Below are 56,657 nucleotides of genomic sequence, written 5' to 3'. Positions count from 1 at the left end.
GTTCCGGGTGGCCGGGTCTGGCGGGGATCGGCGACCTCGCCGGCTTCGACCCGGCCCTGTCGTGGCGCGGCGCAAACGAGCGTGACCGGCTGTGCGTGCCCATCGGCGCCGGGGCCGACGGCGCGCCGCTGCGGCTCGACATCAAGGAGCCCGCCGAGGGCGGCGTCGGCCCGCACGGCCTGTGTGTGGGGGCCACCGGGTCGGGCAAGTCCGAACTGCTGCGGACCGTCGCACTGGGCATGATGGCGCTGCACTCGCCGGCCGCGCTCAACCTGCTGCTCGTCGACTTCAAAGGGGGCGCAACGTTTCTCGACATGGCAGGCGCACCACACGTCGCGGCGGTCATCACCAACCTGGTCGACGACGCGCCGCTGGTGGCCCGGATGCGGGACGCGCTGGCCGGCGAGATGAACCGTCGCCAGGAGCTGTTGCGGGCGGCCGGGTGCGTCGGTGCCGCGGCCTACGAACGCGCCCGCCGCGACGGCGCCGCGCTGAGCGCGCTGCCGTCGTTGTTCATCATCGTCGACGAGTTCTCCGAACTGCTCAGCCGGCATCCCGATTTCGCCGACACCTTCGTGGCGATCGGCCGGGTGGGCCGCTCGCTGGGCATGCACCTGCTGCTGGCCAGTCAGCGCCTCGAGGAGGGCAGGTTGAGAGGCCTGGAGGCCCACCTGTCCTACCGGTTGTGCCTGAAGACGTTGTCCGCCGGCGAATCCCGCCTGGTGCTGGGTACGCCCGACGCCTACGAATTACCGAACACACCCGGCGCGGGCTACCTGCGCGCGGGCAGCGGCGAGCCGGTCCGCTTCCAGGCCGCCTGCGTGTCGGGCCCGCTGCGGTCGGTGCCGGGGCCGGTGGCGGGGCCGGGGCCGGGGCCCGCGGTGCGCCGGTTCGACACCCGCGCGGCCGGGCCGGTGACCCGGGTCGCGGCGCCCGGCGCCGCGCCGACGGTCCTGCGCGCGGTTGTGGACCGGTTGTGCGGGCACGGGCCGCCGGCGCACCGGGTGTGGCTGCCGCCGTTGGGTCCGTCGCCGGCGCTGGACACCCTGCTGCGCGATTTCGCGCCGCGCGCACTGACGGTTCCCATCGGCATCGTCGACCGCCCGTTCGAGCAGCGCCGGACGCCGCTGCTGGTCGACTTGTCGGCGGCCGCGGGCAATGTGGCGGTCGTCGGGGCGCCCCAAAGCGGGAAGTCCACGGCGCTGCGCACCCTGATCACCGCGTTGGCCGCCACCCACGACCCGGGCCGGGTTCAGTTCTACTGCCTGGATTTCGGCGGCGGCGCGCTGGCCTCGGTGCGCGCCTGGCCGCACGTGGGTGCCGTCGCGGGCCGGGCCGAACCGCGGCTCGCGGCGCGCGTGGTCGCCGAGTGCGCGTCGGTGGTGCGCTCGCGCGAGGCCGTCTTCGGCGAGCACCACATCGACTCGATCGCCCAGTATCGCCGGTGGCGTGCGCGGCGCGCGGTTGCGCAAGACGATCCGTTCGGCGACGTCTTCCTGGTGATCGACGGCTGGGGGAGTGTGCGGCACGAGTTCGAGGAATTGGAGGCTCCGATCACCACGCTTGCCGCCCAGGGACTTTCGTTCGGCGTGCACGTGGTGCTCGCGGCGGCGCGGTGGGCCGACATCAGGCCGTCGCTGCGGGACCAGATCGGCACCCGCATCGAGTTGCGGCTCGGCGATCCCGCCGACTCCGAACTCGATCGCAAGGCGGCGCAGCACGTGCCCCGCGACAGGCCGGGCCGCGGCATCTCGCCCGACGGCATGCACATGGTGATCGCCGCGCCGGCCGAGAAGATCCCGCACAGTGACTCGGCGGCGCCGCCCATACCGCTGCTGCCCACGCACGTGGACCACCACACCGTCGTGGGCGCCGCGGGCGCAGCATCCCGCGCGGGTGTCCTGCTCGGCCTCGAGGAGCGCCGATTGCAGCCGGTGGCAGTGGATTTCGTGCGGCACCCGCACCTGTTGATCATCGGGGACAACGAGTGCGGAAAGACCGCCGCCCTGCGGCTGCTGTGCCGGGAGCTCGCGCGGACCGCGAGCGTGGCCGAGGCTCACCTGCTGATCGTCGACTTCCGTCGAGCGCTGCTGGGCGCGGTCGAAACCGAACACGTCGGCGGCTATGCCGCGTCGCCGGCGGCGCTGGCCGCGCTGCTCCCGGAGCTGCTGGACCGGCTCCGGGAGCGGATGCCTCCCGCGGGCGTGAGCCAGGCACAGCTGCGGGCCGGGTCCTGGTGGTCCGGACCGGATATCTACGTGCTGGTCGACGACTACGACCTGGTCGCCGCCCCCTCGGGCAATCCACTGGTGGGCGTGGCCGAATACCTGCCGTACGCAAGCGATCTGGGTCTGCACCTGGTGCTCGCCCGGCGCTGCGGGGGCACCGAACGGGCATTGTTCGAGCCGCTCCTGGCGGGCCTGCGCGACCTGGGCTGCACCGAACTGAGGATGAGCGGATGTCCCGGTGACGGAGCGTCTTTCGGTTCCGGTCGGCCGGTGCGCTTGCCGCCGGGGCGCGGCATCCTGGTCACCCGTCCCGGTGACGAACAGCTGATCCAGGTGGCCTGGAGCGCACCGTGAGCGCGCACCGCGCGATCCTTGAGACGGGGCCCGGCACCATCCGCAGATTATGTTGTACGGCAGATGTATTCGCCGATGACGCAGTCGTGGCGGCGGCCCTGGACGCGATCGACGACCGGGTGGCCCTGCTCGGGGAGCGGCCGGTGAGCGTCGACGTGCTGTGGCGCGCCGCGCTGCGATCGTCGCTGTGCCCGCAAGCCGGGGAAACGCTGCTCCTCGTGCACCCGTCGTGGTGGTCGTCCTCGCGTGTCGGCGTGGTCACCGCGGCCGCGCGCACGCTGGCCGACGACGTGCTGGTGCGCCCGCGGTCCTGGCTGTTGGCGCGGGCGTGCGGGGCGGGGGCGGCGGTGGTGGTCGAGATCGCCGAGCGGTTGGTGGTGGTCGCCGGTGCCCAGGTGGTCGCGATACCCCGCGCGACGGGGCCCCGCCGTGCGGCCGAGGAGGTTGCGACGGTTCTTGCCGCGACGACGGGCACGGTGGTCGTCGACGCGCCGGGCACGGTCACCGGGGCGGCGGCGCTCGCGAGGTCGCTCGGCGGTGCGGTGCGCGGTGGCGGGCGCACGGTCGTTCCCGTCGACGACGCCGGCGTGGCGCGGCTGGCCCGCTCGGCCGCGCCGCCCCCGGCCAACGCCACCCGGACCGCGGCGCCGCGGCCGGCCGCCAAGGGGGTCCGCCCGCGGTCCCGGCTGCGCACCGGGTTCACGGCCGCCGCCATCGTGCTGGCCGCGGCAGCCCCGGCCGTGGCCCCGGGCGGACAGCACGCCGCGGCACCCGCGCGCGGCGCGGCCTCGACGTTTCTGGTGGAAGGCAGAGTCGCGCTCACGGTGCCGGCCGACTGGCCGGCCCGGCGCGTGGTCACCGGGCCCGGTTCGGCACGGGTGCAGGTCACGTCGCCGTCCGATCCCGAGGTCGCGCTGCACATCACCCAGTCGCCGGCGGCCGGTGAGGCGCTGAGCGGCGCCGCCGAGCGGCTGAAACGGGCCATCGCCGCCGAGTCGGCGGCGGTGTTCGTCGACTTCGACCCGTCCGGGACGAGCGCGGGCCGCCCCGCGGTCACCTATCGCGAGGTGCGCGCCCAGCACCACGTGCGGTGGACGGTGGTGCTGGACGGCGCCGTCCGGATCAGCGTCGGGTGCCAGAGCCGGCCCGGCGGCTACGACGCCGTGCGCGACGTGTGCGAGCAGGCGGTCCGCTCCGCGCACGCGGTCGGATGAATCGGCATCGGGTGGAACCGAACGCGGCCCGCCGCGGTCGAACCTGATATGGAGACCTCCACCACACTGAGCACCGACTTCGACCTGATGCGCTCGGTCGCGGCCACGACCGACACCCGCAACGAAGAACTCCGGGCGATGCTGCAGGCGTTCATCGGCCGCATGGGCGGCGTGCCGCCGTCGGTCTGGGGCGGGCCCGCGGCGGCGCGGTTCAAGGAGGTGGTGGATCGCTGGAACGCCGAGTCGATGCGGCTCCACCACGTCCTGCACGCCATCGCCGAGACGATCCGGCACAACGCGGCCGCCCTGCAGGAGGCCGCTGATCACCACGCCCACCGCGTCGCCGCCTCCGGCGGACACCTGTGACCGGAAGGAGATAGTCGTGGACGCGGTGCTGTCCTACAACTTCGGCGAGATCGAATACGCGGTGCGCCAGGAGATCCATGCCACGTCGGCGCGCTTCAACGCCGCGCTGGAGGAGTTGAGAGCGCAGATCGCCCCACTGCAGCAGCTATGGACCCGCGAAGCGGCGGCCGCCTACCAGGTGGAGCAGCTGAGGTGGCATCAGGCGGCGACCGCGCTCAACGAGATCCTCGTCGACCTCGGCAACGCCGTCCGCGACGGCGCCGAGGAGGTGGCCGACGCCGACCGCAGGGCCGCCGGTCTCTGGGCGCGGTAGCCGTCGCGCTCCCACGGACGGCTGTGTGGTCCCGGCGGAGGAGAGCCGCCGGGACCACACAGCGATTCGTAATGCATCACGTCAAGATGCCCGCGAAAGTTGACCTGCGGGGACGTCCGTCGGTAAGCTGCTTCGTTGGCGTGCGGTAACGCCGGGGCCTCGGGTCAATGTCGGTCGCCGAGACCAGCCCCCACCGGATGACGCCTGACCGGCACCCGGGTCGCACCGGGACTCACCCCGAGAAGAGAAGGTAAGCGCTGTGCCCACCTATGCGCCGAAGGCGGGTGACACCACGCGGTCGTGGCATGTCATCGACGCCACGGACGTGGTGCTTGGCCGTCTTGCCGTCGCGGCAGCCACCCTGCTGCGCGGTAAGCACAAGCCGACGTTCGCCCCCAACGTCGATGGCGGCGACTTCGTCATCGTCATCAACGCCGACAAGGTCGCCATCGGACCCGAGAAGTTGCGCGACAAGCTGGCTTACCGCCACTCGGGATACCCCGGCGGCCTGCGCAAACGCACCATTGGCGAGCTGATGCAGAAGCACCCGGACCGCGTGGTCGAAAAGGCGATCGTCGGCATGCTGCCCAAGAACAAGCTCAGCCGGCAGATCCAGCGCAAGCTGCACGTCTACGCCGGCCCGGAGCACCCCCACGCCGCGCAGCAGCCGGTTCCGTTCGAGATCAAGCAGGTGGCCCAGTGACCGAGACGCCCGAAGCCGTGGAAGAAGCCCCGCAAGCCACCGAAGCCATCGAAGCGCCGGAAGTCACTGAAGTCACCGAAGCGCCGGAAGTCGCAGTTGAGGTCCCGGAGACCACCGAGACGGCCGCGGCCCCCGGCGTGCGCGCCGGCGACTCCTACGTGTTCGAGCGGCCTATCCAGACCGTCGGCCGCCGCAAGGAGGCCGTGGTGCGGGTGCGGCTGGTGCCCGGCACCGGCAAATTCGACCTCAACGGCCGCAGCCTGGAGGCCTACTTCCCCAACAAGGTGCACCAGCAGCTCATCAAGGCGCCGCTGGTCACGGTGGACCGGGCGGAGAACTTCGACATCTTCGCCCACCTGACCGGCGGCGGCCCGTCGGGCCAGGCCGGTGCGCTGCGCCTGGGTATCGCCCGCGCGCTGATCCTGGCGCAGCCGGAGGATCGCCCGGCGCTGAAGAAGGCCGGCTTCCTCACCCGTGATCCGCGTGCCACCGAGCGCAAGAAGTACGGCCTGAAGAAGGCGCGTAAGGCGCCCCAGTACAGCAAGCGCTGATCGGCGGTCACCTTCTGGCCGCGAAGCGGCATCTCGCAGGAGACGTTGTGCGCCGTTTCCGGCGTGTCTGCGCGTATTCGCGCGCGGCTTCGGTCAGAAAAGAACGGGCACGTCAGGTGCCGGACCGTCCAAACTGTGAGAGGTTTGTCCGCATGGGTCGACTATTCGGCACCGACGGAGTTCGTGGGGTCGCCAATCGCGAGTTGACCGCCGAGCTGGCGCTGGCACTGGGCATGGCCGCGGCCGGGCATCTGGCGCGGCCGGGTGGGCCCGGCCGGCGGGTCGCCGTGGTGGGCCGGGACCCCCGCGCCAGCGGGGAGATGCTGGAAGCCGCGGTGATCGCCGGGCTGACCAGCCAGGGTGTCGACGCCCTGCGGGTCGGGGTGCTGCCCACCCCGGCGGTGGCCTACCTGACCGGCGCCTACGACGCCGACTTCGGCGTGATGATCTCGGCCTCGCACAACCCGATGCCCGACAACGGCATCAAGGTCTTCGGTCCCGGCGGCCACAAACTCGACGACGACGGCGAGGACCGGATCGAGGAACTGGTTGCCGCCGCACCCGGGGGGCGGCCGGTCGGTGCGGGGATCGGCCGGGTGATCGACGCCGAGGATGCCGCGGAGCGCTATCTGCGCCACGTCGGCAAGGCCAGCACGCTGCGGCTCGACGGCCTCACCGTGGTCGTCGACTGCGCCCACGGGGCGGCGTCGTCGACCGCCCCGACCGCGTACCGCGCGGCCGGGGCGCGGGTCATCGCGATCAACGCCGAGCCCAACGGGCTCAACATCAACGACGGCTGCGGGTCGACGCACCTGGATGCGCTGCGCGCGGCGGTCGTCGCACACGGTGCCGACCTCGGCCTGGCGCACGACGGCGACGCCGATCGGTGCCTGGCCGTCGACGCCGGTGGACACGTCGTCGACGGCGACGCGATCATGGTCGTGCTCGCGCTGGCGATGCAGGAGGCCCGGGAACTGGCCTCGGACACGCTGGTCACTACCGTGATGAGCAACCTGGGGCTGCACCTGGCCATGCGTGCGGCCGGCATCACCGTGCGCACCACCGGCGTCGGCGACCGTCACGTGCTGGAGGAGTTGCGCGCCGGCGACTACAGCCTCGGCGGGGAGCAGTCCGGCCACATCGTGATGCCCGCACTGGGCTCCACCGGGGACGGCACCGTCACCGGTCTGCGATTGATGACGCGCATGGTGCAGACCGGCGCCTCGCTGGCCGAGCTCGCCGCGAGGATGCAGACGCTGCCCCAGGTGCTGATCAACGTTGAGGTCGCCGACAGGGCGACCGCTTCCGCCGCGCCCTCGGTACAGGCTGCGGTCGCGGCGGCCACCGGCGAGCTGGGTGAAACCGGCCGAATCCTGTTGCGGCCCTCCGGCACCGAACCGGTGATCCGTGTCATGGTGGAAGCGCCGGCCAGGGACGTCGCCGAGCGGATCGCCGCCCGAGTCGCCGAAGCGGTCAGCGCCGCGAGCTGATCTTCGCCGGAACCCCGGCGCCGCTGCCGGCGTCGGAACAGGCATGAGAGAACGTAGTTCTGCCGCAGTCGACGTGGTGGCCGTGCACGGGGTCGCCGACCGATTGAGGGCGGCTGCCGAACTGATCGACGACGCCGTGGGCGCGCACCTGGCCAGGCTGACGTTCGGCGGGGCCGGCGCCGGCCGCGCGTATGCTGCGCGCGGCGACGCACTGCGGGCCGGCCTGCAGCGACTCGCGGCCGAGTTGTCGCAGTGGTCACGGGCGTCCGCGGCGGTCGCCGTTGCCCTGCGGGCCAGCGCCGACCGCTATGCCGACGCCGAACTGTATGCCGCCAGACGGATCGCCTGAGCATGGCCGACCGGTTGGACGTCCAACAACGCCTCACCGACGGCCGGCTCGCCGTCGAGCACACCCAGAGCTACGTGCGGGCCTGCCGCGCGCTCGGCTACCGGGAGCCCGACCTGACGGCGCGCCCGTCCCAGATCCACGACTGGTACGACAGCGAACAGGGCCTGGACCTGCACGCGCTGGATCGCGACTGCGCGGAATTGCGGGCGGCGGGCGCCGCGGTGGCCGAAGGCCTCCGCATGCAGCGGGCCCAGGTGGACGAATTGGCCGCGGCATGGACGGGTCCGGGCGGTGCCGCCGCCATCGCGTTCCTGCAGCGCCATTGCGATGTGTCCGACACCGTGGCCACCGAGGTCCGTGCCGCGGCGCAGCGGTGCGAGTCGCTGCGCGACAATCTCTGGTATCTGCTCGACTCGAAGGTCGCCACGGCCATCGCCATCGACGATCGCACGCAGGCGCAGCGAGCGGCGTGGTTGGCGGCCGCCGCGGCGGCCACCCACGGGGCCGGCGACAAGGCGGCCGTCGAGCAGGTCGTCCGTGACGAGATACATCCCTACGTCGACAACGACATCCGCAACGACTGGCTGACCGCGATGCGTTCGACCAGGGCGGGGATCGCGGCGTCCTACGACATGGTCATCGACAGGATGGCTGCCGCGCCGACGGCGTACTTCGAGGTCCCCGGCGATTTCGGGCCGGCCTACCAACCGGACCCGCCGCCGGCGCCGGTCGCACCCGCGGCCGCGGTACCCGCCGCGGTGGTGCCGCTTGGGCCGACCGACCCCCCGCCACCGGTCGCTGCCACGGCACCCGTGGCGCCGGCGCCCATGCCGGCCGACCCCCCGCCGCCGGTCGCTGCCACGGCACCCGTGGCGCCGGCGCCGGACTGGGGAGCGGCGCTCGGTGACGCCGCGGGTATGCCCGCCGGCGGTCTGGGCGGCGGCCTGGGCGGCGGTCTGGGCGGGCTGGGCGGTTTGAGCGGACTTGCGGGGCGGATCGTCGATACCATCAGCGGCCTGCTCGGTTCGGCCGGCCAGCTCGCCGACCCGTCGGCGTTCGACGACGCACTGAGCGGCGCGGACGACTCCGACAGCGACGATCCCTTCCATCCCGACGGCAGGGGCGACGACGCCGACGAGCAGGACTCCGGCGACGATGGCGAAGACGTCGACCAAACGCATGAGGCCGACCAGTCCCAACCCGGTGACCAGTCCCAACCCGGTGACCAGTCGCAACCCGGTGACCAGTCCCAACCCGGTGACCAGTCCCAGGCGGTCGATGCGCCAGCGCCGGTCGCCGCACCCGGTCCCGTGGCACCGCCGCCCGGCGACCCGGCACTCGCGGTGGATGAGGCGTCGACACCATGTGAGATCGCCGCGGACCAGCTGCCGCAGGCGGGCCAGTGACGAGTTCAGGCGGGTCGCAGCTCGAGAAGCTCCTCGACCTGACGCACCGATTCCCCTGGATCGGCGACCACCGGACTGGCCAACACCGTCGTCACCCCCGACTCGGCGAAAGCGGCCAGGCGTTCGGCGACGAACCCACGGGGGCCGACGAGCGAGATCCCGCGCACCAACTCGTCGGGCACGGCGTCGGTGGCCTCTCGCTTGCGGCCCGACAGATACAGCTCCTGGATCCGGTCGGCGACCTCGCCGAATCCATACCGGGTGGCGAGGTTGTGGTAGAAGTTGCGGCCCCTGGCGCCCATCCCACCGATGTAGAGGGCCAGCTGCGGCTTCACCCAGGCCAGCCGCTCCTCGACGCCGTCACCGATGGCCAGCGACGCGTGCACCATGACATCCAGCGGCCCCAGTGCGGGATCGCGTTTGGCGGCACCGGCAGCCAGCGCCCCGCCCCAGACGGACTCGGCCTTCTCGGGCAGGTAAAACACCGGCTGCCAGCCTTCGGCGATCTCGGCGGTCAGTTCTACGTTCTTCGGGCCCAGCGCGGCGATCGTTATCGGAATACGTTCGCGCACCGGGTGATTGATCAGCTGAAGAGGTTTGCCCAGTCCCGTGCCCCGGTCGGGCGGCACCGGGATCTGATAATGCTTGCCGGCGAATTGCAGCCGTTCCCGCCGCCACACCTTCCGGCAGATCTCCACGACCTCGCGGGTGCGGCCCAACGGCGCGTCGAACTCCACGCCGTGAAATCCCTCGATCACCTGGGGTCCGGACGTGCCGATCCCGAGGCGGAACCGGCCGTCGGACACGAAGTCCAGGCCCGCGGCGGTCATGGCCAGCAGCGATGGCGTCCGCAGGTAGAGGGGAACCACACCCGAGGCCAACTCGACGGTGTCCGTCTTGGCGGCCAGGTACCCGAGCTGGCTGATGGCGTCGAAGGAATAGGCCTCGGCCACCACCGCGATGTCGAGGCCCGACTTCTCCAGTTCTACGACGCGGTCGACGGCCCGGTGAAAGCCACCCGAATAATCCAGAGCGATCCCGATGCGCACCCACGACAGATACCACGGCGGCCCCGGCCAGCTGCGGCGGCCCGCGCTATTTCAGCAGCGCGACGATCTTTTCTCCCAGCGAAACCGGCGGGGTCTCGGGATCCACCTGATCGGTCTTGGGCAGGTGCACGTCCGGATCAGCGAAGTCGCGGTAGGCCTTGTCGCCGCCGAGCGTGCAGAGCAGGTACCCGGTCAGCAGCGCACGGACCGCGCGCTGCGTGCGCCGGTGCGAGCCGGCCAGCCCGAAGGCTTTGGGCAGTCGCCGGCCCTCGGCCAGCCCGCCGGGTTCGGCTTTGCGGACGGTGCGCAGCGTGGCCGCCTGCCATGCGTGCGACAGGGCCAGTGCGTTGGAGTTCAGCGACGCGGGGTCTCCGGGCGCGGTCAGAATCAGGCCAGGAACCCCCAGCGTCGCGGCCGGCGCCTCGGCCGGGGGACTGGTCGCCGTCGGGAAAATCGCCGCCACCGCCCCGGCCGGCTCGCCGGCCATCCCGGCCATGCCGGCGGCGGCGAACACGGCGGCCGAACCGCCGAACCCGTGGCCCGCCAGGCCGAGCTTGGCGGGATGGACGCTGATCTTGCCCGGCCCGAGGCGGACACCCGCCATGATGTCGAGCGCGGTACCGAGATCGAACGCCAGGTTCAGCACCGACGGCGCCATGCCACGCTCGGTGTCGGGAGCGCCGGCCACGATGCCCCACGACGCCAGGTGCTCCAGAAGACCGTGATAACGGGCGGCGCCGGTGAGCCAGTCGTGGCCGAATGCCACACCGGGAAGGTTCAGCCCCGCCTCGGGGGTGTAGACCACCCCCGGCAGGCCCGCGAAAGCCAGGTCACCGCGCAAAACCGGGTGCGGGCCACGGCGGCTGAGGGTCGCGACGAGCTTGCGGATGCGGGCCACCCGACGACGTTAGCGCACCGCGGCGGTGCGCCGGGCGCCTCGGCGGCCGTTACGCCCGCAACTCGATGACCCCCACCCGCCACAGTGCCGCGTAGAGCTGGCGCAGCGGAATGCTCAATAGGCGGGCGGCGGCGTCCACCAGCGGGTCACCGGCGCCGACGATCGGCGATTGCCGGCGCGGGCACGGCGGGGCCGGGGCTCTTTCGGCGTACAGGACTTCGTCGTGGAGCGCAGCTGTCATGGTTCTCTCCTCGAAGCGCGGATCGATGACCGTTGCGATGCGATCCGCTGCGAATTCTCCATTTGCAATTGACGGCCATGACCCATCGGACGTTGGCGTGTCGCGAAACATTTGCTGAACACAAATCTTCGGTGCCACGCACGACGCGGTGTTGGCGCCGCGGGTTCGTCGGCGTTGATGGCCACCGCAAAAACTCGTGGTAAATGAAGGGTGATCGGGCCGTGTACGGCGCAACCCTGCGCGATAGCCGGTGAAATGCTGCGCTATTCGTCTGCGGAGACGACCCGGGAATCCGTGCTTTCGTGACCAGGGGCGGCGTCGGCTCCGTCGTTTTTTTCCGCTGACTCCGGTGCCCGGCGAGCGTCGAAATCCGGCCAGGTACCGGTATTCGGATATCGCCGCACACCCGACGCACCGGTGGTTGCCGGTATTCGCTGATATTTCGCACCTCAGGGGCCCGGGTCCGCGGCTTCGATGAAGCCGTCGAAAACGGCGGAAATACACCAGATGACGAACCGGCGCTTTTCCGGAGGTCGATATGAATCCGGCCGCATCGGCCGCGGCGCGCTGTCGGCGTCGGGCACGCCCCACGGCCGGGCCCGGGCCGTCCGCGTGCGTCACCGCACCGACGGTGGCGCTGCACTACCCTGGGATGGATGTGCGGAATCGTCGGCTACGTCGGGCAGCGTCCCGCCCACGAGGTCGTCATGGACGCGCTGCGCCGGATGGAGTACCGCGGCTACGACTCGTCGGGGATCGCGCTGGTCGACGCGCACGGTCGGCTCACCGTGCGCCGCCGCGCCGGCCGGCTGGCCAACCTCGAGCAGGCGGTCGCCGAGATGGCCGCATCTTCCGAGGCCTCGCTGGCCGGCACCACCGGCCTCGGCCACACGCGCTGGGCCACCCACGGCCGCCCCACCGATCGCAACGCCCACCCGCACCGCGACGCCGCCGGCCGGATCGCCGTCGTCCACAACGGCATCATCGAGAATTTCGCGGCCCTGCGCCAGGAGCTGGAGACGGCCGGGGTGGAGTTCGCCAGCGACACCGACACCGAGGTCGCGGTGCACCTGGTGGCGCGGGCATACCGCCACGGCGCCACGGCCGGCGACTTCCCCGCGTCGGTGCTTGCCGTGCTGCGCCGGCTGGAGGGCCATTTCACGCTGGTGTTCGCCAGTGCCGACGCGCCCGGCACCATCGTCGCCGCCCGCCGGTCCACACCGCTGGTGCTGGGCATCGGCGACGGCGAGATGTTCGTCGGCTCCGACGTGGCGGCGTTCATCACGCACACCCGCCGGGCCGTCGAACTGGGCCAGGACCAGGCCGTGGTGCTGACCGCGGACGGCTACCGGATCACTGACTTCGACGGCAACCCGGACGACGCGAGTGCCCGAATCTTCCATATCGACTGGGACCTGGCCGCCGCCGAGAAGGGCGGCTACGAGTACTTCATGCTCAAGGAGATCGCCGAACAGCCCACCGCGGTGGCCGACACCCTGCTCGGGCATTTCGTCGACGGTCGCATCGTGCTGGACGAGCAGCGACTGAGCGACCAGGAGCTCCGCGACATCGACAAGGTGTTCGTGGTCGCCTGCGGCACCGCCTACCACTCCGGGCTGCTGGCCAAGTACGCGATCGAGCACTGGACCCGGCTGCCGGTGGAGGTGGAGCTGGCCAGCGAATTCCGCTACCGGGACCCGGTGCTGGACCGCAGCACGCTGGTGGTCGCCATCTCGCAGTCCGGCGAGACCGCCGACACGCTGGAAGCGGTGCGCCACGCCAAGGAACAGAAGGCCAAGGTGCTGGCGATCTGCAACACCAACGGCTCGCAGATCCCCCGCGAATGCGATGCGGTGCTCTACACGCGCGCGGGCCCGGAGATCGGCGTGGCCTCCACCAAGACCTTCCTGGCCCAGGTCACCGCGAACTACCTGGTCGGGCTGGCGCTGGCGCAGGCCCGCGGCACCAAGTACCCCGACGAGGTCGAGCGCGAATACCGCGAGCTGGAAGCGATGCCCGAGCTGGTGGCCCGGATGCTCGCGACGATCGGGCCGGTGGCCGACCTGGCCTACCGGTTCGCCCGGTCCTCGACGGTGCTGTTCCTGGGCCGCCACGTCGGCTACCCGGTGGCGCTGGAAGGCGCGCTCAAACTCAAGGAGCTGGCCTACATGCACGCCGAGGGCTTCGCCGCCGGCGAGCTCAAGCACGGCCCGATCGCGTTGATCGAAGACGGCCTGCCGGTCATCGTGATCATGCCCTCGCCCAAGGGGCAGGCCACGTTGCACGCCAAGCTGCTCTCCAACATCCGGGAAGTCCAGACACGCGGCGCGATTACCATCGTCATCGCCGAGGAGGGCGACGAAACCGTGCGCCCCTACGCCGATCACCTGATCGAAATACCCTCGGTGTCAACGCTTTTGCAGCCCCTGCTGTCTACGGTGCCGCTGCAGGTGTTCGCCGCGTCGGTGGCGCAGGCCCGCGGCTACGACGTCGACAAACCGCGCAACCTGGCCAAGTCCGTCACCGTGGAGTAGGCACCGGCCGCCCCGCCGCCCGCTCCCGCGCCGTTGGCGGTATCGGCGCCGCGCACCGCTTCCTTGCATTACATTCCTCGGGGACAGTTCACCGGGATGCAAAAAACCGGGGTGCAAAAAAAGGGGAGCAGCATGCGGGCGGCGGTCGGCAGATTCGGCGTCGTGGGTCTGGTCGTGGGCATCATCGGGGCGTACGTGGCCGCGGTCGCGCTGTATGCCGCCGGCGGTCCGGGCCGCCAGCGGACGATGACGCCGCCCGGCGGCGAGGCGACGCTGGCGACCATGAACGTCGAAGACATCCAGTCGAATTACAGCGTGCTCGTCGCCAACCTGACCGTGATTCCCGGCTCGGCGCTGCTGGACCCGCAAACCCACCACCTCAACGAAAACCTCAGCCTGCGGGTCAGGTCGGTGGCCTCGCCGACCCGCCGCACGTGGACCAAGGGCATGCTGCCGGGCACGTTCCCCGTTCCGCTGACCATCGCCGGCGAGATCGAACGCTGGCCCTTCGACCACTACCGTTCCGGGCCCGTCGAGGTCGAACTGTTCCGCGGCGACGAATCCGAGCCCATCCGCGTGCCCGTGAAGTTCGTCAACCATCTCTCCGGGTGGGAGGTCGCCGCCGGCAACCGCAACGGGCAGGGCCCGTACCGGGTGAGCCTGCAGCGGTCGCTCAGCACGGCGGCGTTCGCCATCGTCATCCTCGGCGTCCTGATCACGATCGCCGTCCTGGCCCTGGTCGTCGCGATCCAGACCGCGCGTGACCGGCGCAAGTTCCAGCCGCCGATGACGACCTGGTACGCGGCGATGCTCTTCGCGGTGGTGCCGCTGCGCAACGCGCTGCCCGGCTCGCCGCCGTTCGGCAGCTGGATCGACATCACGATCGTCCTGTGGGTGCTCGCCGCGCTGGCGGTGTCGATGGCCCTCTACATCAACTGCTGGTGGCGGCACCTGAGGCCGGACAACGCCTCGGGCTCCTGACGCGTTTGTCGCGGTTCCGCGGCGCGGCGCCGGGCATGCGAAGGTTGAGGGTGTGGCGAACACATCGGTGCGGGGGCGAGCGGGCGGCATGGCGCTCGCGGTGTGGCATTGGGTCAGCGACGCGCCGCTGACCTACGGCTGGTTGCTGGTGCTGACGATCACGACGCTGATCCAGAACGACCTCACCGGCCAGCAGTTGCACGCGGTGTTGCTGCACCGCTCCACCAACATCCGCGGGCTGGGCTCCGATCCCCTCGACGTGCTGTTCGCCAGCCTGCTGTGGATCGACGGCAAGGACCTGGAACCGTACCTGCTGCTGTTCACGCTGTTCCTCGCGCCGGCCGAACACTGGCTGCGCCAGCTGCGGTGGCTCACCGTGGGACTGACGTCGCACATTCTCGCCACCTACATCGGCGAGGGCATGCTCTACTTCGCGATCGAGGACCGCAGCGCGTCGGAAAGGCTGGTGCTGGCCCGCGACATCGGGGTCAGCTATTTCCTGGTCGGCGTGATGGCCGTGCTGACCTACCACATCGCGCGACCGTGGCGCTGGGGCTACCTCGGGGTGTTGTTCGTCATCTTCGGCTTCCCGCTGCTCACGATGAACCGCGTCGAACTCCAATTCACCGCGATCGGGCACTTCGCCGCGATCCTCATCGGGCTCTGCTTCTACCCGCTGACCCGCACCAAGGGCGGCATGCAACTGGGCCCGGCCAAGCTCAGGTACGCGCTGCGGCGGTTCCGCTCCGGCGAGGCCTCGCCATGACGAAGGCCTGACGGCGTCCTGACGCGCCGGGAGCCGGCGTGGGTGCACGCGACGGTGCGCCCCGGCGCGGACACGTAGTGTTGGGTTCGATGCGGCATTACTACTCCGTAGACGCGATCCGCGACGCCGAAGCACCGCTGCTGGCCGGCCTGCCCGACGGCGCCCTGATGAGACGCGCGGCCTTCGGGCTGGCCACCGCGATCATCGCCGAGCTGACCGCCCGCGCGGGCGGGGTGGCCGGACGCCGGGTCTGCGCGGTCGTCGGCTCGGGGAACAACGGCGGCGACGCGCTGTGGGCGGCGACGTTCGTGCGCCGTCGCGGCGCGGCCGCCGACGCGGTGCTGCTCGATCCGGGCCGCACCCACGCCAAAGCGCTGGCGGCGTTCCGGAAGTCGGGCGGTCGCGTCGTCGAAAGCGTCTCCCCGGCAACGGATCTCGTTATCGACGGGGTAGTGGGCATCTCCGGGTCGGGGCCGTTGCGGCCGGCCGCGGCCGAGGTGTTCGCCGGCCTGGCCAGGCCGGGCGCCGACGCCATCCCGGTGGTCGCCGTCGACATTCCCAGCGGCATCGACGTGATGACCGGGGCGATCACCGGTCCCGCCGTATGCGCCGCGGTGACCGTCACCTTCGGCGGGCTCAAGCCGGTGCACGCGCTGGCCGACTGCGGCCGCGTGGAACTCATCGACATCGGCCTGGACCTGCCGGGCCCGCCCGACGTCGAGGCGCTGGGGTTGCAGGCCGCCGACGTGGTGGCGCGCTGGCCGGTGCCCGGCCCCCGGGACGACAAGTACACCCAGGGCGTGACCGGCGTGATGGCCGGCTCGTCGACGTACCCGGGCGCGGCCGTGCTGTGCACCGGCGCCGCCGTCGCGGCCACCGCCGGCATGGTCCGCTACGCCGGCAGCGCACACTCCGAGGTGCTCGCGCGGTGGCCCGAGGTGATCGCCTCACCCACCCCGGCCGCGGCCGGGCGGGTGCAGGCCTGGGTCGTCGGGCCCGGGCTGGGCACCGACGAGACCGGCGCCGGGGCCCTGATGTTCGCGCTGGACACCGACCTGCCGGTGATCGTCGACGCCGACGCGCTGACCATCCTGGCGGCGCGGCCCGAACTGGTGGCCAACCGCGCCGCGCCGACCGTGCTGACCCCGCACGCCGGGGAATTCGCCCGGCTGGCCGGCAGCGCGCCCGGAGACGACCGGGTCGGCGCCTGCCGCAAGCTGGCCGACGGGCTCGGCGCCACGGTGCTGCTCAAGGGCAATGTCACCGTCATCGCCGACCCCGGCGGCCCCGTCTACCTCAACCCGGCCGGGCAGTCCTGGGCCGCCACCGCGGGCTCGGGCGACGTGCTGTCCGGGATGATCGGCGCGCTGCTGGCGGCCGGACTGCCGGCGGCCGAGGCGGCCGCGGCGGCCGCCTTCGTCCACGCCCGCGCGGCGGCGTCCTCGGCCGCCGATCCCGGGCCCGGCGACGCGCCGACGTCGGCGTCACGGATCATCCCGCACATCCGGGCGGCCCTGGCCGCCCTGTAGCAGCAAGGCTTGTCGCAGCAAGAAAGGAACCCCGTGCCCCACCACCCGTCCATGCCCGCGCACGCGATCGCCCCCGCCTACACCAACCGCCTGTTCACCGCCCCGATCCCGGCGCTGCGCCTGCCCGAGGAGTCGATGAACCCGGACGCCGCCTACCGTTTCGTCCACGACGAGCTGATGCTCGACGGCAGTTCGCGGCTGAACCTGGCCACCTTCGTCACCACCTGGATGGACCCCGAGGCCTGCCGGCTCATGGCCGAGACGTTCGACAAGAACATGATCGACAAGGACGAGTACCCGGCGACCGCGGCGATCGAGCAGCGCTGCGTGTCCATGGTGGCCGACCTGTTCCACGCCGACGAGCTACGTGACGACGACCCCCACAGCGCCTGCGGGGTGTCCACGGTCGGCTCGAGCGAGGCGGTGATGCTGGGCGGGCTGGCCATGAAATGGCGCTGGCGCCAGAAGGTCGGGTCCAGAAAAGGGGGAGGCTGGGAAAAGCGCACCCCGAATCTGGTGATGGGCTCCAACGTTCAGGTGGTGTGGGAGAAGTTCTGTCGCTACTTCGACGTCGAGCCGCGCTACCTGCCGATGGAGAAGGGGCGCTACGTGATCACCCCCGAGCAGGTGCTCGACGCCGTCGACGAGGACACCATCGGCGTGGTGGCGATCCTGGGCACCACCTACACCGGGGAGCTCGAGCCCGTCGCCGACATCTGCGGCGCGCTGGACAAACTCGCCGCCGGCGGGGGCGTGGACGTTCCGGTGCACGTGGACGCCGCCAGCGGCGGATTCGTGGTGCCCTTCCTGCACCCGGAGCTCAAGTGGGACTTCCGCCTGCCCCGCGTGGTGTCGATCAACGTCAGCGGCCACAAGTACGGCCTGACCTATCCCGGCATCGGCTTCGTGGTGTGGCGCAGCAAGGAGTACCTGCCCGAGGAGCTCGTCTTCCGGGTCAACTACCTGGGCGGCGACATGCCGACCTTCACCCTGAACTTCTCCCGTCCCGGCAACCAGGTGATCGGGCAGTACTACAACTTCCTGCGGCTGGGCCGCGACGGCTATACCAAGGTGATGCGAGCGCTGTCGCGCACGGCGCGGTGGCTGGGCGAGCAACTGCGCGCCGGCGAGCGCTTCGAGGTGATCTCGGACGGCTCGGCGATCCCGGTGGTCACGTTCAAACTCGCCGGCGACCGCGGCTACACCGAGTTCGACTTCTCGCACGAGCTGCGGAGCTACGGCTGGCAGGTGCCGGCCTACACCATGCCCGACAACGCCGCCGACGTGACGGTGCTGCGCATCGTGGTGCGCGAGGGTTTGTCGACCGACCTGGCCCGGGCACTGCACGACGACGCCGTGTCGGCGCTGACGTCGCTGGACAAGGTCAGGCCCGGCGGCCACTACGGCTGCCAGCACTTCGCGCACTAGTTTTCGCCCCGCGAAAGTGGGACTGCCGGCGCATTTCCCGAGTGGCGGCGCCGCTAACTGCACCTTCGCGGCACTTTCGCGGCACTGTGCGGGTTCTGGGACAATATCGACCGTGTCCGTTACGCCGATGTCCCTGACGCCGGGTGTCCTCGCCGAGGCCGTGGTGGACCTGGGCGCCATCGAGCACAACGTGCGGGTGCTGCGCGAGCACGCCGGCCACGGGCAGGTGATGGCCGTCGTCAAGGCGGACGGCTACGGCCACGGGGCCACCCGGGTCGCCCGCGCCGCGTTGACCGCGGGGGCCGCCGAGCTGGGCGTGGCCACCGTCGACGAGGCGCTGCGGCTGCGCGCCGACGGGATCACCGCACCGGTGCTGGCGTGGCTGCATCCACCCGGCATCGACTTCGGGCCGGCCCTGCTGGCCGACGTCCAGATCGCCGTGTCCTCGCTCCGCCAGCTCGACGAGCTGCTGAACGCCGCGCGCCGCACCGGCCGCACGGCCACGGTCACCGTCAAGGCCGACACCGGGCTGAACCGCAACGGGGTGCCCCCGGCGCAGTTCCCGGCGCTGCTGGACGCGCTGCGCCGGGCCGTCGCCGAGGACGCCGTGCGGGTACGCGGCCTGATGTCGCACCTGGTGCACGCCGACCAGCCCGACAGCGCCGTCAACGACGCCCAGGCCCGGCGGTTCGCCGAGCTGCTCGCGGCGGCGCGCGAGCGGGGGATGCGGTTCGAGGTTGCCCACCTGTCGAACTCGTCGGCGACGATGTCGCGGCCCGACCTGGCCTTCGACCTCGTCCGGCCCGGTATCGCCGTGTACGGCCTGAGCCCGGTCCCCGCGCTCGGCGACATGGGGCTGGTGCCGGCGATGACGGTGAAATGTGCTGTCGCGCTGGTGAAGTCGATCCGTGCCGGCGAGGGTGTGTCGTATGGCCACACCTGGATCGCCGACCGCGAGACCAACCTGGCGCTGCTGCCGATCGGCTACGCCGACGGGGTGTTCCGGACGCTGGGCGGACGCCTGGACGTCCTGATCAACGGCAGGCGGCGGCCCGGCGTCGGGCGGATCTGCATGGACCAGTTCCTCGTCGACCTGGGCCCCGGGAAGCCCGACGTGGCCGAGGGCGACGAGGCGATCCTGTTCGGGCCGGGCGACGGGGGCGAGCCGACCGCACAGGACTGGGCCGATCTGATCGGCACCATCCACTACGAGGTGGTGACCAGCCCCCGGGGCCGCATCACCAGGACATACCGCGAGGCCGACACCGTTGAGCGATGACCGAACCCGCCGGCGCCACTGGGTGAGGGCCTGGTTTGCGGGAGGTGCCGGTCTGACCGCGATCGCCGCCATCGTGGGGGCCTCGGCCCGCCGCTCGGTGACCCGGCGTGCCACCGCTGCCGAAGACCCGTACGCCGGCGAGGATTTCGACCGTATCGACGACGACCGCGGCTACGTGGTGACCACCCCGGACGGGGTGCCGCTGGCCGTCCGCGAGGCCGGGCCCGTGCACGCCCCGCTGACGCTGGTGTTCGTCCACGGTTTCTGTCTGCGCATGGGCGCCTTCCATTTCCAGCGGACCCGGCTGCCCGGGCGGCTGGGGCCGCGGGTGCGGATGGTCTTCTACGACCAGCGCGGGCACGGCCGGTCCGGCCAGGGCTTGCCGGAGACCTACACGCTGACCCAGCTCGGCAAGGACCTGGAGAGCGTGCTGACGGTGGCGGCGCCGCGTGGGATGATCGTACTGGTGGGTCATTCGATGGGTGGCATGACGGTGTTGTCGCATGCCCGCCAGTTTCCCGAGGGATACGGAAAACGGATCGTCGGCGCGGCGCTGATTTCCTCTGCCGCCGAAGGGCTGTCGCGCTCACCGCTGGGCGAGTTACTGAAAAATCCGGCGCTGGAAGCGATCCGGTTCACCGTCAGGTCCGCCCCCACGCTGATGAACCGCGGCCGCACCGTGTCGCGGTCGCTGATCGGTCCCGTCCTGCGGGCCGCGTCGTTCGGCGACCTGCAGGTCAGCCGGAGCCTGGACGCGTTCTCGCAGCGCATGATGAACGACACCCCGATCACCACCCTGGTGGGGTTCCTGGACGCGCTGGAACGGCACGACGAAACCGCCGGGCTGTGGACGCTGCTGCGGGTCCCGACCCTGGTCGCCTGCGGCGACCACGACCTGCTCACCCCGGACGAGTACTCCCGCAAGATGGCGGCGTGTATGCCGTTGTCCGAGCTGGTCATCGTCCCCGGGGCGAGCCACCTGGCTCTGCTGGACAAGCCCGAGGCCATCAACGACGGGCTGGTCCGGCTCGTCGATCGGGCCCTTCCGGGCAGGATGGGTCGGGCCGCCCGACGATTCCGGGAACTGGTGTGGCGCCGTGGCTGAGCAGGGGCCGGATGGCGGCACCGCCACGCTCGAGCGCGTCGAGGACACCGTCGCGCTGGGATCCCGGCTGGGCGAGCAGCTGCGCGCCGGTGACGTGGTGGTGCTCTGCGGTCCGCTGGGTGCGGGAAAGACCGTGCTGGCCAAGGGGATTGCCGTGGCCATGGATGTCGAAGGCCCGATCACGTCGCCGTCGTACGTGCTGGCACGGGTGCATCGGCCGCGGCGGCCGGGCGCGCCGGCGATGATCCACGTCGACCTGTACCGGTTACTGGACTCACCCGGAGCCGACCTGCTGGGGGAACTCGACTCGCTGGACCTCGACACCGACCTGCAGGACGCGGTCGTCGTGGTGGAGTGGGGCGAGGGCATCGCCGAACGCCTCTCCGAGCGGCACCTCGACGTCCGGCTGGAGCGGGTCAGCCACTCCGACGTGCGGCTCGCCACGTGGCGGTGGGCCCGGTGAGCGTCGTCCTGACCATCGACACTTCCACCCCGGCGGTGACGGCCGGGGTGGTGCGGCGCGACGATCTGGCCGTGCTGGCCGAGCGCGTCACCGTCGACGCCCGCGCCCACGCCGAACGGCTCACCCCCAACGTGCTCGCCGCGCTCGCCGACGCCGCGCTGCGGATGGGCGATCTCGACGCCGTCGTGGTGGGCTGCGGCCCGGGTCCCTTCACCGGGCTGCGGGTGGGCATGGCCAGCGCCGCGGCCTACGGGCACGCGCTGGGCATCCCGGTGCACGGCGTGTGCAGCCTGGACGCCATCGGGGTGCTCACCACCGGCGACACCCTGGTCGTCACCGACGCCCGTCGGCGCGAAATCTATTGGGCCCGTTACCGAGACGGGGTCCGCACCGAGGGCCCCGCGGTCGGCGCCGCGGCCGGTGTCGACCCCGGCGCGGCCGAAGCGGTGGCCGGCTCACCCGAGCACGCGGGGATGTTCGGCCTGCCGCGGTGCGGGCCCGTCCATCCGACACCTGCCGGCCTGGCGGCCGCCGTCGGGGACTGGTCGGCGCCGCCGGCGCCCCTGGTGGCGCTGTACCTGCGCCGGCCCGACGCCAAACCCCTGGCGGAGCGCCGATGACCGCCTGCGGCGAGCCCGTGACCATCGGTGCGTTGACCACGGCCGACGCCGCACGGTGCGCCGAGCTCGAATCGCAGCTGTTCGACGGCGACGACCCGTGGCCGGCGGCCGCGTTCAACCGGGAGCTGGCCAGCCCGCACAGCCATTACGTGGGCGCGCGCAGCGCCGGAACGCTGGTCGGGTACGCCGGTATCTCGCGGCTGGGCCGCAGGCCGCCGTTCGAGTACGAGGTGCACACCATCGGCGTGGACCCCGCCTGCCAGGGCCGCGGCATCGGCCGGCGGCTGCTCGACGAGCTGCTGGAGTTCGCCGACGGCGGCGTGGTGTATCTGGAGGTGCGCACCGACAACGAGGCCGCGATCGCGCTGTACCGCAGCGTGGGGTTCGAGCAGGTCGGCCTGCGCCGTCGCTACTACCGCGTCAGCGGCGCCGATGCCTACACGATGCGCAGAGAGGCTTGCCACGCCCCATGACAGTCATCCTGGCCATCGAAAGCTCCTGCGACGAGACGGGAGTCGGCATCGCGCGGCTGGACGGCGCCGGTTCCGGGGCGACCGTGACGTTGCTGGCCGACGAGGTGGCCTCCAGCGTCGGCGAGCACGTCCGGTTCGGCGGCGTGGTGCCCGAGATCGCCTCCCGGGCCCATCTGGAGGCGCTCGGCCCCACCATGCGCCGCGCCCTGGCGGCCGCGGGTCTCGACAGGCCCGACATCGTGGCCACCACCATCGGGCCCGGCCTGGCCGGAGCCCTGATGGTGGGGGTCGCGGCGGCCAAGGCCTATGCGGCCGCCTGGGGCGTGCCGTTCTACGCCGTCAACCATCTCGGCGGACATCTGGCCGCCGACGTCTACGAGCACGGCCCGCTGCCCGAGTGCGTGGCGCTGCTGGTGTCGGGGGGGCACACGCACCTGCTGCACGTGCGTTCGCTCGGCGAGCCGATCGTCGAGCTCGGCAGCACGGTCGACGACGCCGCCGGCGAGGCCTACGACAAGGTGGCGCGGCTGCTGGGCCTGGGCTATCCGGGCGGCAAGGTGCTCGACGAGCTGGCCCGCACCGGAGATCCCGAAGCCGTCGTCTTCCCCCGCGGCATGACCGGACCGGCCGACGATCCCTGCGCGTTCAGCTTCTCCGGGCTCAAGACCGCGGTGGCGCGGTATCTGGAGAGCGCCCCGGACGCGGCGGCGGCCGACGTCGCGGCCGGATTCCAGGAAGCCGTCGCCGACGTGTTGACGCGCAAGGCGGTGCGGGCGGCCACCCGGGCCGGCGTGTCGACCCTGCTGATCGCGGGGGGAGTGGCCGCGAACTCGCGGCTGCGGGAGCTCGCCGCGCAGCGCTGCGCGCAGGCCGGCCTGACCCTGCGGATCCCCGGGCCGCGGCTGTGCACCGACAACGGGGCGATGATCGCGTCGTTCGCCGCGCACCTGGTGGCCGCGGGCACGCCGCCGTCGGCGCTGGACGTGGCCGGCGACCCGGGCCTGCCGGTGGTGCGGGGCCGGCTGCCTTAGATCCGGGGCGCCCACGGCAATGTGCCGTAGCCGGTCGCGTCGGTGACGATGAGCAGGTCGTCGCTGGTCGACCAGGCCTGGGTGAAGGTGTCCAGCGGGATCAGCTCGTCGCGGCCGTTGGGGGTGCCGCTGTCGTTGAGGTGGACGACGTCGTCGGCGGTGTCGACCCCGGTGACGACGACGGCGTGGTCGGGCTGCGTGCGCTGGCCCTGACCCGGGGGATAGTTCCAGATGGTTTCCGCGTTGAGCGCCGCGATGACCTTGTGGCCGCCGGAGAGGTAGTTCTCGAGCGCCTGCAGGGTGTTGCCGGTCGTGATCTGCGACTGGACACCGTAGCGCTGCAGCAGCATGACCATGTCCTGCGGCGACGTGCCGTCGAAGAAGTACACGTCGCCGCCGTGGGATTCGCTGGGGGTGAAGATGCCGCGCAGCTCGATGCCGAGCTGGGTGGGTTCGTGGCCGGTGAGCTGGCCGACGACGTCGGCCACGGCCATCAGGCCGCAGTCCTCCTGGTGCTGGTAGCGCCAGTAGGGCGCGGCGGCCTGCGGGTCCCCGTACATCTGGCCGTTCGGGTCGGCGCCGGCCAATCCGGCGCCGCCCCACAAGGATGCGACGAAGGCCGCGATGATGAGCGTGGCCGTGAGCGCGGTGCGCTTGGCGAGGATGCCGGTGAGCATGAGTCCATTATCGCCACGCGCATTCTGGGCGGCGACCTGCTCCGGCGCGGGAAGCAGCGGGCCGCCCTTGAGTGCTAGCACTCTCGTGTATAGAGTGCTAGGTGGCAGTCGGACGTCCCCCTGTGCCGGCACCCGCGACGACGGTGCGAGGGTACGGACGAGTGCCAGACCACCTGACAAACGGACGGTTCGGGGCACGCCGCGAACCGACCGCCAACCCCGGCCCGGGCGATGGTCCCGGGCCTGCTACCAACTAACTGGAGGGCTCCCATCGTGGCGAAGGTGAACATCAAGCCACTCGAGGACAAGATTCTCGTGCAGGCCAACGAGGCCGAGACCACGACCGCGTCCGGTCTGGTCATTCCCGACACCGCCAAGGAGAAGCCGCAGGAAGGCACCGTCGTCGCCGTCGGTCCCGGCCGCTGGGACGAGGACGGCGCAAAGCGGATCCCGCTCGACGTCTCGGAAGGCGACACCGTCATCTACAGCAAGTACGGCGGCACCGAGATCAAGTACAACGGCGAGGAGTACCTGATCCTGTCGGCACGCGACGTGCTGGCTGTCGTATCGAAGTAAGCACCATGTCCGCCCCGGCGATCCCCGCGCATGGCCGCGGTGATTTCCGGGGCGGCATGCGTTACCAAGGAGCCTGATGAGCAAGCTGATTGAGTACGACGAGACCGCGCGCCGCGCCATCGAGGCGGGCGTGAACGCGCTCGCCGACGCGGTCCGGGTGACGCTGGGGCCGCGCGGCCGCAACGTGGTGCTGGCCAAGTCCTGGGGCGGCCCCACGGTCACCAACGACGGCGTCACCGTCGCGCGGGAGATCGACCTGGAGGACCCGTTCGAGAACCTCGGCGCCCAGCTGGTGAAGTCGGTGGCCACCAAGACCAACGACGTCGCCGGCGACGGCACCACCACCGCCACGGTGCTGGCGCAGGCACTGGTGAAGGGCGGCCTGCGCCTGGTCGCCGCCGGGGCCAACGCGATGGAACTCGGGGCGGGCATCAGCAAAGCCGCCGACGCGGTGTCCGAGGCGCTGCTCGCGTCGGCGACCCCGGTGTCCGGCAGGGAGGGGATCGCCCAGGTGGCGACGGTCTCCTCGCGCGACGAGGAGATCGGCGCGCTGGTCGGCGAGGCGATGCACAAGGTCGGCACCGACGGCGTCGTCAGCGTCGAGGAATCCTCGACGATGAACACCGAACTGGAGTTCACCGAGGGTGTCGGCTTCGACAAGGGCTACCTGTCGGCGTACTTCGTGACCGACTTCGACGCCCAGCAGGCCGTGCTCGAAGACCCGCTGATCCTGTTGCACCAGGAGAAGATCAGCTCGCTGCCCGACCTGCTGCCGATGCTGGAGAAGGTCGCCGAAGCGGGCAAGCCGTTGGTCATCATCGCCGAGGACATCGAGGGCGAGGCCCTGGCCACGCTGGTGGTCAACGCGATCCGCAAGACGCTGAAGGCCGTCGCGGTCAAGTCGCCGTTCTTCGGCGACCGGCGCAAGGCGTTCATGGAGGACCTGGCGATCGTCACGGGCGGGCAGGTGGTCAATCCCGACGCCGGCCTGCTGCTGCGTGAGGTCGGGGTGGAGGTCCTGGGTTCGGCCCGCCGCGTCGTGGTCGGCAAGGACGACACCATCATCGTCGACGGCGGCGGGTCCGCCGAGGCGGTGGCCGGTCGCATCAAGCAGCTGCGCGCCGAGGCGGAGGCGAGCGACTCGGACTGGGACCGCGAGAAGCTGCAGGAGCGGCTGGCCAAGCTGGCCGGCGGGGTCGCCGTGCTCAAGGTCGGCGCCGCCACCGAGACGGCGCTCAAGAAGCGTAAGGAAAGCGTCGAGGACGCCGTCGCGGCCGCCAAGGCGGCCGTCGAGGAGGGCATCGTGGCCGGCGGTGGCACGGCGCTCATCGGGGCCCGCGGGGCGCTGCAGGAGCTGCGGGCGTCGCTGACCGGCGACCAGGCGGCGGGGGTCGACGTCTTCTCCGAGGCCCTGGCCGCGCCGCTGTACTGGATCGCCGACAACGCCGGCCTCGACGGTGCGGTCGTGGTCAACAAGGTCAGCGAGCTGCCCGCCGGGCAGGGCCTGAACGCCGCGACGCTGCGCTATGGCGACCTGATCGCCGACGGCGTCATCGACCCGGTCAAGGTCACCCGGTCGGCGGTGCTCAACGCGGCATCGGTGGCCCGGATGGTGCTCACCACCGAGACGGCGATTGTCGAGAAGCCGGCCGACGAGGAGGGCGACCATGACCATGGCCATGGCCATGGCCACGGTCATCACCACCACTAGCTAGGCCAGTGGTTCCGAGCACCCCCGGTCCTGACGGGCCGGGGGTGTTTCGTTTTGTCGGCGGCGTGCTCCGCGCGGCACACCCCGTCGCGGTCGTTATCGGCGTAGTCCTCGCCGGGTTTGTGTGTCGCGGCGGTGTGAATGTCGGGTGCTAGCGTCCGATCAGCGCCGGAGCAATCGAGTGAGGTCAGGCGATGGAAGAACCGCTGCTGCTGCAACACCGCGATGAGCGCGGCGTCGTCACGCTGACGCTGAACCGCCCGCACGCCTTCAACGCGCTGTCCGAGGCGATGCTCGCGGCGCTCGGCGAGGCCATCGACGCGCTCGCCGACGACGAGGCGGTGCGCGCCGTCGTGCTCGGGGCGTCCGGCAAGGCCTTCTGCGCCGGACACGACCTGAAGGAGATGCGGGCCGAGCCGTCGCTCGAGTACTACCAGCGCTTGTTCGCGCAGTGCACGACCGTGATGCTGGCGATTCAGCGCCTGCCCGTCCCGGTGATCGCGCGGGTCCACGGTCTGGCGACCGCCGCGGGCTGCCAGCTCGTCGCGATGTGCGACCTCGCGGTGGCGAGCCGCGACGCGCGCTTCGCGGTCAGCGGCATCAACGTCGGGCTGTTCTGCGCGACCCCGGGGGTGGCGCTGTCGCGCAATCTGCCGCGCAAAGCCGCCTTCGAGATGCTCGTGACCGGCGAGTTCGTCTCCGCCGAGGAGGCGCGGGTGCTGGGGCTGGTCAACAAGGTGGCCGCACCCGAGGCGCTGGACGAGGCGGTGGCGGAGCTGGTGGCGCGGGTCGTCGCCAAGCCGCGCGTCGCCGTCGCCATGGGCAAGGCGCTGTTCTACCGCCAGATCGAGGCCGGCATCGAGGCCGCCTACGAGGACGCGGGCGCGACGATGGCGTGCAACATGATGGATCCCTGCGCGCTGGAGGGCGTCGCGGCCTTCATCGACAAGCGCGCGCCCCGGTGGCCCGGGTGACGCCGCGCCGGGCCGCGGGGGCGTGCGGGAAGGGCAGCTCAGGCCGACCGGCGAATGCCCCGCCCGCGGCCGATGTCGCCCTTGAGCAGCAGGTCGCGCTCGGATTCCGACAGGCCGCCCCACACGCCGTAGGGCTCCCCGACGTCGAGGGCGTGGGCACGGCACTGCTGGATGACCGGGCACTGCCGGCACATCTCCTTGGCGCGCTGCTCGCGCTGCAGGCGCGCGCGGCCGCGCTCGCCGTCGGGGTGAAAGAACATCGACGAGTCAACGCCGCGGCACAGGCCCTCGAGTTGCCAGTTCCAGATGTCGGCGTTGGGCCCGGGTAGCTGCTCAGGCTGTGGCATTGGCATGTTCCCTCTCTGCACGGCACGCCCAGTTGAGGTCGAGTTCGCGAAGCGTCCGAGAAGCTGTGTTAGCAACGGAAATGAAGCGGCGTCACCGATGACAACCCGTCACCGGTAGACGTTAGGGGGGACGGCGAATTTCCGTCAATAGCCACGTAGGAGCCACTTAGGCCAGCAAAATATGTAAGGGTTGGAACAGATTTTACGCTGCGTTCATCTGTGTCGTATTTCGCGAACGGAACGGGCGCTACCAGGCACTTGGCCGAACCGTGATCGTCCCAGCTCAGTGCTGGGAGCGCGGGAGGGGGCAATTAGTGGGCACCGTGCTGGCGATTAACATTTCGGTAACACAACCCGCACGAACTGTTTACCACTATGGCCGCGATTGAGACTTATCACACGTCGGTGATCGACGAAAAGTTGGCCGGGGCCGCCTTCGGCGGCGAGCCGGGCCGCTGGCCGTTGCCGACGGCGGCCACACCGGAGCAACTGTGGCTGCGGGCGGTCGCGGCCGGTGGGCAGGGCCGCTACGGGAGCGCCTACCGCGACCTCGCCCAGTTGCGGCGCAGCGGGGCGCCCGGACGCCTGGTCTCGCTGGCCCACAGCACCCACGGGTCGTTTCTGCGCCAGCTGGGATGGCACACCCTGGCGCGGGGCTGGGACGGACGGGCACTGGCGCTGGCGGCGGCGGACCCCGAGGCCCGCGCCGACGCGCTGACCGGGCTCGCGGCCGACGCGCTGGGCGTCGGGCGCCTGGCGGCCGCGGCGACGTTGCTGGCCCGGGTGGACGCGGTGCTGAAGCCGGGGGCGGCGGTGCCCGACCGGCTCGCCGTGCGCCGGTGGTGGGTGGCCGCCGAGCTGGCGATGGCCTCCGGCCACGGCGACGTCGCCGTGCGCCATGCCGGTGCGGCGGTCGAGCTGTCCCGGGCGATGGCGGTCGCGTCGGCGCGGCACCGGGTCAAAAGCGACGTCGTGCTGGCGGCCGCCCTGTGCAGCGCCGGTGCCACCGACACGGCCCGCGCCGTCGCCGACACCGCCCTCGACGAGGCCGCCCGGCTGGGGCTGACGCCCCTGCGATGGGCGCTGGCATGCTTGCTGATCGATATCGGGAGCGTCACGTTTCCGGCACGGAAATTGCGCGAAATCCGCGATATCTGCGCAGGTCAGGTGCGACGCGCCGGTGGAACCTGGCATACCGATTGAACGGCCCTTCGCCCGTTATTGTCATTGCGTTGGTAAGCCCCGGGATGTGTCCGGTTCGTAACGTTGGAGATACCGCCGTCGATGACAAGTCAAGGGGAACGTCTCGACGCTGCGGTGGCCGAGGCCGTAGCGGGGGACCCGAAGGCTCTACGAGAGGTGCTGGAGACCATCCGTCCGATAGTGGTGCGATATTGCCGGGCGCGAGTCGGCACGGTCGAGCGAGGTGGTCTGTCAGCCGATGACGTGGCTCAGGAGGTGTGCTTGGCCGCCATTATGGCGCTGCCGCGCTACCGCGAACGGGGACGCCCCTTTCTGGCTTTTCTCTACGGGATCGCCGCCCACAAGGTCGCCGACGCGCACCGGGCGGCGGGCCGCGATCTCACCTATCCGGCCGAGACGCTGCCCGAGCGCTGGTCGGTCGAAGCGGGCCCGGAGCAGCGGGCCATCGAGGCCGACTCGGTCAGCCGGATGAGCGAGTTGCTGGAGATCCTGCCCGCCAAGCAGCGCGAGATCCTGATCCTGCGCGTCGTCGTCGGACTGTCCGCCGAGGAGACCGCCGCGGCCGTCGGCAGCACGACGGGCGCGGTGCGGGTGGCCCAGCACCGCGCGCTGACGCGCCTCAAGTCCGAAATCGTTGCGGCAGGTGACTATGCGTGAGTTTGGACGTGCGCCCGGGGACCAGCCGGGGCCCGACGAGTTCGCCCGCACCGATCTGCTGCTCGACGCGCTCGCCGAACGCCTGCCGGTCGATCTGCAGGATCGCGAGGACCCCGACGACGCGGCGCTGGCCCAGCTGCTGGAGGACTGGCGCGACAACCTGCGGTGGCCGCCGGCCAGCGCGCTGGTGTCGCCGGAGGAGGCCGTCGAGGCGCTGCGCACCGGGATAGCCGAACGGCGCCGCAGCCGGCGCGGCCTGGCCGCGATCGGGTCGGTGGCCGCGACGCTGCTGATCCTCAGCGGATTCGGAGCGCTGGTGGCCGAAGCCCGCCCCGGGGATGCGCTCTACGGCCTGCATGCGATGGTCTTCGACCAGCCCCGCGTCAACGACGGCCAGATCACGCTGTCCGCCAAGGCGGAGCTGGCCAAGATCCAGGAGATGATCAACCAGGGTCAGTGGGATCAGGCGCAAAATCAGCTGGCCGAGGTCAGCGCTGCCGTGCAGTCGATGAACGACGATGCCAGCCGGCGCGACCTGATGGACCGGGTCAACCTGCTCAACGCGAAGGTCCGCTCGCGCGACCCGAATGCGACGCTGGCGCCCCAGTCCGGGCGCCCGGGCGTCTCCCCGCCGGCATCCGGGGCGCCGGACGCCTCGATGGCGCCGGCCCCGGAATCGGGAGCGAGTCCGTCGCCCACGCCGTTCTCCGGCCCGCACCGGCACCACGTGCAGACCGCCGTGCCCGCACCGGGGGAACCGGACACTCCCTAGCTGCGGCTCAGTGCATCCGGGGGTATCCGTCGGCGTCCGACGTCGCCTCGTTGAGGGACGCGTCGGCGTAGCCCCGGCAGTAGTCCCACGTCACATAGGAGTCGGGCTCGGGGTCGTAGGCGGGCTCGTGCGGGCGCACGGTGCCGTCGATCAACAGCTGCAGCAGGTTGGCCCGCAACATGTCCCAGTCGTGGTAGTGGTCTTGCTCGCATTCGTCGCAGCACACCACGAGACCGCGAATACCCTTGTGCGCCAACAGTGCTTCGTAGACGGCCAGGTCGGCCAGGTCCGCCTCGACCGCCATGCGCTCCTGCTGGTCCAGCGGCTGACCGGGCTCTACGGCATCCAGCGCCGCCGACGGGTCACAGGGGTCGTCGGCAAACGGGTCGGGCGGCAAACCCGGGGGGAGGTGGTCGCGCACCCCTCTAGGGTACGCACGCCCTCAATGGGAACGCCAGCAGGTGAACGCGCCCCGTCGGCGCTCCGATTCGCCGGCCCGCGACCGGCGCGGCGCGCATCGTCACCGGTGCGGCCCAAGCCGATAGGATGGGTGTCTCACTTCGCATGCGTATGGAGGCCGCACCGATGTCCCGTGGCATGTCCCACCTGGAAGACAGTTCCGACCTGGTCGCCAGTCCGTACCTGCGCGGCGGCCTGACGGAGAACTCGGTGGCGACCGGGGGCGACAATCCCAACAAGGTAGCCATGTTGGGTCTGACTTTCGACGACGTCCTGTTGTTGCCGGCGGCTTCCGACGTGGTGCCGGCCGCCGCGGACACCGCCAGCCAGCTCACCAGGAAGATCAGGCTCAAAGTTCCGCTGGTCAGTTCGGCGATGGACACCGTGACGGAGTCGCGGATGGCCATCGCGATGGCGCGCGCCGGCGGAATGGGTGTGCTGCACCGCAACCTGCCCGTCGCCGAACAGGCCGGCCAGGTCGAGACGGTCAAGCGCTCCGAGGCGGGCATGGTCACCGATCCGGTCACCTGCCGCCCGGACAACACCCTGGCGCAGGTCGACGCGATGTGCGCACGGTTCCGGATCTCCGGCCTGCCGGTGGTCGACGACTCCGGCGCGCTGCTCGGCATCATCACCAACCGCGACATGCGGTTCGAGGTCGACCAGACCAAGACGGTCGCCGAGGTGATGACCAAGGCCCCGCTGATCACCGCCCAGGAAGGGGTCAGCGCCGACGCGGCGCTGGGCCTGCTGCGCCGCCACAAGATCGAGAAGCTGCCCGTGGTCGACGGCCATGGCCGGCTCACCGGCCTGATCACCGTCAAGGACTTCGTCAAGACCGAACAGCACCCCCTGGCAACCAAGGACAAGGACGGCCGGCTGCTGGTGGGCGCCGCGGTCGGCGTCGGCGGCGACGCCTGGGTGCGGGCCATGATGCTGGTCGACGCGGGGGCCGACGTGCTGATCGTCGACACCGCGCACGCCCACAACCGGCTGGTGCTCGACATGGTCGGCAAGCTCAAGGCCGAGGTCGGCGACCGGGTCGAGGTGATCGGCGGCAACGTGGCCACCAGGGCCGCGGCCGCCGCACTGGTCGAGGCCGGTGCGGACGCGGTGAAGGTCGGGGTCGGTCCCGGGTCGATCTGCACGACGCGCGTGGTGGCCGGTGTCGGCGCACCGCAGATCACGGCGATCTTGGAAGCTGTGGCGGCCTGTCGTCCCTCGGGCGTGCCGGTCATCGCCGACGGGGGGCTGCAGTACTCCGGCGACATCGCCAAGGCCCTGGCCGCGGGCGCGTCGACGGCCATGCTGGGCTCGCTGCTGGCCGGCACCGCCGAGGCGCCCGGTGAGCTGATCTTCGTCAACGGCAAGCAGTTCAAGAGCTACCGGGGTATGGGATCGCTCGGCGCCATGCAGGGCAGGGGCGGGGCCGGCGGTCCAGGCAAGTCCTACTCCAAGGACCGCTACTTCGCCGACGACGCGCTCTCGGAGGACAAGTTGGTGCCCGAGGGCATCGAGGGCCGGGTGCCGTTCCGGGGTCCGCTGTCGTCGGTGATCCACCAGCTGACCGGCGGGCTGCGGGCCGCCATGGGCTACACCGGCTCGCCCACCATCGAGGCGCTGCAGCAGGCGCAGTTCGTCCGGATCACCGCCGCCGGACTCCGCGAAAGCCACCCGCACGACGTCGCGATGACCGTCGAAGCGCCCAACTATTACGCCCGTTAGAAAGCCCGATAGAAAGCCCGCTGGATACCCACATGGTCGAGATCGGGATGGGCCGCATCGCCCGTCGCACCTATGAACTCAGCGAAATCGGCATCGTGCCGTCGCGCCGCACCCGCTCGTCCCAGGACGTGTCGACGTCCTGGCAGCTCGACGCCTACCGGTTCGAGATCCCGGTGCTGGCCCATCCGACCGATGCCCTGGTGTCGCCGGAGTTCGCCATCGAGCTCGGCCGGCTCGGCGGGCTGGGCATCCTCAACGGCGAAGGCCTGATCGGGCGGCACGCCGACGTCGAGGCCAAGGTCGCCCAGCTCGTCGAGGCCGCCGAGAAGGAGCCCGAACCCTCGGCCGCGGTGCGGCTGCTGCAGGAACTGCACGCGGCACCGCTGGACCCGGAGCTGCTGGCTGCCGCGGTGACGCGCATCCGCGAGGCCGGCGTCACCACGGCGGTGCGGGTGAGCCCGCAGAACGCGCAGTGGCTGACGCCGGTGCTGGTCGCGGCCGGCATCGACCTGCTGGTCATCCAGGGCACCATCGTCTCCGCCGAACGGGTGGCCTTGGATCGAGAAGGGGCCGGCGAGCCGCTGAACCTGAAGACCTTCATCTCCGAGCTCGACGTGCCCGTGGTCGCCGGCGGCGTGCAGGACCACCGCACCGCGCTGCACCTGATGCGCACCGGGGCCGCCGGCGTCATCGTCGGCTATGGCTCCACCCGGGGCGTGACCACCACCGACGAGGTGCTGGGCATCAGCGTGCCGATGGCCACCGCGATCGCCGACGCCGCCGCCGCGCGCCGCGAATACCTCGACGAGACCGGCGGCCGGTACGTGCACGTGCTGGCCGACGGCGACATCCACACCTCCGGCGAGCTGGCCAAGGCGATCGCCTGCGGCGCCGACGCGGTCGTGCTGGGCACGCCGCTGGCCGAGTGCGCGGAGGCGCTCGGCGACGGGTGGTTCTGGCCGGCGGCGGCGGCGCACCCGTCGCTGCCGCGCGGGGCGCTGCTGCAGATCGCGGCCGGCGAGCGCCCGCCGATGGAACGCGTGCTGGGCGGGCCGTCCGACGACCCGTTCGGCAGCCTCAACCTGGTCGGTGGCCTGCGCCGGTCGATGGCGAAGGCGGGGTACTGCGACCTCAAGGAATTCCAGAAGGTCGGCCTGACCGTCGGAAGCTGAGCCGCCGCGCAGCCGGTGCCCGCACCCGTCGGCCCGCGGCCCACCCAACCCGTCGGTAGGCGATACTGGTCCGATGAAGCCGGACTACGACGTGCTGATCATCGGCTCGGGTTTCGGTGGCAGCGTCAGCGCGCTGCGACTGACCGAAAAGGGCTACCGGGTGGGGGTGTTGGAGGCCGGGCGCCGCTTCTCAGACGAGGAGTTCGCCGCGACGTCCTGGGACCTGCGCAAGTTCCTGTGGGCGCCGAGGCTGGGCTGCTACGGGATTCAGCGCATCCACCCGCTGCGCAACGTGCTGATCCTGGCCGGCGCCGGGGTGGGCGGCGGGTCGCTGAACTACGCCAACACCCTCTACGTGCCGCCGGAGCCGTTCTTCGCCGACCGGCAGTGGTCGCACATCACCGACTGGCGCGACGAGCTGATGCCGCACTACGACCAGGCGCAGCGGATGCTGGGCGTGGTGACGAACCCGACCTTCACCGACGCCGACCGGGTGCTCAAAGAGGTGGCCGACGACATGGGCTGCGGCGACACGTTCGTGTCGACCCCCGTCGGGGTGTTCTTCGGTCCCGACGGCACCAAAGCGCCGGGACGGACCGTCCCGGATCCGTACTTCGGTGGTGCCGGCCCGGAGCGCACCGGCTGCCTGGAGTGCGGCGCGTGCATGACGGGCTGCCGCTTCGGCGCCAAGAACACGCTGCTGAAGAACTACCTGGGCCTCGCGGAATCCGCGGGGGCGCAGGTGCATCCGATGACGACGGTCAAGGGTTTCCAGCAGCGCCCCGACGGACTGTGGGAGGTCCGCACCGTGCGCACCGGCAGCTGGCTGCGCCGGGACAGGCGCACCTTCACCGCCTCGTACCTGATCCTGGCCGCCGGGACCTGGGGCACCCAGCATCTGCTGTTCGCGATGCGGGACAAGGGCAGGCTGCCCCGCCTGTCCCAGCGGCTCGGCGTGCTGACCCGGACCAACTCCGAGTCGATCGTCGGCGCCGGGAAGCTCGAGGTCGATCCCGCCCTCGACCTGACCCACGGGGTGGCGATCACGTCGTCGATCCACCCGACGCCCGACACCCACGTCGAACCGTGCCGCTACGGCAAGGGCTCCAACGCCATGGGGTTGCTGCAGACCCTGATGACCGACGGCACCGGACCCGGCGGCACCGACGTGCCGCGCTACAAGCAGCTGCTGCAGCAGGCCGGTGAAAACCCGCGCCGCATGCTGCGCATGCTCAACGTCCATCAATGGAGCGAGCGCACGCTGATCGCCCTGGTGATGCAGCACCTGGACAACTCGATCACCACCTACACCAAGCGCGGCAAGCTGGGGATCCGCTGGTACACCAGCAAGCAGGGGCACGGCGATCCCAACCCCGCCTGGAACCCGGTCGGCAACGAGGTGACGCGCCGCATCGCCGCCAAGGTCGACGGCGTGGCCGGCGGCACCTGGGGCGAACTGTTCAACATCCCGCTGACCGCGCACTTTTTGGGCGGCGCGGCGATCAGCGACAGTCCCGCTCACGGCGTCATCGACCCCTACCACCGGGTGTACGGCTACCCGACGCTGTATGTGGTGGACGGCGCCGCCATCTCGGCGAACCTGGGCGTCAACCCGTCGCTGTCCATCACCGCGCAGGCCGAGCGGGCCGCCTCGCTGTGGCCGAACAAGGGGGAGAACGACCAGCGACCGCTGCAGGGCGACACCTACCGCCGGCTGGACCCGATCCCGCCGGAGCACCCGGTGGTGCCGGCCGACGCGCCGGGCGCGCTGCGCTGGGGGGCCACCGGTCGGGAAGACCCGGTCGGCTCGGCCGGCTGAGGGCGCGTCAGCTCGCGATCGCCTCCAGCGGTGCGCCGCTGACCACCCGGCTGCGTTCCCCGTGCACGTTGACGGGGACATCGCCCATCAGCGTGACCCGGTGCATCAGGCGCGGCTGGTTGTCGTAGTCGTCGATCGCCCGGTGCTGGGTGGCGCGGTTGTCCCAGATGGCGACGTCGCCTGCCTCCCAGTTCCAGCGAATTGTGTTCTCGGGCAACGTTATCCGCCGCTGCAGCAGTTCCAGCAGCGCGCCGGATTCGTAGCCGTCCAGCCCGACGAAGCCGCGCACGAAGTCCCCGGCCAACAGCGCGCGCTCGCCGGTCTCCGGGTGCACGCGCACCACGGGGTGCTCGGTCCGGAAGTCGCGCTTCTCGAAGGCCTGCCGGAACGCCCGCTGCGCGTCGGTCATGGACGCCTGGGCCTCGGCGGTGACGTAGTCGTAGCGGTTGGTGTGCAGCGCCCACAGGTTCTCGACAAGGCACCGCAGCGGCTCGGGCAGCTGCTCGTAGGCGGCCGCGGTGGAGGCCCACAGGGTGGAGCCGCCGTAGGCGGGCAGGGTGACCGCGCGCAGGATCGAGGCTGCGGGGTAGTTGGCGGCGAAGGTGACGTCGGTGTGCCAGCGGGTGGCCTTGCCGTACTCGGAGTTGATCGGCGTGATGACCGGCGTGTCCTTGTCGGCCAGGACCGAGGCCGCGGGGTGACCGATCGGCGTGCCCAGCAGCCCGGCGAACGCGAGCTGCGCCGCGTCGTCGAGGTGGTGCTGGCCGCGGAAGAAGATCACCTTGTGGGTCAGCAGGGCGCAGTGGATCGCGTCGACCGCGCCGGGGTCGAGGTCCCCGCCGAGGCGCACCCCGTCGACCCGCGCACCGATGCGGCTGCCCAGTTTCGTGACGGCTACCTGGTCTGTCATTGCTGTCGTCCTTGGCCGAAGTCCGGTTGTAGTCAGCTGACTACAACCATGAAGTTTAGTGTAGCTACCGAACGTCGGCCGGGCAACAGTGGCTGGGGGCGCTTCCTGCTCGCTACGTGGCCCGCGACAGCGCGCGGCGGTGCATGGGCTCGCGGCCCGGCGGTTGCGGCGGCCGCGGCAGCAGGGGTTTACGGGTCCGCACCGCGATCGTCTTGGGCGCGTCGGTGCTCAGGGTGACCTCCTCGCCGGCGTGCCGGATGGTCAGCTCGCTGCCGGGCCCGTCGTGCACCGTGTACGTGACGTGGGCGTGGTTGACGTCGACGGTCAGCCGGAAATCCCGCCAGCGCAGCCGGAACCGCAGCCGGGTGATGCCGTCGGGCAGTTGCGGATCCAGCGACACGACGCCCGCGTCGTCGCGCAGGCCGCCGAACCCCACGACCAGCGCCGTCCAGGCGCCGGCCAGCGAGGCCATGTGCAGCCCGTCGCGGGTGTTGTGGTGCAGGTCGCGCAGGTCGATCAGCGCGGCCTCGTAGGCGTAGTCGTGGGCCAGGTCCAGGTGCCCGACCTCGGCGCACAGCACCGCCTGGGTGCACGCCGACAGCGACGAGTCGCGCACCGTGCGCCGCTCGTAGTAGTCGACGTTGCGGGCCTTCTGCTCGGGCGTGAACGCGTGGCTGCGCAACTGCATGGCCAGCACCAGGTCGGCCTGCTTGATCACCTGGGCGGGGTAGAGCCGCACGTAGGGGTAGTGCAGCAGGAGCGGGTAGGTCGTGTTGGCCTCGAAGTCCCACTCGGCGAAGGTGGTGAAACCCTCGCACTGCTGGTGCACGCCCAGTTCGTCGTCGTAGGGGATGTTGATCGCGTCGGCGGCGTCGCGCCAGGCGGCCGTCTCCTCGGTGGTCACCCCCAGCGCGTCGGCCTCCTCGGGATGGCGGTTGCAGGCCTCGGCGGCGGTGACCAGGTTGTGCGCCGCCATCAGGTTCGTGAACACGTTGTCGCGGACGATCGCCGTGTACTCGTCGGGACCGGTCACCCCGTCGAGATGCCAGACGCCGTGCCGGTCGTGATGGCCGAGGGAGAGCCACAGCCGCGCGGTCTCGACGAGCACCGTCAGGCCGCACTCCTTTTCCAGCGACTCGTCCCCGGTGACGATGCGGTAGCGCTCGAAGGCCATGGCGATGTCGGCGTTGATGTGGAAGGCCGCCGTGCCGGCCGGCCAGTACCCCGAGCATTCCTGCCCGCGGATGGTCCGCCACGGGAAGCTCGCCCCGCGCAGGCCCAGCTCGGTGGCCCGCTCCTTGGCGTACCTCAGCGTCGACGCCCGCCAGCGCAGCGCGTCGGCGACCGCGTGGGGGGCGGTGTAGGTGAGCACCGGCAGCACGTAGCTCTCGGTGTCCCAGAAGGCGTGGCCGTCATAACCCGTCCCGGTGAGCCCCTTGGCCGGGATCGCCCGCCGTTCGGCGCGGGCGCTGGCCTGCAGCAGGTGGAAGAGGCCGAACCGGACCGCCTGCTGGGACTCGGGGTCGCCCTCGACCTCGACGTCGGCGTTGTCCCAGAACTCGTCGAGGTAGGACCGCTGCGAATCCAGCAGCCCCTGCCACCCGCTGTAGCGGGCGCTGTGCAGCGCGGCGGCCACTTGGTCGCGCAGAGCCGGGCGGGAACGCAACCTCGACCAGCCGTACGCCAGGTATTTGACGATCCGCAGCTTCTGCCCGGGGCGCAGCCCGCAGATGATGGTGGTCCGGGCCAGGTCGGGACGCGCGTCGGTGCTGATCTCGACCCGCCCGGGAACCTCGACCTCGTGATCCATCGCGGCGGCCATCATCAGGGCGCTCGAGCGGGTCCGGTGCATGAGCAGCGCCCCGCACTCGGTGTTCTCGTGTTCGACGGCCTCGAGCGGCTGGTCCAGGATCGCCGACACCCGCGGGTCACCCGAGGTCTCCGGTAGGTCCTCGTTGGTCACCAGCTCCGACTGGACCGTCACCCGCACGAACTCCTCGACGGCCTCGATGGTGTACTCGACGGCCGCCACGCCGCGCTGTGTCAGCGACACCAGCCGGGTGGACACCAGCTTGATCTGCTTGCCCGCGGGGGAGCGCCAGTGCGCCGTCCGGCACAGCGTCCCGGCGCGCAGGTCGAGGGTCCGCTCGTGGGAGAGCAGGGCGCCGTAGCGGACGTCGAACGGCTCGTCCTCGACCAGGAGCCGGAAGATCTTGCCGTTGGTGACGTCGACGAGCGTCTGGCCGGCCTCCGGATACCCGTACCCGGCCTCGGCGTAGGGCAGCGGCCGCACTTCGTAGAACGAGTTCAGGTAGGTGCCCGGCAGGCCGTACGGCTCGCCCTCGTCGAGGTTGCCGCGCAACCCGACGTGCCCGTTGGACAGGGTGAACAACGACTCGGACTGGGCCAGCAGGTCCAGGTCGAGCCGGGTCTCGCGGACCTGCCACGGCTCGACCGGGAACGATTCGTCGGTGATCATGATCGCAGCAGATCGCCGAGATCGGTGACCACGACGTCGGCGCCGTTGCTGCGCAGGTCGTCGGCCTGGCCCAGCCGGTCGACACCCACCACGTAGCCGAAATCACCGGCCCGGCCGGCCGCCACGCCCGACAGCGCGTCCTCGAACACCGCCGCCGCCTGGGGCTCCACACCGAGCAGCTGGGCCGCGCGCAGGAACGAGTCCGGGGCGGGCTTGCCGGCGAGGTGCTCCTCGCGCAGCGTGACACCGTCGACCCGCTTCTGGACGAACCGATCCAGGCCGCCGATCTGCAGGACGTCGTGGGCATTGGCGCTGGCGGACACCACGGCGATGCCCAGCCCCGCGGCTGAGACCGCCTCCAGGTAGCGCCGCGACCCGTCGAACACCGTGACGCCGTCCTCGTGCAGGACCTTCTCGAACATCGCGTTCTTGCGGTGGCCCAGGCCGTACACCGTGTCGGCGTCGTCGGGATCGTCGGGACCGCCGTCGGGCAGCGCGATCTTGCGGCTCTCGAGGAACGACCGGACCCCGTCCTCGCGCTTCTTGCCGTCCACGTAGCGCCGGTAGTCGGCATCCGGGTCGAAGGGCACGAACTTCTCGCCCGTGCGCTCGGCCCGCTGCGACAGGAAGGCGTCGAACGTGGTCTTCCAGGCCTTGGTGTGGACGCTGGCGGTATCGGTGAGCACACCGTCCAGGTCGAACAGGCAGGCATGGACCTTCTCTGGCAGGCCGAGCCCTGGGCGCACGGCGGACCTCACTCTCCTGGTGTCGGGGACCGGTTGGGCCCTACCCACTCCACCATGCCTCACCCCCATGCCGCCACCGGGTGACCCGGCGCGGCGCGGCACGGTGGCGCACCGGTCGCCCGACCGGCGCCCACTAAACTTTGCGGCGTGACGAAACCTGGTGATGGGGCGCCGCGGCCGGTGCTGGTGGTCGACTTCGGTGCGCAGTACGCGCAGTTGATCGCCCGCCGGGTTCGCGAGGCGCGGGTCTTTTCCGAGGTCGTCCCCCACACCGCCGCGCTCGAGGAGATCAGGGCGCGCCACCCGCTGGCGCTGGTGCTGTCCGGCGGGCCGGCCAGCGTCTACAGCGAAGACGCGCCGCAGATCGACCCCGCGCTGTTCGACCTGGGTGTGCCGGTGTTCGGCATCTGCTACGGGTTCCAGGCCATGGCGCAGGCCCTCGGCGGGACCGTAGCCCATACCGGCACCAGCGAGTACGGCCGCACCGAGCTGAAAGTGACCGGCGGCCAACTCCATTCCGGCCTGCCCGCGACCCAGCCGGTGTGGATGAGCCATGGCGACGCGGTCACGGCCGCGCCGGACGGGTTCGAGGTGGTGGCCAGCAGTCCGGGCGCCCCGGTGGCAGCCTTCGAGAACGTCGAGCGGCGCCTGGCCGGGGTGCAGTACCACCCGGAGGTGATGCACAGCCCGCATGGGCAGCGGGTGCTCAGCCGGTTCCTGCACGACTTCGCCGGGGCCGGCGCGGACTGGACGCCCGCCAACATCGCCGGTGCGCTGGTCGAGCAGGTGCGCGCCCAGATCGGTGACGGCCGGGCGATCTGCGGGCTGTCCGGCGGCGTCGACTCCGCCGTGGCCGCCGCGCTCGTGCAGCGCGCCATCGGCGAACGGCTGACCTGCGTGTTCGTCGACCACGGGCTGTTGCGCGCCGGGGAGCGCGAGCAGGTGCAGCGCGATTTTGTCGCCGCCACCGGCGCCAACCTGGTCACCGTCGACGCGGCGGACACCTTCCTGGCCGCGCTGACGGGCGTGCACAATCCCGAGGGCAAACGCAAGATCATCGGCCGCCAGTTCATCCGGGCGTTCGAGGGCGCGGTGCGCGACATCGTGGGCGATACCGACTCGCGGGTCGACTTCCTGGTGCAGGGCACGCTGTATCCCGACGTGGTGGAGTCCGGTGGGGGCAGTGGCACCGCCAACATCAAGAGCCACCACAACGTCGGCGGCCTGCCCGGCGACCTGAAGTTCACGCTCGTCGAGCCGCTGCGGCTGCTGTTCAAAGACGAGGTGCGGGCGGTGGGGCGCGAGCTGGGCCTGCCGGAGGAAATTGTGGCGCGCCAACCGTTTCCGGGTCCGGGGCTGGGCATCCGGATCGTCGGCGAGGTGACCGAGGCGCGGCTGGAGACGTTGCGGCGCGCCGACTCGATCGCGCGTGAGGAGCTGACTGCGGCCGGCCTGGACAACCAGATCTGGCAGTGCCCGGTGGTGTTGTTGGGTGACGTCCGTTCGGTCGGGGTGCAGGGCGACAACCGCACCTACGGGCACCCGATCGTGCTGCGGCCGGTGTCCAGCGAGGACGCCATGACCGCCGACTGGACCCGGGTGCCCTACGACGTGCTGGAGCGCATCTCGACCCGCATCACCAACGAGGTGGCCGAGGTCAACCGCGTGGTGCTCGACATCACGAGCAAACCGCCCGGCACGATCGAGTGGGAATAGCCCGCTGGGATACCCGCGCGGGCATCCGATCCCACCCGCGCACGGCCGCCGTCGAGACCTGGCGCGGCGCGCGGCGCCTGCTACTTCCGCCGCGGGCTCACCCACGCTGCCCGACGCGCCGGCCGGGGTGGTCCGGGTGGTGGTCGCCGCCGAGCGGCGGCTGGGCTGTTCAAAGACGTTCTCGCCGTGCATTTCTCGCCGATTCGGCCAGCCGGCGACGAGTGCAGCGACCGCGGGATCGTCGTGGTGCCCGTCGGGCAGATCGAGGCTGCGAAGGCTTCCGGTGCCGTCGACGCGTCGGTGGACGCGACGTTGTCGGCGATGTACTTGCTGCCGGGGTCTGTACGCGCTGCTCACCATCACGCAGCGCTCGAGGGCGCCGCGCACGTTCATGCTCGGCAACGTCGTTGCGCAGGTGTGGCGCGGCATGGGGGCGCGGTGGGCGCGCCGCCACCGCTGTCACGGCGGGCCCCGGGCCGACCGGGCCTGCGGTGCGCCCGCCTCCGCGTGAGGATTGCATCCGTCGCCGGGGATGCGGTTCTGCAGCGGGGGATACCCGCTGAGACGTGACGCGACCGGGTGCGGAAAGGTGAAGCCATGACCACGCTCGACACCACACTCGACATCGGTGTCTACGTGCCGCAGATGGGGTTCACGTATTCCGACGTGCTGCACCGCGCGCTGCGCTGCGAGGAGCTCGGCATCGGCTCGGTGTGGCTGTACGACCACATGTACGGGCCCGGCGCACCGACGATTCCGTCGCTGGAGGCCTGGACGCTGGCGACCGCGCTGCTGGCCCGCACCGAACGGCTTCGCGTCGGGCACATGGTGCTGTGCAACCAGTTCCGCCACCCCGCGGTACTGGCCAAGATGGCCACCACGCTCGACCAGATCTCGGGCGGCCGGCTCGAACTCGGGCTCGGCAGCGGTTCCATCCCCGACGAGCATCTGCGAATGGGCTTGCCGTGGGGCACTTTCCGCGACCGTTCCGAGCGGCTCGGCGAGGCGCTCGAGATCCTCACGCAGGCGTTCGCCGACGAGCGGGTCGACTTCGCGGGCAGACACTACGCGGTCGAGGACATGCCGATCGTCCCCGGGGCGGTGCAGAAGCCGCGCCCGCCGATCGTCGTCGGCGGCGTGGGGGAGAGGTTCACGCTGCCGCTGGTCGCCCGGTACGCCGACGTGTGGAACGTGCCCACTTATGCGCTGGCCGAGCTGGAACGCAAACGCGACGTGCTGCGCGCCTGCTGCGCCGACATCGGACGCGACCCGGCCGACATCGTGTTGTCGGTCGAGGCGGTCATGGCGCTCGCGCCCGACGACGCGACGCTGCCCGAGGTCCGCGCTGTGGCCGAAAAGCGTTTCAGCGCATCGGCGTTCGGGTTGCACGAGGGCGGCCTTATCGGCACGGCGCCGCAGATCGTGGACCGGATCAAAGAGCTGGAGGAGCTGGGCTTCGGGCAGATCGTGCTGTTCACCCACGATCGCGGCAGTGACCCGACGCTGGAACTGCTGGCGACGCGGGTGATCGGCGCGCTCTGACCGGGTCGGCCACCGGGACCCCGCGAAAACGCGGCTCAAAAGCACCATCAGCCACACCGGCACCGAGCGCATAAAGCCGCCTCTCACGTTGCTTGACGGTTGTCGGAGGGTGGGTGTTTACTCGCGATGATCGAACATACTTTCGAATATAGGGAACGGGTATGACACCGGCTTTCGCCTCCGATCGGCGTCGGGAAAACCGCGCCGAGCAGCTCGAATCGCTTCGCCGGCGGATGGCTGTGTTGTCCGGGAAGGCGTCGTTGTCCGGGAAGGCGTCCGGGAAAGCCGTCGCCGACGACCCGCTGCCCGAGTCGGGATCCCGGCTGGCGCTCCCGCAGTGGCTGGCGGATTCGCTGCCGGTGGCGTTGCCGCGGGGGACGGTGGCGGTGCTGTCGGGGGCGCGGTCGCTGCTGCTGGGCGTGGTGGCCGCGGTCACGGCGGGCGGGGGCAACGCGGCCATCGTCGGCCAGCCCGACATCGGGCTGCTGGCCGCCGTGGAGATGGGCGCGGACCTGAGCCGGATCGCGGTGATACCCGATCCCGGAACCGATCCGGTGGAGGTGGCCGCGGTGCTCGTGGACGGCATGGACCTGGTGGTGCTCGGCCTGGGCGGGCGACGGGTGCCGCAGACGCGGGCGCGGGCGGTGGTGGCGCGCGCCCGCAACAAGGGCTGCACCCTGCTGGTCACCGACGGCGAGTGGCAAGGGGCACCGACCCGGCTTGCGGCCCGGGTCTGCGGTTACGAGCTGACGGCCGGGGGCCGGCCGGGCCTCGGGCGCATCGGCGGGGTACGGCTGCAGGTCGGCGGGGTGTGTGCGGGCCGGACGGTCGGCCGGGCGCGAACGGGGTGATTCCGGTGGCTTCTTCCCGGGTGCTGGCGATCTGGTGCATGGACTGGCCCGCGGTCGCGGCGGCGGTGGCGGCGGACCTGTCCGCGACGGCCCCGGTCGCGGTCACCCTGGCCAACCGGGTGATCGCCTGCTCGGCGGCCGCTCGCGCGGCGGGGGTGCGCAGGGGGCTGCGCCGCCGGGAGGCGGCGGCCCGCTGCCCGCAGCTGCACGTGGCGACCGCCGACGCCGACCGCGACGCCCGTCTCTTCGAAGCGGTGATCGCGGCGGTGGACGATCTGGTGCCCCGCGCCGAGGTGCTGCGTCCCGGGCTCCTGGTGCTGCCGGTGCGCGGGGCCGCCCGCTATTTCGGGTCCGAGCAACAAGCCGCCGAGCGGCTGATCGACGCGGTGGCTGTGAGTTCAGTGGCCGGTGCCGAGTGTCAGGCCGGGATCGCCGACCAGCTGTCCACCGCGGTCTTCGCCGCGCGCGCGGGCCGGGTCGTCCAGGCCGGGAGCGACGCGAAATTCCTGTCGGCGCTGTCGATCCGCCAGCTCGCCGCCGAGCCGAGCCTGGCCGGGCCGGGCCGGGCGGAGCTGGCGGACCTGTTGTGGCGGATGGGGATTCGCACCATCGGGCAGTTCGCCGCGCTGCCCCGCCCCGACGTGGCGTCCCGGTTCGGCGCCGACGGGGTCACCGCGCACCGGTTCGCCCGCGGCGAGCCCGAGCGGGGGCCGTCCGGACGGGAGCCACCGCCGGAGCTCGAGGCCGTGCTGGACTGCGATCCGCCGATCGACCGGGTCGATGCCGCGGCGTTCGCCGGCCGATCGCTGGCGGGCGCGCTGCATCAGCAGCTGATGGCCGCCGGGGTGGGATGCACCCGGCTGGCCATCCACGCCGTCACCGCGTGCGGCGAGGAGCGCAGCCGGGTCTGGCGGTGCGCCGAGCCGTTGACCGAGGACGCCACTGCCGACCGGGTGCGCTGGCAGCTCGACGGGTGGCTGAGCACCCGGAATGCCCGGGCCCGCCCGACGGCCCCGGTGACGCTGCTGCGGCTGCGGGCCGTGGAGGTGGTGTCCGCCGAGGCGCTGCAATTGCCGCTGTGGGGCGGCCCGGGCGAGGAGGACCGGCTGCGGGCCCGCCGGGCGCTGGTGCGGGTGCAGGGTCTGCTGGGTCCCGAGGCGGTGCGGGTGCCGGTGCTGTCCGGTGGCCGCGGGCCGGCCGAACGCATCACGTTGGTCCCGCTGGGCGACGAACCGGTGCCGCGCGCCGACCCCGGCCCGCCGTGGCCCGGTCGGCTGCCCGAGCCGTCGCCGTCGGTGTTGCTCGACGAGCCGGTGGAACTGCTTGACGGCCAGGGGAATCCGGTGCGGGTGACCGGCCGGGGGCTGTTCTCCGCCGACCCCGCGCGAATGATCGCCGGTGGCGCCGACGAGCGGCTGTGCTGGTGGGCCGGCCCGTGGCCGGTCGACGAGCGGTGGTGGGACCCCGACCGGTTCCCCGCCGGGGCGGGGAACCGCACCGCCCGTGCGCAGGTGCTGCTGGAAAGCAACCGGGCGCTGCTGCTGTGCTATCGCAGGCGGCGCTGGTACCTCGAGGGGAGTTACGAATGAAATTGGGTGTCAACGTAGTCAGAGTTATCCGTTGCGGCGCCACGTTTCTGCAGGCCCGCCTCGGCCACCGGCGAGCGCGGCGCGTGCACGACGCCGTCGACAGCGCCGAGGGCCGGGGCGCAGGCGTAGGGCCGGCCGATTCCCGCCGCGGTGGCCCCCATCGCGCCGGCCTTGATGATGTCGTCGACGCCGATCTCCCTGGCGCGCCGCGCGTCGTCGGAGTGGCAGATGCCCTTGATCATCAGCGGCAGCTTGGCGCCCGCCGGGCACCTGAGGGTAGTTCCCGCCGGCGGGCGCCACCCGGTGACCCGGGTGTCCAGGGTGACGCGAACGATCTCCATCCGGCGAACCCTCACGGTTCCTCAGGCCAACCGACGCGCGAACGTCCCCACCCGTTCGATGAACCTGTCGAAGAACGCCGCCGGGTCAACCTCAACACCGATGAGCGCGTTGGGTTCTCGGCGTCCCGACCAGTCGGTCACCGTCATGCCGCGGGTGTGGGCGCCCGTGAGCTCGACGTCCACCGTCGCCGGGCGCGCCGTGACGAGTTCGGGCTCGAGCGCCGCCGCGGCGGCCAGCGGGTCGTGCAGATGGGCCTCGAACCCGTGCCCGTTGTCGTGGTAGGCCTCCAGGTAGAACCGCATCGCGTCCTCGATCACCCGGATCAACGGATTGGACGCCGTCGACCGGGTGCCGCGTTCGTCGTTCGCGCTCATCGGCGTGGTCGAGGCTGATGTCGACCCCGCGGCGGCCGCCAGCCTGGCGAGGTGGTCGGGCGTCATCGCCACGGTGCGGGTCAGGTCCAGCCCGCACAGGAGCGGCAGCGGCCCCCGCGGGCCACCCCACGCCGTGAGCACCTCGGCGGCGGCCTCCGGGTCCACGCTCATGTTCCATTCCGCCACCGGGGTGACGTTGCCGCGGTGGTCGTAGGAGCCGCCCATGATCACCAGCCGGCGCAGCAGCGTCGGCAGCGCGGGCTCGGCGCGCAGCGCCAGCGCCAGGTTCGTCAATGGGCCGGTCGCCACGCCGATCAGCTCACCGGGGAAGGCGTGCGCCGCGCGCACCCACGCCGTCGCGGAGTCGTGGCCGGTGAGCTCCAGGGCGCTCGGCGGCAGGTCGGCGTACCCCAGCCCCCGGGGACCGTGCACCTTCGAGGGCGGCCGCATCGGTCCGGTCAGGGTGTCGCCGGATCCCTTGGAGACGGGCACCCCGCTGATCCGGCACAGCTCGAGCAGGCCCAGGTTGTTCTCGCAAACCTGTTCCACCCCAACGTTTCCGCCGGTCGAGGCGATGCCGACCAGGTTGGCGCCGGGGCTGCCCAGCAGATACAGCAACGCCAGCGCGTCGTCGACACCGGTGTCGACGTCGACGAATACCGGGGTCACCGTCGCAAGACTACCGGGACGCTCACGGCCACCGGGATGGTGGGCAGGGATGCCGCAATCGCCTGCGGCTGAACGGAAACCGCCCTACCAGTGCACCCCGGGCATCAGCCGCACCAGCCGCCTGACCGGCCGGAGGCCGCGAGCGGGGTGCCGGGGCCGACGTTCGGGCGGCCGGGGCGCGGCAGGGACGGTGGGCAGCCCGCGCGCCGCCGCCGAATCGGGGTAGCCCAGGTAGAGCTGGTGCAGGAGCCGCCGCGACAGCCGCGGCGCGAAGTAGTGGCCGGCCTCGGCGAGGGTGCCCAGCGGGGGATCGATGCGCGCCGGCTTCTCCACCAGACCGCGTATCACCATCGCGGCCGCGCGCTCGGGGCTGATCGGCGGCACCGGATTGAGCCGGTGCGACGGCACGATCATCGGGGTGGCCACCAGCGGCATGTGGATGTTGGTGAACGTGATGTGGTCCGACAGCGTCTCGGAGGCGACGACGTCGGCGAACGCGTCCAGCGCCGCCTTCGTCGGCAGGTACGAGCTGTACTTGGGGTTGCGGGCCTGCACACCGGCGCTGGAGACGTTGACGACGTGGCCGAACCGGCGTTCGCGCCAGTGCGGCAGCAACGCCAGCACCATGCGCACCGCACCGAAGTAGTTGACCGCCATCACCCGTTCGTAGTCGTGCAGCCGGTCGGTGGAATTGACCACCGAGCGGCGGATCGAGCGGCCGGCGTTGTTCACCAGGTAGTCGACGTGGTCGAAGCGGCCGAGGATGTCTTTGACGGTGTGCTCCACCGACGCGGAGTCGGTGACGTCGCAGGGGAAGGCGTGCGCGTCACCGCCGTCGGCGCGGATCTCGGCGACCAGCTCGTCGAGCGCGTCGCCGCTGCGGGCCAGCGCGAACACCGTCGCCCCGCGCCGGGCGACGGCGACGGCCGACGCCCGCCCGATGCCGCTGGAGGCCCCGGTGATGATGACGTGGCGGCCGTGCAAGGGTCCTTGCGGGTGGTCGCGGCGGGCGCGGTCGGGATCGAGGTGTTCGGCCCAGTACCGCCACAGCTTCGGCGCGTAAGCGGCAAACTCGGGAACCGTGATCCCGCTGCCGTGCAAGGCTTTCCGGGTCTGCTCGCTGACCAACGTGGGCTTGAGGTCGACCACGTCGAAGATCTCGGCGGGGATCCCGAGCTGGGTGGCCGCCATGTCGCGCAGCACCCGGGCGCGTCCGCGCGCCTTCAGCAGCGGCGCGGCCAGCGAGCCGGGCAGCGACCCGCGCGCCGGCGGCAGCCCGGCCGTCTTGGCGAGGCCGCGGTAGATACCTTGCAGGCCAATGTTTTTCGGAGCGGTCAAGTGGAACGTCTGGCCATCGCGACCGTCGGCGTGCAGGAGCGCGACCAGCGCGTCGGCGACGTAGTCGACGGGGACGATGTTGGTGCGCCCGGTGTCGGGCAGCAGCATGGGGGTCAGCGTGGGCAACACAGCCAGCTTGGCCAGCACGCCGAAGAAGTAGTAGGGCCCGTCGACCTTGTCCATCTCGCCGGTGCGCGAATCGCCGACCACCACCGCCGGGCGGTAGATGCGGTGGCGCAGCCCGGGCGCCGAACGCACCAGCGACTCGGCCTCGAACTTGGTCTGGTGGTAGGCGGTCGGCAGCCGCTGGCCCACGTCGAAGTCGTCCTCGGTGTACGCGCCGGCGAAGTTGCCCGCCACGGCGATCGACGACACGTGGTGCAACGTGGCGTCCAGCCGCAGCGCCAGGTCGATGACCGCGCGGGTGCCCTCGACGTTCGCGGCCCGTTGTTCGGCCGCCCCGGCGGTGATGTCGTAGATCGCCGCGCAGTGCACGACGTGGTCGACCTCGCCGAGGTCTTGCAGGGTCTGCTCGGTCAGCGCCGGGTCGGGGAGTTCGCCGACCAGCGGCCGGGCCCGCTCACCCCACTCGGCGGCCAGGCGTTCGAAGCGGCCGAGCGACCGGCGGCGGACCAGCACCCAGACCTGGGCGTCGGGCCGGTGGTCGAGGAGGCGAGAGACGATGCGGCGACCGATGAACCCGGTACCGCCGGTAACGACATACCGCATGCAGCCATCGTGCGGGTCGCCGCCGCACCCGTCAACCGTGCCTGCGTGAATCTGGTGATCAGTTGGCGAAGTTGCGGATGCCGTCCCAGTCGACCAGCGTCCAGCCCGTGACCGGGTTGCCGGTGAGCACCACGCGGCCGACGTTGGGCAGGGGATGGTTGGTCAGCAGGCTGTTCTTGCCGTTCTTGGCGTTCATCAGCGTCCACACCATGATCGCCGTCCCCTGGGTGACGGCGACGGGTTTGGCGTGGCCGTCGTTGTAGATCTTGCGGACGGCGGCGGCGAACCGGGAGTTGAACTCGCTGCCGCTGGTCGAACCCGGGACGCTGTCCTGCCGGTCCCCGTTGAGCCAGTCCGCCGGCGCCAGCAGGTACGTCGCGGCGGCCATCGTCTCGGGTTTGCCGTTGTACCAGCCGGCGTTGATCGGCCGCAGCCCGTCGAGGACCTCGACCTGCTTGCCCATCTCGCCGGCCAGTGGCGCGGCGGTCTGCTGTGCATCGGCCATGTCGGAGGCGTAGACGGCGTCGAAGTCGTGATGGGCGTGCGTGACCTGCTGGGCCTGCCCCGTGCCGTCGGGGCTCAGGCCGGGGCCCGGGATCGAGGTGTCGATCAGCCCGTCGGCCTCGGCCTGGGACTGCGCGTTGCGGACGAAGGTCAGGGTGATGCTGCGTGCCTGCGGGGCGCCACCGCCGCAGGCCCCGACGACAACCGCCGCGGCAAGGACGGCCACCGGCTTCCAGATCTTGGTGCGCGTGGACATGGCGATAGCCTGCCCTGCCGACGCCGTCGGGGGGAAGGGTTTGGGATGGTTGGGTGCAGAAATCCTCGAAAGGAGACCCTCTCATGGCGATTGACCCGAGTGCCGTCGGCGCGGTGACCGAACCGATGGAGTTCGCCTGGACCGACCGGGACACGATGTTGTATGCGCTCGGCGTCGGCGCCGGCCTCGACGACCTGTCGTTCACCACCGAGAACAGCCACGACATCACCCAGCAGGTGCTGCCCACCTACGCGGTCATCTGCTCCCCGGCCTTCGCGGCGGCGGGCAAGATCGGGACGTTCAACCCCGCCCTGCTGCTGCACGGCTCGCAGGGCATCCGGCTGCATGCGCCCCTGCCGCCCGCGGGCAAGCTGTCGGTGGTCTCCGAGGTCGCCGACATCCAGGACAAGGGCGAGGGCAAGAACGCCATCGTCGTGCTGCGCGGCCGCGGCACCGACCCCGCATCGGGCGAGCTGATCGCCGAGACGCTGACCACGCTGGTCATCCGCCAGGCGGGCGGGTTCGGCGGACAGCCCGGTCAGCGGCCGGTGGCCCCGGAGATTCCCGACCGCGAACCCGACGCGCGCATCGCGCTGCCCACCCGCGAGGACCAGGCGCTGATCTACCGGCTCTCCGGGGACCGCAACCCGCTGCACAGCGACCCCTGGTTCGCCAGGGAGCTGGCCGGGTTCCCCAAGCCGATCCTGCACGGCCTGTGCAGCTACGGGGTGGCCGGCCGCGCGCTGGTCGCCGAGCTCGGCAACGGCGTGGCCGCCAACATCACCGCGATCGACGCGCGGTTCACCTCGCCGGTGTTCCCCGGCGAGACGCTGACGACGCTGATCTGGCGCACCGAACCGGGCAGGGCGGTGTTCCGCACCGAGGTGTCCGCGCCGGACGGTTCCGACGTCCGGGTAGCGCTGGACGACGGCGCGGTGGAGTACGTGCAGGGCTAGTGTCCCGTTCGAGTGTGGGCGCCGGCAGTGCCGAACAGCCGGTCCGCCCATGCGGGTTGGTCGCCGTCCCGTCGACGCCCGCGCGGTGCGGGCCTGGTGTGCCTGGCCGCACGGGCCAAACCGGAACCGCCGACACGAATGACATTTCACGCAGATATCAGGGGCGGTATGCGGGGATGACCAACGATCACAAGCTAATTCGCGCGGGCGTCACTTAACCGGCGCGCCAGCCGGTCGGAGAACTCGCTCACCTGGGCGGGGCTGTCCAGCCCGAACAGCGCGGCGGTGGCGCGGTCACCGTCCTCGTCGTGCCGCACGAGGATGGGCACGCCGCCGTCGCGCACCGCGTCGAACGCGTCCTCGTCGGTGATGTCGTCGCCCACATAGATCGGCGTCAGCGCGCCCGAGCCGGCCCGGTGCAGGTGCTCGAGGACCCAGCGCAGCGTCTTGCCCTTGTCCCAGTCGATGTCGGGGCGCAACTCGATGACTTCGCGGCCCGTGGTCACCCGCAGCGCGCTGTGCCGGCCGGCGCCGCGCACCGCTGCCGCCACCTCGCCGACGCGGTCACGCGGGGCGTTGCGGTAGTGCACGGCGACGCCGAATCGCTTGTGCTCCACCATGACCCCGGGAATCGACCCGAGCCGCCAGCGCAGCTCGCCGGCCGCTTCGGTCAGCACGGGGATGGCCGCGGCCGCGGCGTCGTTCTGGTGGTGTGTCCCGTCGGGCGCGGTCAGCTCGAACCCGTGGCTGCCGGCGTACCAGATTCCGGGCACGCCGACACGGCGTGTCACGTCGGCCAGGTCGCGGCCGGACAGGACGGCGACCGGGCACTGAGCGGCCAACCTCTGCAGCGCCGCGGTCGCCCCCGCGACGGGCCGGGCCGCGTCCGGGTCGTCGACGATGTCCGACAGGGTGCCGTCGAAGTCGTAGAACACCGCCGGGTTCGACGGCGGGTCCAGGGCCTGCGCCGCGTCGGGAAGCTGCGACATCCGGTGGTCCCCGGTCCGTACCGTGAGCTCACCCACGTCGGCCACCACCGCGTCGGCGCCGGCCTCGTCCAGCGCGCCGCGCCGCCCCACCCCGTCTTCTCCCGTGACCACGCCGACGATCAACGCGAAACCGCTGCCGCGCGCGGCCGTGACCCCGGCGACGTCGCTCGCGACGACGACGCACCGGCCCGGCCGCACCCGCAGGCGGTCGGCCGCCGCGGCCGGGCCGTCGGCCCGTGCGCCGAACAGATCCGCCGGCGTGTCAGGGCGGTCGTCGGGCGCGAAGACGGCGCTGCCGAGTCCGACGTCCCGCAACCGGCGCACCACCGTCACCGCGGATTCCAGCGCGTCGCCCCCGGCATCGGTCACCGTGTCGAGGCCGAACAACACGGCGTCATGGCGGCGTGGGTCGATGACGACCGGCTCCGGCGTGCGCACGACCCAACCTTCTCATGGTGGCCGGTGCCATTGCAGCCGGGCCGGTGCCGCGCTTGCGCCGGCGGTGATGCCGAAGACGAGCCCGTCGCCGGAGCCGAGCACCGGGTGCTCAGCCGCGCGGCCGTCGGGGGATCGGCAGCAGGCGCTCCACCGTCCGGCCCGGCAGCCGTGGGCCGGGGAGGCTGGTCGCCATCGTCACCAGGTCGCCATCGTCACCAGGTCGCCTGGGGGGAGCCGGTTCAGGAGTTGTAAGAGATTGCCCCGCAACAGAGTTGGCAGGTGTTTCAGTGTCGAATCGACGAGACCGCGACCGGGCTGCCCGGCTTTGCGCCGGTTGTGCAGGGTGCGGAGTCGGCGCACCGGGTCACCACGCGCATCAGTGTATCGAACATACTTTCGATACGCTGATGCGCGTGGGCTGGTATGGGCTGGTTTAACGGGCCGCCGAGCTGGGCGGAGATGGAGCGGGTGCTCGACAGCAAACCGCGCCACGGTGGTGCGCCGTCGCGGCCCGACCAGGAGGGCCCCCTGTCGAGCAGGCGTGCGACCTACCAGGCTCCCGATGGCGGCCGGAGGGTCCGCTCGCCGGTCCCGTACGCCGAGTTGCACGCGCATTCGGCGTTCAGCTTCTTAGACGGGGCCGGCACCCCGGAGGAGCTGGTCGAGGAGGCCGCCCGGCTGGGCCTGCGCGCCCTCGCGCTGACCGACCACGACGGCCTGTACGGCGCGGTGCGGTTCGCCGAGGCCGCTGCCGAACTCGACATCCGCACCGTGTTCGGGGCCGAGCTGTCGCTGGGGCGTCAGAGTCGCGAAGGCGGCGACATTGGGGTCGGCGCCCGCACCGAGGCGCCGGATCCGCCCGGCCCGCACCTGCTGGTGCTGGCCCGCGGCCCGGAAGGCTACCGGCGGCTGTCGCGGCAGCTGGCCGCCGCGCACCTGGCCGGCGGCGAGAAGGGCAAGCCGCGCTACGACCTCGACGCGCTGACGCAGGCCGCCGGCGGGCACTGGCACATCCTGACCGGATGCCGCAAAGGACATGTGCGTCAAGCCCTTTCATCGGGAGGCCCGGACGCCGCGGGGCGGGCGCTGGCCGACCTGGTGGACCGGTTCGGCGCGGACCGGGTGAGCGTCGAGCTGACCCATCACGGTCACCCGCTCGACGACGAACGCAACGCCGCGCTGGCCGCCCTCGCGCCCCGCTTCGGTGTCGGCGTCGTCGCCACCACCGGGGCGCATTTCGCCCATCCGTCGCGCGGCCGGCTGGCGATGGCGATGGGGGCGATCCGGGCCCGGCGGTCCCTGGACGCCGCCGCCGGGTGGCTGGCCCCGCTGGGCGGTGCGCACCTGCGCTCCGGCGAGGAGATGGCCCGGCTGTTCGCGTGGTGCCCCGAGGTGGTGCGCGCGGCCGCCGAACTCGGCGAGCGGTGCGCGTTCGGGCTGGCGCTGATCGCCCCGCGGCTGCCGCCGTTCGACGTGCCCGACGGGCACACCGAGGACAGCTGGCTGCGGCACCTGGCGATGACGGGGGCGCGCGACCGCTACGGGCCGCCCGACCGGGCGCCGCGCGCCCACGCCCAGATCGAGCACGAGCTGAAAATCATTTCCCGGCTGCAGTTTCCGGGCTATTTCCTGGTGGTGCACGACATCACCCGGTTCTGCCGGGCGAACAACATTCTGTGCCAGGGCAGGGGATCGGCGGCCAACTCCGCGGTCTGTTATGCCCTGGGCGTCACCGCGGTCGACCCGGTGGCCAACGAGCTGCTGTTCGAGCGTTTCCTGTCGCCGGCCCGCGACGGGCCGCCCGACATCGACATGGACATCGAATCCGACCGGCGCGAAAAGGTCATCCAGTACGTCTACGACAAATACGGCCGCGACTACGCCGCCCAGGTCGCCAACGTCATCACCTACCGGGGCCGCATCGCGGTGCGCGACATGGCCCGCGCGCTGGGTTTCTCGCAGGGCCAGCAGGACGCCTGGAGCAAGCAGATCGGCCACTGGAACGGGCTGGCGGACTCGCCGGATATCCAGGGCATTCCCGAGCAGGTCATCGATCTGGCCAACCAGATCCGCAACCTGCCGCGACACATGGGCATCCACTCCGGGGGCATGGTGATCTGCGACCGCCCGATCGCCGACGTGTGCCCGGTCGAGTGGGCGCGCATGGCGGGCCGCAGCGTCCTGCAATGGGACAAAGACGACTGCGCAGCAATCGGTTTGGTGAAGTTCGACCTGCTCGGGCTGGGCATGCTCAGCGCGCTGCACTACGCCATCGACCTGGTGGCCGAGCACAAGGGCATCGAGGTGGACCTGGCCCGGCTGGACCTGTCCGAGCCGGCGGTGTACGAGATGCTGGCGCGCGCCGACTCGGTCGGCGTTTTCCAGGTGGAGTCGCGCGCGCAGATGGCCACGCTGCCGCGGCTGAAGCCGCGCATCTTCTACGACCTGGTGGTGGAGGTCGCGCTGATCCGTCCCGGCCCCATCCAGGGCGGGTCGGTGCACCCCTACATCCGGCGGCGCAACGGCATCGACCCGGTCGTCTACGACCACCCGTCCATGGCGTCGGCGCTGCGAAAGACGCTGGGGGTGCCGCTGTTCCAGGAGCAGCTGATGCAGCTCGCGGTGGACTGCGCCGGCTTTTCGGCCGCGGAGGCAGACCAGCTGCGGCGCGCCATGGGCTCCAAGCGCTCGACCGAGCGCATGCGGCGGCTGCGCGACCGCTTCTACGACGGCATGCGTGCGCTGCACGGCGCCGGAGACGAGGTGATCGACCGGATCTACGAAAAGCTGGAGGCCTTCGCCAATTTCGGCTTCCCGGAAAGCCACGCGCTGAGTTTCGCGTCGCTGGTGTTCTACTCGTCGTGGTTCAAGCTGCACCACCCGGCGGCGTTCTGCGCGGCGCTGCTGCGTGCCCAGCCGATGGGTTTCTATTCGCCGCAGTCGCTGGTGGCCGACGCGCGCCGGCACGGCGTGGCGGTGCACGGCCCGGACGTCAACGCCAGCTTGGCGCACGCCACCCTGGAAGATGCGGGAAACGCCGTCCGGCTCGGGCTGGGTGCGGTCCGCCACATCGGCGACGGCCTCGCGGAGCGGTTGGTGCAGGAGCGAAAAGCCCACGGCCCCTACGCTTCCCTGCTGGACCTGACCACCCGGCTGCAGTTGAGCGTGCCGCAGGCCGAGGCGCTGGCGACGGCCGGGGCTTTTGGCTGCTTCGGCATGTCGCGGCGCGAGGGCCTGTGGGCGGCCGGGGCCGCGGCCACCCAGCGTCCGGACCGGCTGCCCGGCGTGGGGTCGAGCTCACACGTCCCGGCGCTGCCGGGGATGAGCGAGCCGGAGCTGGCCGCCGCCGACGTGTGGGCCACCGGCGTCTCCCCGGACAGCTACCCGACGCAGTTCCTGCGGGAAGACCTGGACGCGCTGGGTGTGCTGCCCGCCGGGAAGCTGGGATCGGTGCCCGACGGCGACCGGGTGCTGATCGCCGGGGCGGTCACCCACCGGCAGCGCCCCGGCACGGCCCAGGGGGTGACCTTCCTCAACCTCGAGGACGAGACCGGGATGGTCAACGTGCTCTGCACGCCGGGGGTGTGGGCGCGGCACCGCAAGCTGGCGAACACCGCGCCGGCGCTGCTGGTGCGCGGGCAGCTGCAGAACGCCGGCGGCGCGATCACCGTCGTCGCCGAGCGGCTGGGCCGCATCACCCTGGCCGTCGGCTCGAGGTCCCGCGACTTCCGCTGAGGCCCGCCGCGAACGTGCACAAAACGACGCCGATCCACGGCGTGTCGCGTACGGACACGCACCCTCGCCGGGGGGCGCGACCCCGGAGGTAGGGTCCGCATCATGACCCTGAATCTGTCCGTCGACGAACTTCTCACCACGACCCGCTCGGTCCGCAAACGCCTCGACTTCGACAAGCCGGTGTCCCACGAGGTGCTGATGGAATGCCTCGAACTGGCGCTGCAGGCGCCCACCGGCTCCAACGCGCAGGGCTGGCAGTGGGTGTTCGTGGAGGACGCCGGCAAGCGCAAGGCGATCGCCGACATCTACCTCGCCAACGCTCGCGACTACCTCAGCCTGCCCGCGGCGCAGTACCCGGAGGGCGACACCCGCGGCGAGCGGATGGACAAGGTCAAGGATTCGGCCTGGTACCTCGCCGAGCACATGCACGACGCGCCGGTGCTGCTGATCCCCTGCCTGGAGGGCAAGGTGGACAAGGCGCCGCTGGGGCTGAGCGCGTCGTTCTGGGCGTCGCTGTTCCCCGCCGCGTGGAGCTTCTGCCTGGCGCTGCGCTCGCGGGGCCTGGGCACCTGCTGGACGACGCTGCACCTGATCAACGACGGCGACAAGCGGGCCGCCGAGGTGCTCGGCATCCCGCACGACAGGTACAGCCAGGGCGGACTGTTCCCGATCGCCTACACCAAGGGCACCGACTTCCGGCCCGCCAAGCGGCTGCCCGCCGACCAGGTCACCCACTGGGACACCTGGTAGGTCAGAGTCTGATTGCCGGCTACACGGCCCCGAAGTAGCCGTGCTGGCGCCACGCCTCGTACGCGGCGACCGCCGCGGCGTTGGACAGGTTCAGCGAGCGCCGGCCCGCCAGCATGGGGATCCGCACCTGCGCGGTGATGTGCGCGTCGGCCAGGGTCGCCGCGTCCAGCCCGGTGGGTTCGGGCCCGAACATCAGGACGTCCCCGGCCCGGTACCCGACGTCGGCGAACGCGGTGGGGGCCGCCGCGGTGAACGCGAACACCCGGGCCGGCATCAGCGCG

50 protein-coding genes and 1 pseudogene are annotated in these 56,657 nt (G+C 71.5%); 36 read left to right on the top strand and 15 right to left on the bottom strand.

The window, feature by feature from the left end; genetic code table 11:
* The 9 genes from eccCb to FPZ47_RS06800 form a co-directional block, all read left to right on the top strand.
* On the top strand, positions 1-2,582 hold a 2,582-nt coding region (eccCb, locus tag FPZ47_RS06840), incomplete at its 5' end, for a type VII secretion protein EccCb (protein ID WP_145039370.1).
* Positions 2,579-3,796 carry a type VII secretion-associated protein gene (locus FPZ47_RS06835; RefSeq protein WP_145039367.1) on the top strand — a complete coding sequence of 406 codons (1,218 nt, stop codon included), beginning with the start codon at positions 2,579-2,581 and terminating at the stop codon, positions 3,794-3,796. The genes eccCb and FPZ47_RS06835, both read left to right, overlap by 4 nt.
* Positions 3,797-3,844: 48 nt before the next feature.
* The gene (locus FPZ47_RS06830) at positions 3,845-4,162 is read left to right on the top strand and encodes a WXG100 family type VII secretion target (protein WP_145039364.1); all 318 of its coding nucleotides are present in this window, start codon (positions 3,845-3,847) and stop codon (positions 4,160-4,162) included.
* Positions 4,163-4,172: 10 nt separating this feature from the next.
* Positions 4,173-4,475, top strand: coding sequence for a WXG100 family type VII secretion target (locus FPZ47_RS06825; RefSeq protein ID WP_144950027.1), 303 nt, complete (start codon positions 4,173-4,175; stop codon positions 4,473-4,475).
* Positions 4,476-4,734: 259 nt separating this feature from the next.
* Complete coding sequence (rplM, locus tag FPZ47_RS06820; protein WP_144949949.1) at positions 4,735-5,178, top strand: 50S ribosomal protein L13; 444 nt, start codon at positions 4,735-4,737, stop codon at positions 5,176-5,178.
* A 137-nt stretch (positions 5,179-5,315) separates the two neighbouring features.
* Positions 5,316-5,729: a 30S ribosomal protein S9 gene (gene rpsI, locus FPZ47_RS06815; RefSeq protein ID WP_144950029.1), complete on the top strand. Its 414-nt coding sequence runs from the start codon at positions 5,316-5,318 to the stop codon at positions 5,727-5,729.
* Positions 5,730-5,881: 152 nt separating this feature from the next.
* Complete coding sequence (gene glmM / locus FPZ47_RS06810; RefSeq protein ID WP_144949951.1) at positions 5,882-7,219, top strand: phosphoglucosamine mutase; 1,338 nt, start codon at positions 5,882-5,884, stop codon at positions 7,217-7,219.
* A 43-nt stretch (positions 7,220-7,262) separates the two neighbouring features.
* Positions 7,263-7,568, top strand: a complete 306-nt coding sequence (locus FPZ47_RS06805) for a hypothetical protein (RefSeq protein ID WP_144949953.1) — start codon at positions 7,263-7,265, stop codon at positions 7,566-7,568.
* 2 nt (positions 7,569-7,570) lie between these two features.
* On the top strand, positions 7,571-8,974 hold the full coding sequence (locus FPZ47_RS06800) for a hypothetical protein (protein WP_144949955.1): 1,404 nt from the start codon (positions 7,571-7,573) through the stop codon (positions 8,972-8,974).
* Positions 8,975-8,979: 5 nt separating this feature from the next.
* Here FPZ47_RS06800 and FPZ47_RS06795 read toward each other — a convergent pair whose 3' ends face one another.
* From FPZ47_RS06795 to FPZ47_RS06785, 3 genes are read right to left on the bottom strand one after another with little or no spacing between them, the layout of a single operon-like run.
* Positions 8,980-10,023 (bottom strand): LLM class F420-dependent oxidoreductase, encoded by a 1,044-nt coding sequence (locus FPZ47_RS06795; protein WP_144949957.1) that lies wholly within the window; start codon positions 10,021-10,023, stop codon positions 8,980-8,982.
* A 46-nt stretch (positions 10,024-10,069) separates the two neighbouring features.
* Positions 10,070-10,921, bottom strand: coding sequence for a dienelactone hydrolase family protein (locus tag FPZ47_RS06790; RefSeq protein ID WP_144949959.1), 852 nt, complete (start codon positions 10,919-10,921; stop codon positions 10,070-10,072).
* A 49-nt stretch (positions 10,922-10,970) separates the two neighbouring features.
* Entirely contained in the window at positions 10,971-11,162 is a 192-nt protein-coding gene (locus FPZ47_RS06785; RefSeq protein WP_144949961.1) for an Rv1535 family protein, read from the bottom strand.
* Positions 11,163-11,818: 656 nt separating this feature from the next.
* Between FPZ47_RS06785 and glmS the strand changes: the two genes are divergently transcribed.
* From glmS to tsaD, 11 genes are all read left to right on the top strand, one after another.
* A complete protein-coding gene (gene glmS / locus FPZ47_RS06780) occupies positions 11,819-13,696 on the top strand; it encodes a glutamine--fructose-6-phosphate transaminase (isomerizing) (protein WP_144949963.1) in 1,878 nt (625 codons plus the stop codon).
* Between the two features lie 132 nt (positions 13,697-13,828).
* On the top strand, positions 13,829-14,677 hold the full coding sequence (locus tag FPZ47_RS06775) for a DUF4436 domain-containing protein (protein WP_144949965.1): 849 nt from the start codon (positions 13,829-13,831) through the stop codon (positions 14,675-14,677).
* Between the two features lie 88 nt (positions 14,678-14,765).
* Positions 14,766-15,443: a rhomboid-like protein gene (locus FPZ47_RS06770; protein WP_144950031.1), complete on the top strand. Its 678-nt coding sequence runs from the start codon at positions 14,766-14,768 to the stop codon at positions 15,441-15,443.
* Positions 15,444-15,532: 89 nt separating this feature from the next.
* Positions 15,533-16,972, top strand: a complete 1,440-nt coding sequence (locus FPZ47_RS06765; RefSeq protein ID WP_144950033.1) for an NAD(P)H-hydrate dehydratase — start codon at positions 15,533-15,535, stop codon at positions 16,970-16,972.
* Between the two features lie 51 nt (positions 16,973-17,023).
* Positions 17,024-18,400 carry a glutamate decarboxylase gene (gene gad / locus FPZ47_RS06760; protein ID WP_144949967.1) on the top strand — a complete coding sequence of 459 codons (1,377 nt, stop codon included), beginning with the start codon at positions 17,024-17,026 and terminating at the stop codon, positions 18,398-18,400.
* Between the two features lie 112 nt (positions 18,401-18,512).
* Positions 18,513-19,679 (top strand): alanine racemase, encoded by a 1,167-nt coding sequence (alr, locus tag FPZ47_RS06755; RefSeq protein ID WP_210419849.1) that lies wholly within the window; start codon positions 18,513-18,515, stop codon positions 19,677-19,679.
* Between the two features lie 52 nt (positions 19,680-19,731).
* The gene (locus FPZ47_RS06750) at positions 19,732-20,784 is read left to right on the top strand and encodes an alpha/beta fold hydrolase (protein ID WP_246859827.1); all 1,053 of its coding nucleotides are present in this window, start codon (positions 19,732-19,734) and stop codon (positions 20,782-20,784) included.
* Positions 20,777-21,247, top strand: coding sequence for a tRNA (adenosine(37)-N6)-threonylcarbamoyltransferase complex ATPase subunit type 1 TsaE (gene tsaE / locus FPZ47_RS06745; protein ID WP_144949971.1), 471 nt, complete (start codon positions 20,777-20,779; stop codon positions 21,245-21,247). Before FPZ47_RS06750 ends, tsaE begins: the two co-directional genes overlap by 8 nt.
* A complete protein-coding gene (gene tsaB / locus FPZ47_RS06740; protein ID WP_425461754.1) occupies positions 21,244-21,867 on the top strand; it encodes a tRNA (adenosine(37)-N6)-threonylcarbamoyltransferase complex dimerization subunit type 1 TsaB in 624 nt (207 codons plus the stop codon). Before tsaE ends, tsaB begins: the two co-directional genes overlap by 4 nt.
* Positions 21,864-22,340 carry a ribosomal protein S18-alanine N-acetyltransferase gene (gene rimI, locus FPZ47_RS06735; protein WP_144949975.1) on the top strand — a complete coding sequence of 159 codons (477 nt, stop codon included), beginning with the start codon at positions 21,864-21,866 and terminating at the stop codon, positions 22,338-22,340. Before tsaB ends, rimI begins: the two co-directional genes overlap by 4 nt.
* Entirely contained in the window at positions 22,337-23,371 is a 1,035-nt protein-coding gene (gene tsaD, locus FPZ47_RS06730; RefSeq protein WP_144949977.1) for a tRNA (adenosine(37)-N6)-threonylcarbamoyltransferase complex transferase subunit TsaD, read from the top strand. The genes rimI and tsaD overlap by 4 nt, the downstream gene beginning before the upstream one ends.
* On the opposite strand, the gene FPZ47_RS06725 is transcribed toward tsaD, so the two are convergent.
* Complete coding sequence (locus FPZ47_RS06725) at positions 23,368-24,048, bottom strand: C39 family peptidase (protein ID WP_144949979.1); 681 nt, start codon at positions 24,046-24,048, stop codon at positions 23,368-23,370. The two genes, tsaD and FPZ47_RS06725, sit on opposite strands and share 4 nt — an antisense overlap.
* Positions 24,049-24,321: 273 nt before the next feature.
* Here FPZ47_RS06725 and groES point away from each other — a divergent pair, with 273 nt between their 5' ends.
* The 3 genes from groES (at position 24,322) to FPZ47_RS06710 (ending at position 27,309) form a co-directional block, all read left to right on the top strand.
* On the top strand, positions 24,322-24,624 hold the full coding sequence (gene groES / locus FPZ47_RS06720; protein ID WP_068075314.1) for a co-chaperone GroES: 303 nt from the start codon (positions 24,322-24,324) through the stop codon (positions 24,622-24,624).
* Positions 24,625-24,700: 76 nt separating this feature from the next.
* Positions 24,701-26,335, top strand: coding sequence for a chaperonin GroEL (gene groL, locus FPZ47_RS06715; protein ID WP_144949981.1), 1,635 nt, complete (start codon positions 24,701-24,703; stop codon positions 26,333-26,335).
* Positions 26,336-26,529: 194 nt separating this feature from the next.
* The gene (locus FPZ47_RS06710; RefSeq protein WP_144949983.1) at positions 26,530-27,309 is read left to right on the top strand and encodes an enoyl-CoA hydratase; all 780 of its coding nucleotides are present in this window, start codon (positions 26,530-26,532) and stop codon (positions 27,307-27,309) included.
* Between the two features lie 38 nt (positions 27,310-27,347).
* On the opposite strand, the gene FPZ47_RS06705 is transcribed toward FPZ47_RS06710, so the two are convergent.
* A complete protein-coding gene (locus FPZ47_RS06705) occupies positions 27,348-27,656 on the bottom strand; it encodes a WhiB family transcriptional regulator (protein ID WP_144949985.1) in 309 nt (102 codons plus the stop codon).
* Between the two features lie 375 nt (positions 27,657-28,031).
* Between FPZ47_RS06705 and FPZ47_RS06700 the strand changes: the two genes are divergently transcribed.
* The 3 genes from FPZ47_RS06700 to FPZ47_RS06690 all read left to right on the top strand — a co-directional run bounded on the left by FPZ47_RS06700 (position 28,032) and on the right by FPZ47_RS06690 (position 30,288).
* Positions 28,032-28,859 (top strand): hypothetical protein, encoded by an 828-nt coding sequence (locus tag FPZ47_RS06700; protein ID WP_210419848.1) that lies wholly within the window; start codon positions 28,032-28,034, stop codon positions 28,857-28,859.
* A gap of 81 nt (positions 28,860-28,940) precedes the next feature.
* The gene (locus tag FPZ47_RS06695) at positions 28,941-29,516 is read left to right on the top strand and encodes a sigma-70 family RNA polymerase sigma factor (protein WP_210419847.1); all 576 of its coding nucleotides are present in this window, start codon (positions 28,941-28,943) and stop codon (positions 29,514-29,516) included.
* Positions 29,509-30,288 carry an anti-sigma-D factor RsdA gene (locus FPZ47_RS06690; protein WP_144949989.1) on the top strand — a complete coding sequence of 260 codons (780 nt, stop codon included), beginning with the start codon at positions 29,509-29,511 and terminating at the stop codon, positions 30,286-30,288. The genes FPZ47_RS06695 and FPZ47_RS06690 overlap by 8 nt, the downstream gene beginning before the upstream one ends.
* 7 nt (positions 30,289-30,295) lie before the next feature.
* On the opposite strand, the gene FPZ47_RS06685 is transcribed toward FPZ47_RS06690, so the two are convergent.
* Positions 30,296-30,709, bottom strand: coding sequence for a DUF5319 domain-containing protein (locus tag FPZ47_RS06685; protein WP_144949991.1), 414 nt, complete (start codon positions 30,707-30,709; stop codon positions 30,296-30,298).
* 164 nt (positions 30,710-30,873) lie between these two features.
* Between FPZ47_RS06685 and guaB the strand changes: the two genes are divergently transcribed.
* The 3 genes from guaB to FPZ47_RS06670 all read left to right on the top strand — a co-directional run bounded on the left by guaB (position 30,874) and on the right by FPZ47_RS06670 (position 35,463).
* Positions 30,874-32,472 (top strand): IMP dehydrogenase, encoded by a 1,599-nt coding sequence (gene guaB / locus FPZ47_RS06680; protein WP_144949993.1) that lies wholly within the window; start codon positions 30,874-30,876, stop codon positions 32,470-32,472.
* 32 nt (positions 32,473-32,504) lie between these two features.
* Complete coding sequence (locus FPZ47_RS06675; protein ID WP_144949995.1) at positions 32,505-33,644, top strand: GuaB3 family IMP dehydrogenase-related protein; 1,140 nt, start codon at positions 32,505-32,507, stop codon at positions 33,642-33,644.
* 73 nt (positions 33,645-33,717) lie between these two features.
* On the top strand, positions 33,718-35,463 hold the full coding sequence (locus FPZ47_RS06670; protein WP_144949997.1) for a GMC family oxidoreductase: 1,746 nt from the start codon (positions 33,718-33,720) through the stop codon (positions 35,461-35,463).
* A gap of 7 nt (positions 35,464-35,470) precedes the next feature.
* Here FPZ47_RS06670 and FPZ47_RS06665 read toward each other — a convergent pair whose 3' ends face one another.
* From FPZ47_RS06665 to FPZ47_RS06655, 3 genes are all read right to left on the bottom strand, one after another.
* Entirely contained in the window at positions 35,471-36,373 is a 903-nt protein-coding gene (locus tag FPZ47_RS06665; protein WP_144950000.1) for a TauD/TfdA dioxygenase family protein, read from the bottom strand.
* Between the two features lie 112 nt (positions 36,374-36,485).
* Positions 36,486-38,852, bottom strand: coding sequence for a glycoside hydrolase family 65 protein (locus FPZ47_RS06660; RefSeq protein WP_144950002.1), 2,367 nt, complete (start codon positions 38,850-38,852; stop codon positions 36,486-36,488).
* Positions 38,849-39,667, bottom strand: a complete 819-nt coding sequence (locus FPZ47_RS06655) for a beta-phosphoglucomutase family hydrolase (RefSeq protein WP_144950004.1) — start codon at positions 39,665-39,667, stop codon at positions 38,849-38,851. Before FPZ47_RS06655 ends, FPZ47_RS06660 begins: the two co-directional genes overlap by 4 nt.
* A gap of 78 nt (positions 39,668-39,745) precedes the next feature.
* Here FPZ47_RS06655 and guaA point away from each other — a divergent pair, with 78 nt between their 5' ends.
* From guaA to FPZ47_RS06635, 4 genes are all read left to right on the top strand, one after another.
* Positions 39,746-41,314: a glutamine-hydrolyzing GMP synthase gene (guaA, locus tag FPZ47_RS06650; RefSeq protein ID WP_210419846.1), complete on the top strand. Its 1,569-nt coding sequence runs from the start codon at positions 39,746-39,748 to the stop codon at positions 41,312-41,314.
* 597 nt (positions 41,315-41,911) lie between these two features.
* A complete protein-coding gene (locus tag FPZ47_RS06645; RefSeq protein WP_144950007.1) occupies positions 41,912-42,856 on the top strand; it encodes an LLM class flavin-dependent oxidoreductase in 945 nt (314 codons plus the stop codon).
* A 161-nt stretch (positions 42,857-43,017) separates the two neighbouring features.
* Positions 43,018-43,707 carry a hypothetical protein gene (locus FPZ47_RS06640; protein WP_144950009.1) on the top strand — a complete coding sequence of 230 codons (690 nt, stop codon included), beginning with the start codon at positions 43,018-43,020 and terminating at the stop codon, positions 43,705-43,707.
* 38 nt (positions 43,708-43,745) lie between these two features.
* Complete coding sequence (locus FPZ47_RS06635) at positions 43,746-45,296, top strand: DNA polymerase Y family protein (RefSeq protein ID WP_144950041.1); 1,551 nt, start codon at positions 43,746-43,748, stop codon at positions 45,294-45,296.
* 50 nt (positions 45,297-45,346) lie between these two features.
* Here the strand turns inward: FPZ47_RS06635 and FPZ47_RS06630 are convergent.
* From FPZ47_RS06630 to FPZ47_RS06615, 4 genes and pseudogenes are all read right to left on the bottom strand, one after another.
* A pseudogene (locus FPZ47_RS06630) lies at positions 45,347-45,547 on the bottom strand (lactate 2-monooxygenase); the annotation flags it as partial.
* Between the two features lie 111 nt (positions 45,548-45,658).
* Positions 45,659-46,681, bottom strand: coding sequence for a nucleoside hydrolase (locus tag FPZ47_RS06625; RefSeq protein WP_144950011.1), 1,023 nt, complete (start codon positions 46,679-46,681; stop codon positions 45,659-45,661).
* Positions 46,682-46,765: 84 nt separating this feature from the next.
* Positions 46,766-48,748, bottom strand: a complete 1,983-nt coding sequence (locus FPZ47_RS06620) for an SDR family oxidoreductase (RefSeq protein WP_144950013.1) — start codon at positions 48,746-48,748, stop codon at positions 46,766-46,768.
* A gap of 58 nt (positions 48,749-48,806) precedes the next feature.
* Positions 48,807-49,508: a histidine phosphatase family protein gene (locus FPZ47_RS06615; protein ID WP_144950015.1), complete on the bottom strand. Its 702-nt coding sequence runs from the start codon at positions 49,506-49,508 to the stop codon at positions 48,807-48,809.
* Between the two features lie 83 nt (positions 49,509-49,591).
* On the opposite strand from FPZ47_RS06615, the gene FPZ47_RS06610 reads away from it, so the two are divergent.
* Positions 49,592-50,464: a MaoC/PaaZ C-terminal domain-containing protein gene (locus FPZ47_RS06610; protein ID WP_144950017.1), complete on the top strand. Its 873-nt coding sequence runs from the start codon at positions 49,592-49,594 to the stop codon at positions 50,462-50,464.
* Positions 50,465-50,658: 194 nt separating this feature from the next.
* Here the strand turns inward: FPZ47_RS06610 and otsB are convergent, their stop codons facing one another.
* A complete protein-coding gene (gene otsB / locus FPZ47_RS06605) occupies positions 50,659-51,891 on the bottom strand; it encodes a trehalose-phosphatase (protein ID WP_144950019.1) in 1,233 nt (410 codons plus the stop codon).
* Positions 51,892-52,314: 423 nt separating this feature from the next.
* Between otsB and FPZ47_RS06600 the strand changes: the two genes are divergently transcribed.
* Both FPZ47_RS06600 and FPZ47_RS06595 read left to right on the top strand, forming a co-directional pair.
* Positions 52,315-55,626, top strand: coding sequence for an error-prone DNA polymerase (locus FPZ47_RS06600; protein ID WP_144950021.1), 3,312 nt, complete (start codon positions 52,315-52,317; stop codon positions 55,624-55,626).
* Positions 55,627-55,728: 102 nt separating this feature from the next.
* On the top strand, positions 55,729-56,376 hold the full coding sequence (locus tag FPZ47_RS06595; RefSeq protein ID WP_144950023.1) for a nitroreductase family protein: 648 nt from the start codon (positions 55,729-55,731) through the stop codon (positions 56,374-56,376).
* Between the two features lie 19 nt (positions 56,377-56,395).
* On the opposite strand, the gene FPZ47_RS06590 is transcribed toward FPZ47_RS06595, so the two are convergent.
* Positions 56,396-56,657, bottom strand: a 262-nt coding sequence (locus FPZ47_RS06590; RefSeq protein ID WP_282593864.1) for a tRNA (cytidine(34)-2'-O)-methyltransferase, incomplete at its 5' end; no start/stop codon positions are given.

It is taken from the genome of Mycobacterium helveticum, assembly GCF_007714205.1.
In the GTDB taxonomy this organism is placed as follows: domain Bacteria; phylum Actinomycetota; class Actinomycetes; order Mycobacteriales; family Mycobacteriaceae; genus Mycobacterium; species Mycobacterium helveticum.
The sequence above is the reverse complement of the archived record's forward strand: the minus strand, read 5'-3'. Positions and strand labels throughout refer to the sequence as shown.

Bases quoted from the DNA above. Each gene is read 5' to 3' on its own strand.
- rimI (WP_144949975.1), top strand. From the start codon at position 21,864: ATGACCGCCTGCGGCGAGCCCGTGACCATCGGTGCGTTGACCACGGCC.
- FPZ47_RS06595 (WP_144950023.1), top strand. From the start codon at position 55,729: ATGACCCTGAATCTGTCCGTCGACGAACTTCTCACCACGACCCGCTCG.
- FPZ47_RS06620 (WP_144950013.1), bottom strand. From the start codon at position 48,748: ATGCGGTATGTCGTTACCGGCGGTACCGGGTTCATCGGTCGCCGCATC.
- FPZ47_RS06695 (WP_210419847.1), top strand. From the start codon at position 28,941: ATGACAAGTCAAGGGGAACGTCTCGACGCTGCGGTGGCCGAGGCCGTA.
- FPZ47_RS06645 (WP_144950007.1), top strand. From the start codon at position 41,912: ATGACCACGCTCGACACCACACTCGACATCGGTGTCTACGTGCCGCAG.
- FPZ47_RS06640 (WP_144950009.1), top strand. From the start codon at position 43,018: ATGACACCGGCTTTCGCCTCCGATCGGCGTCGGGAAAACCGCGCCGAG.
- tsaD (WP_144949977.1), top strand. From the start codon at position 22,337: ATGACAGTCATCCTGGCCATCGAAAGCTCCTGCGACGAGACGGGAGTC.
- FPZ47_RS06600 (WP_144950021.1), top strand. From the start codon at position 52,315: ATGGGCTGGTTTAACGGGCCGCCGAGCTGGGCGGAGATGGAGCGGGTG.
- FPZ47_RS06830 (WP_145039364.1), top strand. From the start codon at position 3,845: ATGGAGACCTCCACCACACTGAGCACCGACTTCGACCTGATGCGCTCG.
- glmM (WP_144949951.1), top strand. From the start codon at position 5,882: ATGGGTCGACTATTCGGCACCGACGGAGTTCGTGGGGTCGCCAATCGC.
- gad (WP_144949967.1), top strand. From the start codon at position 17,024: ATGCCCGCGCACGCGATCGCCCCCGCCTACACCAACCGCCTGTTCACC.
- FPZ47_RS06785 (WP_144949961.1), bottom strand. From the start codon at position 11,162: ATGACAGCTGCGCTCCACGACGAAGTCCTGTACGCCGAAAGAGCCCCG.
- FPZ47_RS06635 (WP_144950041.1), top strand. From the start codon at position 43,746: ATGGACTGGCCCGCGGTCGCGGCGGCGGTGGCGGCGGACCTGTCCGCG.
- FPZ47_RS06705 (WP_144949985.1), bottom strand. From the start codon at position 27,656: ATGCCACAGCCTGAGCAGCTACCCGGGCCCAACGCCGACATCTGGAAC.
- guaB (WP_144949993.1), top strand. From the start codon at position 30,874: ATGTCCCGTGGCATGTCCCACCTGGAAGACAGTTCCGACCTGGTCGCC.
- FPZ47_RS06615 (WP_144950015.1), bottom strand. From the start codon at position 49,508: ATGTCCACGCGCACCAAGATCTGGAAGCCGGTGGCCGTCCTTGCCGCG.
- FPZ47_RS06655 (WP_144950004.1), bottom strand. From the start codon at position 39,667: ATGGGGGTGAGGCATGGTGGAGTGGGTAGGGCCCAACCGGTCCCCGAC.
- FPZ47_RS06665 (WP_144950000.1), bottom strand. From the start codon at position 36,373: ATGACAGACCAGGTAGCCGTCACGAAACTGGGCAGCCGCATCGGTGCG.
- FPZ47_RS06725 (WP_144949979.1), bottom strand. From the start codon at position 24,048: ATGCTCACCGGCATCCTCGCCAAGCGCACCGCGCTCACGGCCACGCTC.
- FPZ47_RS06710 (WP_144949983.1), top strand. From the start codon at position 26,530: ATGGAAGAACCGCTGCTGCTGCAACACCGCGATGAGCGCGGCGTCGTC.
- FPZ47_RS06805 (WP_144949953.1), top strand. From the start codon at position 7,263: ATGAGAGAACGTAGTTCTGCCGCAGTCGACGTGGTGGCCGTGCACGGG.
- glmS (WP_144949963.1), top strand. From the start codon at position 11,819: ATGTGCGGAATCGTCGGCTACGTCGGGCAGCGTCCCGCCCACGAGGTC.
- FPZ47_RS06660 (WP_144950002.1), bottom strand. From the start codon at position 38,852: ATGATCACCGACGAATCGTTCCCGGTCGAGCCGTGGCAGGTCCGCGAG.
- FPZ47_RS06765 (WP_144950033.1), top strand. From the start codon at position 15,533: ATGCGGCATTACTACTCCGTAGACGCGATCCGCGACGCCGAAGCACCG.
- groL (WP_144949981.1), top strand. From the start codon at position 24,701: ATGAGCAAGCTGATTGAGTACGACGAGACCGCGCGCCGCGCCATCGAG.
- FPZ47_RS06670 (WP_144949997.1), top strand. From the start codon at position 33,718: ATGAAGCCGGACTACGACGTGCTGATCATCGGCTCGGGTTTCGGTGGC.
- FPZ47_RS06770 (WP_144950031.1), top strand. From the start codon at position 14,766: ATGGCGCTCGCGGTGTGGCATTGGGTCAGCGACGCGCCGCTGACCTAC.
- FPZ47_RS06800 (WP_144949955.1), top strand. From the start codon at position 7,571: ATGGCCGACCGGTTGGACGTCCAACAACGCCTCACCGACGGCCGGCTC.
- FPZ47_RS06690 (WP_144949989.1), top strand. From the start codon at position 29,509: ATGCGTGAGTTTGGACGTGCGCCCGGGGACCAGCCGGGGCCCGACGAG.
- FPZ47_RS06700 (WP_210419848.1), top strand. From the start codon at position 28,032: ATGGCCGCGATTGAGACTTATCACACGTCGGTGATCGACGAAAAGTTG.
- FPZ47_RS06775 (WP_144949965.1), top strand. From the start codon at position 13,829: ATGCGGGCGGCGGTCGGCAGATTCGGCGTCGTGGGTCTGGTCGTGGGC.
- FPZ47_RS06675 (WP_144949995.1), top strand. From the start codon at position 32,505: ATGGTCGAGATCGGGATGGGCCGCATCGCCCGTCGCACCTATGAACTC.
- FPZ47_RS06610 (WP_144950017.1), top strand. From the start codon at position 49,592: ATGGCGATTGACCCGAGTGCCGTCGGCGCGGTGACCGAACCGATGGAG.